Here is a 54,172-nt window from a genome sequence, read left to right on the forward strand (position 1 = left end):
GAACGGTCACGGCAGCTCACTTGCGATGCCGTCCGGGGCGAGACGATAAGGCCAGAGCGAGGGGTGGTAGCTGGGTTGTATCCGCCAGCGGGTCGACTCGTAGCGTCGCGATGAAGTGGTCCACGGAGACGAAGCCCGCCGCGCGGACATGCGAGAGTAATGCGAATGCGGGGGCTGTTGCGTCGGTTCGCTTCATTACTGGCTCCCTTTGCCAGGCTGATGATGTTTGGTACAGGGATTCGGTCTCCGGGAACTCCCTGTCCGGTCTACAGCGAGCAACGGCAACACAGACGCTTGTGCCGTCGATGAGGCATTCCGATTCACCGGAACGACCAGATCGTAGCGAATGCATCGCTATCGCAGCAGTGTTTCACCAACGTCGATTCACGCCAGCCGGCATGACCCTGAGTTCGATGAATGCCCACATGGCCAGCCGCGACCGAACCGGCGAGGAGGCCACCGGCCAGCCACGTGGTCGCCCATATCGAGGGTTCGGCGATGACCAGGAGGAGCCCGCGGGTGCCGAGCGAGTAGCAGCGCGCCGGGCGACGTCGATCCGGGGCGGCTCCCCGGGCGTCTCAGCATGCAGTATCCGCCAGGCGACGGTGCGGCGCACCGGAAACTGATCTTCGGCATTTCTAAACAGACTGTTACACAACATATTTCGTTCAGGCGTTGATGCCTCCGAGATGTTGGCGAGTTCAGGTTCGGGACGGTGTGAGTGGGTAGGGCGTGAGAGTGGATCGCGTTTCGCGTCCACGTCGGAACAACGAGAAAGGGGGGCTGGGTTCATCAAACCCGGCCCCTGCCATTGGTATTCGCTGGCCCGGCATGCGACCGCCACGAACGGCCGCCGCATGGGGCCATCCCAGCGATATCGGCTGCGGCACCGGACATAGACGGCCTGACCGGTTTCGCGGTCGATGGCACGGGTAGCGCCGAATTGTCAGTGGAAACAACAGGAAAGGTATCGAAGCGATGACTGCATCGACCGAGACCGGTGGTGCGACCGGCACTCTCGACAAGGACTACAACCTGATCTGGTTCACCGAAGCGTGTTTGAGTAACGCACTGCGGATGCAGACCTACGCCCAGGACGCCGACCGCGCCGGTGATGCCGAATTGGCCGACTTCTTCCGGCGTGCACAGGGCGAAAGCCGCAAGGGCGCCGAGCAGGGTAAGGAACTGCTCCGGCAGCGACTCGCTCGGTAGGTGGCCACACAGTCGATAGTGCGCCCCGCAGAGCAGCTGGACTGCCTCGTCGGCCTCACCTGGCCCAGTGGTCGGGGCGTGTATCACACCGGCAGTGGTGCGCAGGTTGCCTCCGCACCACTGCCCGCCGCATCGACCATCGGACCCGCCTGTTGTCTTCGCTGGAGCGGCCCCTGATCGGCTGCGACCTCACGATATGCCGCGCGGATGCCGCGGTCATCGATCAAGCCTCGACCACTGTTTTTGTTGGCACGCTGCCCACGGTGCTGCACGTCCACCCTGCGATCATCCGCACTCATACGCGCTGAGATGCCCCCGGGTCATGACTGCCAGGTGTTTGCCACAATATTTCGCGGGTATGTCGGCGTGGCAGGAGTATTCGCGACGAAGGTAGCTCCGATGTGGCAACGGCGCACAGTGGGATTCGAGGAAGAGTTTCTCCTACTCGACGTCGGTGGAGTGCCGGTCGCGGGGGTGGACGCGGTTCTCGACTGGATGCGGACGAACCTCGATCCCGATGAATCGAACAGATTCAAACCGGAGCTGCAGCGCGTTCAGATCGAGTCGGTCAGCCTGGTACACACGACGATGGAAACACTGCGTTCGGATTTGCGTGCGGCCCGCGGAAAGCTCGCCACCGCCGGGCACGACTGCAAACTATCCGTTCTCCCGATCGGCTACGCGCCTATCTGCAACACCCCGTACTTCGGCGGCACCGAGGACAGCAGATACGCGCGTATCCACAACCGATATCGGGAGATGGCGCAGACCTATACCGCCTGCGGTGCGCATGTACATGTCGGCGTGGACGGGGCCGACCAGGCCGTCGCCGTTGTCAACCATCTGCGGCCATGGTTACCGACCCTGATCGCGGTCGGCTCGAATTCGCCGTTCCACAACGGTCACGACTCCGGCTACAGCTCATGGCGGATCGCTGAGCTGTCTCGGTTCCCCGGTTCGGGGTTGCCACCCTATGCGCGTTCGGCCGACGACTATGAGAATCGAGTGGCGACGCTCATCGAATCCGGCGTCCTCATCGACAGCCACATGTCGTTCTGGCTCGCTCGACCCTCGGACGCCTATCCCACCGTAGAAGTTCGCGCCGCCGACACTGCCGCGACAGTCGACGATGCCGTCCTGCAGGCGGTACTGACACGCGGGCTGGTGCAAACCGCCGTCGGCAAATTGGAAGCCGGAATCGAGGGCCCGCATATCGACCAACAGGTCGGGGCGGCCGCGGTATGGTCTGCTGCCCGACATGGTCTCACCGGACCCGCGATCGATACGGTCGAAGAAGTACAGGTGCCCGCTTTGAGAATGCTGGGCAATCTGATCGCGTGGATCGCCGACGAACTCGAGGAAGCCGGTGACACCGCCGTGGCAAGGCGATTACTGACCGCGCTGGAACAGCACGGGACCGGTGCCGCGCGACAGCGAATCGTGGCGAGGCTCGGGCTGAAAGAACTCGTCGAATCCTTCCGGCTGACAAACGGCCTGTCCGCGGATGAATTGTGCTGAAACCGTGTGCGATCACTCCCAGCGTGTAGCACTCCTCCAGGAACACCGTTTCCTCCCGTTTCCGGCGTTACAGCACAGAACTCCTGGGTAGAGCCCATCCATGGAACTACTCGTGATCATCGGCATCATCGTGCTGGTCGCCGCGGTGCTGTTCTATCGCAAAGCCAAGGGCACGGACAAAGACCTGGACACATCTACCGGCAATCCCTCGGCGAACGACGACAACGACTGAATGCTGCCGCACTCGCTCGACGACTCGCAGCCGACTAGGTCACCGCAGCGCCGCGCCCGGGGCCACGGCCGAAAATACGTTCGGCGAAAACCATCGCCGCGAATTCGCCTGACAAGCTCAGCCCTCGATGGACGCTCGGTTATGCGATCGACAGTGCTGGTGCGGATCTGATTCTGGTTGCGGCACAAGAATCCTGGCCGGAAGCACGCGTCCTCGCGGCACGCGCCGAGCAATTGCGATCCAAGGGTCAGTAGTAATGGCGCCGACCGCCGACGGCGCGCCCCATCGACCCCAACAGCAATAGCACGAGCCCGATGACGAGGACCACGATTCCGATGGTCCAGAGGATCGGGATGCTGAATATGAACCCGAGGATGAGAAGAATGACTCCGAGAATGATCATGGCCAGCTACCTGGTTTCGCTGCTGTATTCGAAGGGCTCGAGAAACCCTCCGGTGCTGGTATCGGTCATGTGCGCAATGCCAGCACGCGTCACTGCGCACACCCCAACCACCGCCACGGGACGAACACAGCCACGGCGACCAACCCGATGTGCTGCATATTCCAGTAGACGCCTCATGATCAGCGATGTACACCCCTGTTTATCGAAGTTGCAGCTCGGCGGTATTGCGGCGGTGTGTTCGAGTTCTGACGCGCCGCATAAAGATGGGTCGGTTATGGGAACCGAGCGCGGCGCACCGATGTTTCGGCGGCTGGGTTGGGGTATTCGCGGCACAGGAGGTGATGGACATGCCGAGGGCCGCTCGAAGATGACCAAGGGGCAACCGAAATTTGGGCGGCGAACCGTCACGGATCTGCCCATGCCATGAATGAAGACACCGACCCAGAACCCGAGGAGCCCCACACCCCAGACGAGACGGAGCAGGGCCACCGGGACCTGGTCGCGCAACCCCACTCCACCGACGAAGGCGGACCTATCACCAGCGCGGAAGCGGCGGCGGCGCGGGCCAGAACGGCGCTGAACCCGCTGGGCAAGCCCGGGAGACGATTCGATCCGCGATCGCCGTTCATGGTCGGCATGGCGGGCGCGGCCGGAGTTGCGGTGACCTACGGCGCGATCCAAGCACTGATCGCCGTCAGCCAAGTGCTGGTCTTGATCATCGTCGCGTTGTTCCTGGCAATAGGGTTGGAACCGGTCGTGTCGTGGTTGGTTCGACCGTGGTTTCCACGATGGGCTGCTGTGACCGCCGTGTTCCTGGTCGCGATCGGCTTGCTGGCCGGGTTCCTCGCGGCCGCGATACCTCCGCTGGTCACCCAGGGCAGCGCGCTGGTCCACAACGCTCCGGACTACGTCGACCATCTCGCGCGCCGATATCCACTCATCGACACGCTCAACACTCGCTTCCATCTCCAGGACCGAGTCCAGCAAGGGCTCGGGTCCGATCCCTCGAAGCTGGCCGGTGGTGTCCTCGGCGCGGGCCGCCTCGTGTTCAGCATCGTCAGCGGTACGGTGGTCGTCGCGGTGCTCACCGGCTACTTCATGGCCAATTTCGCAGAGGTTCGAACGTCGATCTACCGGCTGTTCCCGCGCTCGCGCCGACCTCGGGCGATCCTGATCGGCGACGAGATCTTCGTGAAGGTGGGCGGCTATATCCTGGGCAATCTGCTGATTTCGCTGATAACCGCGGTGCTGACCTTCATCTGGCTGCTGATCTTCGACGTGCCCTACCCGCTATTGCTGGCTGTCCTTGTTGCCGTGCTGGACTTGATCCCGGTGGTGGGCTCCACCTTGGCCGGAATCATCGTGGGCCTGGTCGCGCTCACCGTGTCCCTGCCCGTCACGGTCGCCACCATCATCTTCTTCATCATCCTGCGGCTGTTCGAGGATTACGTACTGGTGCCCAGAATCATCGGCAGAACCGTGCGGGTGCCGGCGATCGTCACGGTGGTGTCGGTTCTGCTCGGTGGTGCTTTGCTCGGGGTCGTCGGTGCCCTGCTCGCCATCCCCGTCGCTGCCGCGGTACTGCTGATCATCAGTGAAACGGTGTTGCCGTCTCTGGACGAGCGCTAGCTACCCGCGTTCGGCGAAATGCGGGCGGTTACGGCCCGATTCGCCGAGCGGATGGCCCCCCTGGGCCATCCGCTCGTAACCGACGCTGGCGAGTGTCGAGTCAGTTGCCAAAGGCGTCCTTGACCTTCTCGCCTGCGCCCTTGAGGTTGGACTTGACCTGATCGGTCTTGCCCTCCTGCTTCTTTTCCTTGTCGTCGGTGGCCTCGCCGAACTTCTCCTTGGCCTTACCGGAGAGCTCCTCGGCCTTATTCTTTGCCTTGTCTACAGCGCCCATGATCACGGCCCCTTTGTTCGAAAGGTGGCCGGCCTACTGGCTCCAGCCGGTCATCTCGCGGATAACCCGCATTCGAACAGCCAAACACCGCTGCGCGGGCGACTCGTCGCGGGTCGGATGTCTGCCTCGAAAGCCATCCGGATGCTGCGTAGGACGGCGATAGCTGGGTATGCGCTCGGATAGGGCCATTTGCAATATGGTCTTCCCCCACTCATCGGGGTGTCATCGCTCGACCGACCCGGAGCCGTATCGGTGCAGCGGTAGTCGAGCTAGCAAGGAGTCAGCCATGAAAGGTGGCACAAAAATTGCGATAGGGGTGGGCATCGGTTACGTGTTGGGCCGCACGCGCAAGATGCGCTTCGCGATGGCGCTGGCGGGTGCGGCGCTGGCGAAGCGGTCTTCGGACGTGCCAGGGGAGCTGCTGGAGCGGGGGACTTCGTTGCTCAGGTCGTCGCCGGAGGTGGCGCAGCTCGCCGACACGGTTCGCGGCGAGTTGGTGGGCGCGGTCCGGTCGGCCGCGGTAGCCGCCGCGAGCAACCGCATCGACGCGCTCAACACCCGGCTACAGCAGGGCTCGACGTTCGTCTCGGACACCGCCCAAGACCAGTCGCGTGAAACGGGAGAAACCGGGGAATCGTCCACCGACGAGGACGAGGATCTCGAGGACCAAACCGATTCCGGAACAGACCGCGGCGATCAGGAGGACCGGGAGCAGCCCGCGGCGCGGGCGCGGACGGCCAGGCCGAGAACCGCACGCGCGCGGAAGACCGTCTCCCGAACCTCGGATCGTAGGTCCGGGTCTGCGGCCTCGTCCGTACGACGCCGTTCTCGCGCCGATACCGACGAAGCTCCGGTGCGCCGCACGAAGAGGTGAGATCGATGTCGAAGTCATTGCACAAGACCAATGGAGTCGGCAAGGTGACCTCCCACACCGTCGGCCGGGCCACGGAAACCGCGAGCCGCGCTGGGGCGACGGCACGGAAAACAGCTCAACCACCCACCCCGACGAGTCTGCTGCAGCAATCCGTGCAGCATCTGGCCGGGACCCTCGCCGAACGCGCGGTAGCCGGGCTGTCGAACCGGGTATCGAGAAGCGCTGAGCGGCTCAACGACTACGCCGAGGGCGGAGGCGGGAATCTGCTGGCGGCGGTGACCGGCGTGGAGAAGCTGCCCAGCGTCACCTCGCCGTTGCGAGCGGCAGCGACCGGCGTGGAAAAGATGGCTGGGCGCGCCTCGCCGCTCCAAGCGGCTGTCGGCGCAGAGGTGAGCAACCTCGGGCACACGGTCCGGCAGACGTTCGAGACGGTCAAGGAATCACTGACCAAGGGCAAGCGCAAGGGTGGCGCAAAGAAGCTGAAGCTGACCAATATCGTCGAGCATATCGACGTGGGTGTGCCGATCGATTTGGCCTATGACCAGTGGACTCAGTTCGCGGACTTTCCGAAATTCACGAAGAAGCTCGAGCGGGTCGAGCAAGTCTCCGACGAGAAGCTGAGCTGGACCGGCAAGGTGCTCTGGTCGAGGCGGACCTGGGAGTCCACGATCATCGAGCAGGTGCCATTCGAGCGGATCGTGTGGAGTTCCAAAGGTGCCAAAGGCTACATCGACGGTGCCGTCACCTTCCACGAGATCACACCCGACCTCACCCGCATCCTCGTGGTGCTCGCGTACCACCCGCAAGGAGTGCTCGAGAAGACCGCCAATCTGTGGCGCGCGGTAGGTCGCCGGTGCCGGCTGGAACTCAAGCACTTCCAGCGATATGTCATGACGGAGGCGGTGCTGCACAGCGACGACATCGTGGGCTGGCACGGCGAGATCCACGACGGCGAGGTGATCGAAGACGACGAGACCGCACGGCGCGAGGAACAAGCGGACACCGAAGAGGATCGCGCCGAAGAAGAAACGGACGAGGCCGACGAGCACGACGAGGATCAGCGCGAACTGGACGAGGAGGAAGAACCAGAGCCGCCTCGCAGCCGAACGGCCGCCCGTAAGAGCACAGTGACCCGCCGGTCGCGTGTGAGCGGAGGAGCAAGCAGATGACAATCGAACCCGCAGGAAACGCCGGCGGTGGCGGAACCGGCACATTGGCTCGGCCGAATTCGTCCAGCCTGGCTGACGTGGTAGACACCATTCTCGACAAAGGCCTGGTCATCGACGCGTTCGCCCGTGTGTCGCTGGTCGGCATCGAACTGATAACCGTCGACGCGCGCGTCGTGGTGGCCAGTGTCGACACATATCTGCGTTTCGCCGATGCGGTCAACCGGCTCGAGATCTCGAGCAGCGAGCCGAAGGGCCTGACCGACATCGTCGGCGAAGTCACCGAGGGCACGTCGAAACACAAGACGAAGGGCGCACTCGAGGCGGCCGGGGAGAAGGTCGCGGACTTCCTCGGCGACGTGCAGAAGCAGCGTCAGACGGTGCACAGGCGATCTGAGCGCGAGGAGGAGTGATGGCTTCCAAATCAACGGCCGTATATGTCTATGGCATTGTGCCCGCCGACGTCGAGCCCGAACCACACGCCACCGGTGTCGGCGATCCGCCGGGTGAAGTCGCGGTGGTGCGGCACGGCGATATTGCCGCGCTGGTCAGCACGCTCGAGCGCGACCGGCCACTGGGCACACCCCAGGATCTCACTGCCCATGAGGAACTGCTGGACGGATCGGCCGCCGTCAGTCCGGTATTGCCGCTGCGGTTCGGTGCGGTCATGACCGACACCGATGCGGTGGAGAACGAACTGCTCGAAGCGAACGAGGATGAGTTCCGCGCCGCACTGCAGGAACTCGAGGGCCGGGTCCAGTTCGTGATCAGAGGGCGCTACGTCGAAGACGCGATTTTGCGGGAACTCCTCGACGAGAACGCCGAGGCCGCTCGGCTGAGAGACGAGATCCGCGGCAAGCCGGAGGACGCCACCCGCGATGCGCGAATCGCGCTGGGCGAGCTGATCAATCAGGCCATCGAGGCCAAGCGAGCCGAGGACACCGGAAAGGTCGTTTCCGAACTAGAGAAACTCGAAGTACTGGTCAACCAGCGCGCACCCAGCCACGAAGAGGATGCCGTCCACCTCGCGCTACTGGTCGAATCGGCCCGCCGAGAGGAGCTGGAGGAAGTGTTGCGCCGGCTCGTCGCGGACTGGGACGGCCGGGTGGAGTTGAACCTGCTCGGACCGATGGCCGCCTACGACTTCGTCACGAAGCGAGCCCCCGAGGAGTGAGACATGGGTCTGCTTTCCTCGATATTGACCTTGCCCCTCGCGCCCGTTCGCGGCGTGATCTGGGTGAGTGAACTGATCCAGGACCAGGTCGAACGGCAGCTACATGATCCGGCGGCACTGCGCAGCGAACTCGAGGAGATCGACCGCGCCGCGGCGACCGGTGAGTTGTCCGCAGAAGAGGTCGAGCAAGCGCAGCAGGCGGCCCTGAATCGTATGACCGGCTCCGAGGAAGGCCCAATCGACCGGAAGGAGTGACTCACGTGGCCCGCGACACCATTTCCGACGATTCCGACAACGCTCATTCGGCATCGAATGAACAACCGACCCTGACCGCGGCGCAAGCCGCCGCGTTGGCGATCGAACGTCTCGGGGAATTGACTTCGAACGACATCCAGGGGGTCACGCGCGTGGAGCCGACGGAGGATGGTTGGCTCGTGGAGATCGAGGCGCTCGAGGATCGCCGCATTCCCCCGTCTGCGGACATCATGGCGCTCTACGAGGTGCAGATCGATCTCGACGAGAATCTCCTGGCCTACCGCAGAATCAGACGCTACAACCGCGGCAGCACCGACATCGAACCGAGGAATCAGCGATGACGGTAGTCGGAGGCGAGTCGTACGCGCCGCAGCCCTACGGCGGCGGGCGCCAGTCCACAAACCTTGCCGACATCCTGGAGCGAGTCCTCGACAAGGGTTTGGTGATCGCGGGCGACATCCAAGTGAATCTCCTCGACATCGAACTGCTCACCATCAAGCTGCGGTTGGTGATCGCATCCTTGGAGACGGCCAGGGCAGTGGGCATCGACTGGTGGGAGACCGACCCCTGGCTCAACAGCAAGGCCGCCCGCGCGCTGGAACAGAAGGAACCGGACCTCGAGCTCGAGAACCGGGAACTCCGAGACCGGATCGCCGAACTGGAGGCGGCGAACGAACGCCGTGCACCCATCGGCCGCGGCCGCGAGCGGAGAAAAGAACGATCGTGACCGGTGGTTTCGCAGTGTGGCTGTACGCGGTGGCATCCCGCCGCGACGGCGTGGCGGAAGTGAGCGAGCTGACCGGAGTCGCGGGCGAGCCGGTGCGGACGGTCGTCTCGGGCGACCTGACGGCAGTCGTCGGCTCGGTGCCGCTGGAGGTTTTCGGGGAGCAACCACTACGCAGAAACTTCGAGGATCTCGACTGGCTGGAGGCGACAGCACGGGCACACGACGCGGTCGTATCGGCCATGGTGCGCCGAGGTCCGGCCGTCCCGCTCCGGCTGGCCACCGTCTTCCACGACGACAATCGGGTGCGTGAGCTGCTCGACGAGCGGCAAGCGGACTTCGACGCCGCCCTGGAGTTGGTGAGCGGCCGCACCGAGTGGGGTGTCAGAGCCTATGGCGATCGTGCTGCCCTCACCGCCGCCGTTGCCGAGGCGCGGGCCGCGGACGAGGGCGGCACGATGACGCCGGGGGCTGCGTATCTGGCCCGGCGTCGCGCGCAACTGTCCGCGCAGGAGACCGTAGAACGCGATGCGGCAGAGCGCGCCGAGGAGATTCACGCGCGTTTGGTTTACCACGCTGCGGCGGGACGACGTCAGCCGCTGACCGACCCGGCGGTAAGCGGTCGCCGGGACTGGATGGTGCTCAACGGCACATACCTCGTCGACGACGACCGGACCAACGACTTCACCACGGCCGTGACAACGCTCGGCGCCGAATTCCCCGGCATCCGACTCGAACTCACCGGCCCCTGGCCGCCGTATTCGTTCGCGGGTGTGGAACGGGGGCCGACATGATTCGGGCCGACCGCACTGTCGACACCGAGCGCCGCGTCGCGCTGGTCGACCTACTGGATAGGGTGCTGGCCGGTGGCGTGGTCATCTCCGGCGACATCAAACTGGCCATCGCCGATATCGACCTGGTCCAGATCTCGTTGCGAGCCCTCATCTCCTCGATCAGCACCCTGTCCGCGCCAGTAGGGCCCGCGATGCGCGATGCGCTGGAACCAGCCGGCCATGACTGAATTCGGCGGCATCCCACCGCGAATCGACACCGATCCGGAATCCGTCGAGCGTGGGCTGGTCACTCTGGTCCTCACCTTGGTGGAGCTGCTGCGGCAACTGATGGAGCGACAAGCGCTACGCCGGGTAGACGCAGGCGACCTCACCGACGCCCAGATCGAACGCATCGGCACCACCCTGATGCTGCTCGAACAACGCATGGATGAACTGCGCGACCACTTCGGACTGACCCCGGAAGACCTCAACATCGACCTCGGCCCCCTCGGTACGCTCCTCCCCCGCGACCCGAGCGGTCACTCTGGGACAGGTCCGAGCTGATGGGGGCCTGGCCCAGCACACACTTCGGCGCGCCCGCTGGTCCCGACCGACTACTTGCCGGATCGCTCGGCCATCGCGGCGTCGAGACGCGCGCCGAGCGCGTTGACCTGGTCGCGAAGTTCGATCAAGTGGGCGATCGGATAGCCGACCTCGGTCATGACCGCTTCGATCATGTGCTGAGCCTGTGGTCGCAGCGCGCGTCCGGCTTCGGTGGCGCGGAGTTCGACCGCGCGACGGTCGTGGCTGCTGCGCACGCTCTCGACCAGACCATGGGCCTGTAGCCGCTGGATGAGCGGGGAGACCGTGCCGTAGTCCAGGCGGAGCTGTTCGCCGAGTTCCTTCATGGTCATCGTGGGTCGCTCCCACAACACCAATAGGGCCAGATACTGCGGGTAGGTCACTCCCATCGCATCAAGGAACGGCCGATAGGCCGCGGTCATCGATCGGGAGGTGGAATACAGGGCAAAGCACAGCTGTGATGCGAGCGAGAGCAGGCTGGTGTCGGTTCCCCCAACGGTTGCGGTGGCACCGCCGGAAGTTGCGTCCGCTTCGACACGCACCACTGGTGTGGGTGGCGCTTCTTCGGGCATTAGCACACTGTATCCCAGCGTATTCGCTGGTTTTGTGGTGCTGTTATGGCGTAGTGACGCATGTTGGTTATGGGTGCGGTGCGGGCCGGGTTGCTGGCGCCCGTGCTGCCGGGTGCGTCGGTTGTGCCGTCGAGGACGGTTGCCGGGAATCCTGACGAGCATCCACTGGTCGAGCTCTGCGGGCAACCACTTCGTCACCGGCGCTCACAGCGCTGCGTATCGGACAAGGTTTCGGCCCGGTTCAGTGCCAGCTCCTCGAGTCGGTCCGCAGCGACAATCTCGGATATCAGGGGTCAGGTCAGGAATGCAGTGGGATCGGTTGCCCGGCAACGCACGGTTGCGGCGCCGGTTCCTGATACAGCGACCGCCGTGCCGCTCACGCCGCTCAGCAGCAGAGCCGCGAACGCCAGCGCACCGCACCGCCGCCACAGTGGCTTTCGCATTGTCATACACCGTCTTTCGTTGTCGGGATCCGTCGCCGGCAGGTCAGGTGTGCAGGTAGACCGACAGCCAGGGGCCGATGAAGGGGCCAGCGAGCAGATCCGGCTTGCCGTCGTTGTTCAGATCGGCGGTTTCGACGGATTCGACGAGCCAGGGGGCGGTGTGCCATTCAGTACGGGTGAAATGCCCTGCGCCGTCACCGCGCCAAAAGGTCACATGCATGAGGATGGAGTCCCCGGTGACGATATCCATCTTGCCGTCGCCGTCGAAGTCCGCGAGGGCCAAGCCCGCATTGCCAGGGCTGCCGATCGACCAATTCGATTGTCGCAGGCCATGATCGGAGTTCAACCAAACGTTGATGCCACCCAAGCTGGTCACTCCGACGATATCCGGGCGGCCGTCGCCATTCATATCGGCCACCCGGATCGCCTCCTGAATGAGGTCGGGAGCCAGCAGTGCCTGCGGGCGGCCGAAACTGCCGTCGCCGTTGCCGTACAGCACCGTGAGCACGACTGGGAATCCGCTCGCCACGACGATGTCGGTATTGCCGTCGCCGTCGAAATCCGCCGGCTGCAGGCCGACGGCGACGGTGGACGCGAAATACGGTCGGCCTGTGTAGGTTCGGTCACCATTGTTGAGAAAGACGCCGACGGGAAACGCCGCGACGGCGAAATCCGGCCTGCCGTCATTGTCGAAATCGGCGATCCGGGCCGCGCCCGGCACGAGGCCCTGGGCGAAATACCGTCCCTGCTCGGCGAATCCGCCGTGACCATCGCCGTAGAGCACCACGATATCGCCGATCGCATTGGACACGAGCAGATCCGGATTGCCATCACGGTCCAGATCGCCCGCCGTCAGGGCGTCCGGGGCGATGCCGGTAGGGATGTACCCGGCCGGGTCGAAAGTGCCATCGCCGCGGCCGGGCAGCAGTCTGATCCCGAAGCCCAGTTCGTCGGTCATCGCCACATCGATGTGGCCGTCACCGTCGAAGTCTGCGGTGGCGATGCCTTCGGCGGTCGGCGTGTTCCCGAGAACGGTGACCGCGACCGACCGCTCCGGACCGAATATCGCACCGCTCGTGTCGGCAAACGCTGGTGAGCTCTGCGACCCCGCCACGGCCGTCAGCAATACAGCGGCGAAGAGGGCCGGCCGACGACCGAACATGCGCGTCCCCAGAAATTAGTGATACGACCGCATTCGACTGTATGGTCCGTCTGTGTCCGCCGAATAGTCCTGGTACGCCGACGCATTGACTTCCTCAGCCATCCCGTGACCGGCCATTGAACTCACTCTGACACCCCGGCGGCGGCCTCCACCGGATCGTCCGAAGGCTCAGGCGGATTCGGCGGTGGGCTCGCGGTAGCCCGGCCCCGGCTTCGGATCGACATCACGGGGGTCGAGGGGTTCGTGGCAGTGGCCGCAGATCAGAGTGGGGGTGGCGGGGTGGCCGCAGGGGCGGTGTTCGAGGATGAGCGGGGGGCCTTCGGGCCCGGCCAAGTGGCGGTCGCCCCAGGACATCATGGTGACCAGGACGGCGTAGAGGTCGCGGCCGCGGTCGGTGAGGCGGTAGTCGACGCGGCCGGGGCCGGTGTCGGTGCGTTCGAAGATGCCGAGTTCGACCAGGTCGCGCAACCGGCCGGTGAGCAGGTTGCGGTTCTTGATGCCGATATTGCGGGCGAAGTCGCTGAAGCGGTGGACGCCGAAGAACGCCTCGCGGATCAGCAGGATGGTCCAGCGGTCGCCGAGTACGTCGACGACACGCTGCACGATGTCGTTGGCCGGGCGTTCGATGGTCATGGTTCGCACACTCTACCGGTGTCGCCTCTTGTATGGTATTCAATTCATACTATCAGTATGAATTCGATACCAAGAGAGGTCGTGCCGATGGCCGGGCAACGGCGCTACTGCATCATCGGAGCCGGGCATGTCGGCAATGGCGTGGCCCGGGCGTTCATCGACTTGACCGCGTCCCTATTGGCCTGGGCCGCCGCCGATCTCACCGAGGGGACGCTACCGGGTACCGGCGCGCTGGGGACGGTCGAGGCATTCGGTATCGATCGACTGCTCGAAGGCTGCACCGCGGCCGGATTGGAACGCCTCCCATGACCGAGACACCCTCCGACGCCGACGCTTACCTGCGGCTGCTGGATCCTGCGGTGCGCCCCGACCCCTACCCGCTGTTCGCGCAGCTGCGGGCCGGCGGCCCCTTCCGGATCTCGACCGCGCCGATCATCGTGCTCTCCCGCCATGCCGACTGCGCCGCCATGCTGCGCGACCCGCGCGCGAGTGTGGATCGCGCACTGGCGACCCGGCCGATGGGCTCCATGCCCATCCACGGCCGCGACGCCGACGATGGTGCGGCACAGGGCAAACCGTCGTTCCTGTTCCTCGATCCGCCCGACCACACCCGCCTGCGGCGGCTCGTGTCCACAGCATTCACCCCGCGCATGGTCGCGCGCCTGGAACCGCGCATCACCGAACTGGTCGACGCCGCCCTCGACCGGGTCGCCGACACCGGCGGACTCGATGCCGTCGAAGACTTCGCCTACCCACTGCCGGTCGCCGTCATCTGCGAACTGCTGGGCGTTCCGCTCGAGGACGAACCGCTGTTGCGACGCTGGTCGGCGCTGCTGGCCCGCACCCTCGACCCCGCGCCCCGCGCCACCGCCGAATTCAACGCCGACCCCGGCGAACTCGAACGGGCGGGCAACGAGCTCTACGACTACTTCGAACAACTCACCGCCCAGCGCCGCGCCCGCCCCGGCGACGATCTGCTGTCACGGCTGATCGCCGCCGAAGACTCCGGCGACATGCTCGACCACGACGAGTTGATCACCACCTGCGCGCTGCTGCTCATCGCCGGGCACGAGACCACCGTCAATCTGATCGCCAACGGCGTCCTGGCGCTGCTGCGCAACCCGAACGTGTTGTCTACCCTGCGTGCCGTCCCCGGGCTGGCGTCCGCGGTGGTGGAGGAAACCCTGCGCTACGACCCGCCCGCCCAGCTGGTCCCGCGTATCGCCGCCGCCGACCTGCGGATCGGTGGAATCGACATCGGCGCAGGCGATTTCGTCGTCATGCTGCTCGCCGCCGCGAACCGCGACCCGGACGTGTTCGCCGATCCCGACCGCTTCGACCCGTACCGCGACAACCGCCACCTGGCCTTCGGGCTCGGCGGGCACTTCTGCCTCGGCGCGCCCCTGGCCCGGCTCGAAGGCCGCATCGCCCTCGAACACTTCGCCCGCCGGGTCCGGTCCCCACTGCTGCGCGTCGATCCGCCACCCTACCGCGACCACGTCAACCTCCGCGGCCCAGCAGCCCTGCCGATCGAGTTCAGCGGCATCGCGCCACGCCACTGAACCCCCTACGAACGAGTGGGCTAACCGCGGGCATTGGTGATGACCGGCACCAGGTACTTGCGCGCGAACTCGGCGAGTTCGTCGTCGGACCCGAGCGGCGCTGTGCCGTGCGGGGCGAGGATGAGTGAATGGACTACGCGGCAGACGATTTCGGCGCGGGTCATCAGGTCGTCGGCGTCGGCGAGTAGTCCGCGTCGCACCGCGTGTGCCAGTGTGGTGGCGGTCGCGGTGACGCACATGGTGAAGGTGGTGGCGCCGTCGACGGTGAGTTTCATGATCATTCGCTCGGGTTCGACCGCCAGCATTCGCTCGACCATGGGATGGGTGCGCCAGCGCGTGACAACCGTGACGAACACGTCGGCGACCAGATCGTCGATGCTGTCGTGACGTTCGGGCATCGCGGCGAGTTCGGCCAGCAGGGTCGCGATCTCGCGGCTGATCACAGCCTGCACGAGATCATCGCGTGAACCCACCCGCCGGTAGACCGTCACACGATCCACCCCGGCCTGCCGGGCGACATCCTCGATCGTCGACTTCTTGACGCCGACCTTCGAGAACTGCACGAGGGCGGCGTCGAGGATCCGCGTCTCGAGATCGTCCGCATCGTCGCGGCTCAGAGGTGCTTTCGACGCCGTCTTCACCCGTTCGACGCTAGCAGACAAACCACCTCGTGCAACAATCTCAGTGAAAATGTGGCCGCAACATTGCAATGAAATTTGTGGCGCTGTACGGTCGGGCTATGGCTGACACAGCTGGCGCGACGAAGCGCACCTACGGCGACGACGCGCATGCGATCAATGCGCGCGATGTCCATTTCGAGTTCGATTCCGTGCCGATGCACTACATCCCTGGCGAGGTGCTGGCCACGCACATCGTCAACGTCATGCATCTGGTGCTGCCCGAGGGTGAGCGGGCCATGGCGCAGGCGTTGGCCGAGGCGCTGCCGCTGATCGACGACGAGCGGCTGCGCGAGGAGGTGATCGGGTTCGTCGGGCAGGAGACCATGCACGCCAACAGCCATGAGGCCGCACGCAGGCATCTGCAGTCGATCGGCCTGGACGTGGACTCCTATGTGCGCAAGGTGGCGTGGCTGGTGGACCGGGTGCTCGGTGACCACGGACTGACCGGACGGGCGAAGGAGCAGTGGCTCAAGGAACGCCTCGGCCTGTTCGCCGGGATGGAGCATTACACCGCCGTACTCGGCGAATGGCTGCTCAATGCGGACATTCTCGAGCAGAAGGGCATGCATCCGGCCATGCTGGATCTGGTGCGCTGGCACGGCGCGGAGGAGGTCGAGCACCGCAGCGTGGTCTACGACGCCTTTATGTACGTCGACGGCGGCTACGCACGCCGAGCACGGACCGCGATCCTGGCGAGCCTGACCCTGCTGCCGCTGTTCATCGTGTCGACCGCGTACATGTACCGCAAGGATCCGGAGGCCGACAAAGGCCGATTCTGGTTGCGGCAGTTCGCAAGTGCCACCCGGCGCGGCGTGATCCCGAAGTGGACGGTGTTCCTCACCGAGATCCCGCGCTATCTGCGGCCGGGCTTCCATCCCTCACAGCTGGGTCCGATGGACACCGCACTGCGGTATCTCGCGCACTCGCCCGCGGCACGAGCGGCGGGTCACTGATGGCCGAGCCGACCGATGCCGCGTCGGTGAGTCTGCGAATGCTCGGCGCAATCATGGACGCCTACAAGAGCGTCTTCGTGACCGGCGGCGCAGCGCCACTGCTTTCGCGGCCGAAGCCGGTGCGGCGCACGGGATTCGAGCTCGATGTGCGCATCGAGAGTGTCGAACGCCAGACCGACGATGTGGTGAGTCTGACGCTGCGCGCGGCGCGGGGCGGCCCGCTGCCGACGTGGCGACCGGGCGCCCATGTGGATGTGTTTCTGCCCTCCGGACGGCAGCGGCAGTATTCGCTGTGCGGGGATCCGTCGGATCGCTTCCGCTATCGGATCGCGGTGCGACTCATCCCGGACGGCGGCGGGGGCTCCCGAGAGGTGCACGAGAGGCTGCGCACCGGTGCCGGGCTGCGAATTCGCGGCCCCCGCAACGCATTCACCTTCGTCGACGCCCCGTCGTATCTGTTCCTTGCCGGTGGCATCGGAATCACGCCGATCCTGCCGATGGTCAAGGCGGCGGGCTCCCGAGGTCGACTCGTGTACGTCGGCCGCACGCGCGACAGCATGCCGTTCCTGCCCGAACTGCCCGGCGCGGATATCCGTCCCGACGACGAATTCGGTATCCCGGACATCGCCGAATTCATTGCTCGCGCGGAACCCGGTGCGGCCGTGTACGTCTGCGGACCGCCGCCTATGCTGGCGGCGGCGCAGCGCTGCATGTTCGAACTGAATCCATCCGGGTCGTTGCATACCGAGCGATTCTCAGCGCCGCCGGTCACCGATGGCCGCCCATTCGATATCGCCCTCGCGCGAACCGGCGGCACCGTTCGCGTCGCCGCGGACGAGACCGCACTGACGGCCCTGCGCCGTCGGCTCCCGGATACCGCCTACTCCTGCCAGCAGGGCTTCTGCGGCACCTGCAAGGTCGGCGTCGTCGCCGGATCCGTCGATCACCGCGACCGACTGCTCACCCGATCCGAACAAGCCGATCACATGCTGGCGTGCGTATCGCGCGCCGCCGGCGACGAACTCGTACTCGACCTCTGAACGGCCGGAGACCAACTGATGGCTACATCGATGAAAACCCTTGGAGCAGTGACAACCTTCGAGGTGCGCAATCCGGCCACCGGCACGACGGTGGGCAACTACCCCATCCACCGGCAGGCCGAGGTCGACCGAGCTGTCGCGATCGCGCACGAGGCGGGAATCTGGTGGTCAGCACTCGGATTCACCGAGCGCGGCAGACGACTCGACGCCTGGCGCGCCGAAATCGCCCGGGGCCGTGACGAATTGGCCCAAATCATCCATGAGGAGATGGGTAAGCCGGTCTCCGACGCGAAACTCGAGATCGCCATGGCGCTCGAACATCTGCGTTGGGCCGCGCGCAATGCCGAACGCGTGCTCGGTCGCCGCGGCGTGCGGTCGAGCCTGCTCACAGTCAACCATGCCGCCGAGGTCGAGTACCGACCCTTCGGCGTGGTCGGGGTGATCGGCCCGTGGAACTATCCGGTCTTCACGCCGCTCGGCTCGGTGTCATTCGCGCTGGCCGCCGGGAACGCCGTGGTATTCAAGCCGAGCGAGTACACCCCGGGGGTGGGGGTTTGGCTCGCCGAGGCCTTCGCCCGCACCACTGCCGAGCGGCCGGTGCTGCAAGTGGTCACCGGTCTCGGCGAGACCGGAAACGCGCTGTGCCGCAGCAAGGTCGGCAAGATCGGGTTCACCGGTTCCACTGCCACCGGTAAGAAGGTCATGGCGGCTTGTGCCGAGAATTTGACCCCGGTGCTGATGGAGTGCGGCGGGAAGGACGCGCTCGTCGTCGATGCCGACGCCGATCTCGACGCGGCCGCCGAGGCCGCGGCGTGGGGCGGCTTGTCCAATGCGGGCCAGACCTGCCTCGCTGTGGAACGCGTCTACGTACACGCCGACGTATACGACGCCTTCGTCACGAAACTGGTGGCGCTGGCGAGCACCGTCGATGCCGGTCGGCCCGGATCCAAGATCGGCCCGATCACCATGCCCGAACAGCTCGGGGTCATCCGACGCCAGCTCGAGGAGGCGATCACTCGGGGCGCTCGCCTCTTGCTCGGCGGAATCGACACTGCGCCAGGGCAATTCGTGCAACCGACGATCCTGACCGATGTGCCCGACGACGCCGCGGCGATCACCGAGGAGACTTTCGGCCCGACGCTGACGGTCACTCGCGTACGCGATATGGACGAAGCGATCGAGAAGGTGAACGCAGGCGCGTACGGCTTGGGCGGCACCGTGTTCTCGCGGCACAACGGCCGCGCCATCGCCGATCGCATTCGCGCCGGTGGCGTTTCGATCAACTCGTTCGTCACCCATGCCACCATCGCGACGCTGCCGCTCGGCGGAGTCGGCGACTCCGGATTCGGCCGGGTACACGGACCCGACGGGCTCAGGGAATTCACCTACGCCAAAGCGACCACCAGGCAGCTGTTTCCGTCGCCGCTGCCATTGACCACCTTCCGGCGCACCACCCGGGTAGACGCCGTGGCCGACCGTCTGGTGGCGCTGCTGCACGCAAGGAGCCGATAGGGATGGAAGCGGAACACACCCATATCGCCGTCATCGGCGCGGGATTCGGCGGCATCGGGCTCGCGGTGAAACTGCGGGAGGCCGGATTCGAGGACTTCGTCATCCTGGAACGCGCCGACGATCTGGGCGGAACCTGGCGCGCCAACACCTATCCGGGTTGCGCGTGCGATGTCCCGTCGCAGTTGTACAGCTACTCGTTCGCGCCCAATCCGGACTGGTCACGCACCTATGGGAGGCAGACCGAGATCCTCGAATACCTCCGTTCGGTGGCCGTCGACCATGATGTGGTCGGCTCCATTCGGTTCGGCGCGGAGGTCCTCGACGCCCGCTGGGACGAGGCCGCATCGCTGTGGCGCATCACGACCACGCAGGGTTCGCGCACCGCCAACTTTCTCGTATCGGCAACGGGCATCTTCGCCGAGGCGAAATATCCCGACCTGCCGGGTCTGGACACCTTCGCGGGCACGAGCTTTCACTCACTGCACTGGGACCACGACCACGACCTCACCGGCGAGCGCGTGGCTGTCATCGGCACCGGGGCCTCCGCCGTGCAATTCGTTCCCGAAATCCAGCCCCGGGTCGACAAACTGCTGCTGTTCCAACGCTCCGCGCCGTGGATCGTGCCGCGCATGGACCGCCGTACACTGCGCGCCGAGCGGTTTCTCCTGCGCAGTGTTCCCTTGGCGCAGAAGGCCGTTCGCGGTCTGTGGTACTCGGCCATCGAGGCGTTCGGGCTGATCTCGCTGGTGGACCAGCGCTTCCGTCATCCCTACGAGGGGCTGGCGCGGCTGCAGCTGTTGCGACAGGTGCGAAACCCGCTGTTGCGCAAGACCTTGACGCCCGACTACGTGATCGGCTGCAAGCGCGCCATCTTCTCCGATGCGTATCTGCCCGCGCTCGACCAGCCCAATGTCGAGGTCCTCACCCAGGCCATCGCCGAGGTGCGGCCGCATTCGATCGTGCTGCGCGACGGGACCGAACACGAAGTCGATACCATCATCCACGGCACCGGGTTCACCGCGATTCCCTCCGCCTACGAACGGCTCATCGGCCGTGACGGGATCTCGCTGGCCGAGCTCTACCACAAACAACCGCAGAGCTATCTCGGTGCGGCGGTCGCGGGATTCCCCAACTTCTTCTGCACGCTGGGCCCCTTCGGCGCGGCCGGAAACCAGTCGGCCATCTACATGATCGAATCACAGATCGCATACATCGTCGATGCTCTGGAATCGGTGCGCCGCAAAGGATCCCGCCGCGTCGAGGTGCGGCCGCAAGCCCAGGAGGAGTTTCTCGCCGAAATGGCGCGGCGCAGCTCCACCAGCGTCTGGCTCACCGGCGGCTGCACCAGCTACTACACCACACCCGACGGGCTCAACGCCGGGTTGTATCCGAACTGGAGTTTCGAATACCGCCGTCGCACCCGCGCTTTCGACGCCAACGCTTACGAGGTGACCACATGACGATCGGCGCACCGCCGGGTCGACGCCCTTACCACGTGAACGGCAAAGTCGCGCTGATCACCGGGGCCGCGCAGGGTATCGGCCGTGAACTGGCGAATATTCTCCACGCACGCGGCGCATCGGTCGCGCTGGTCGATATCGACGGCGAAGGCATTGCCGCGGCCGCGGCCGCCCTCGGCTCGCGCGCCCTCCCGCTCGCCGCGGATGTGGCGGATCGAGAAGCGATGCGCCGGGTGATCACCGAAACGGTCGATCACTTCGGCTGCCTGAACCTGGTGGTGGCCAATGCCGGTGTGGTGCCGCGCCCCGCTACCCTGCGCACCATCGACGGCCGGGACTTCGACCGCGTTATCGATATCAACCTGACCGGCGTGTTCAACACCGTGCGCCCGGCAATCGATCACATCGTCACCGCCCGCGGCCATGTCGTGGTGGTGTCCTCGTGCGCAGCCTTCGCCCCTGGGATGGCGGGTGCGCCGTACATGATCAGCAAGGCAGGCGTGGAGCAGCTGGGACGCGCACTGCGCGTGGAGCTTTCCCCGTTCGGCGCGACCGCTGGTGTCGCCTATTTCGGCATTGTCGACACCGCGATGACTCATGACACTCTCGATGGTGACGAGCTCGGTCGCGCCCTCGACGAGCTCCTTCCGTGGCCACTGAGCCGACGGATCACCGCGGCACAGGCCGCGCATGCGGTGGCCGACGGCATCGAACAGCGCGCCCCGCGCACCATCGCACCCGCGAAGGGCTGGAACGCATACGCGCTGCTGCGCGGTGCGGTGAACGTGGTGCTCGACACCCGCCTCACCCGCGACCCGCGCGTGCACGACCTGGTGCGCGCGGTGGAAGCGCGGGTGCGACCATGACGGAGCCGAGCGCCACCGAGGCGCAGTCATGAGCGAGCGCAGCAACCAAACCATCGACACAGCCGCAAAGGCGGTCATGAGCGCCGAACCCGCATCCCTGCGGGCCAGAGCGCTACGGCAGATCTCGAGCCACATCGTGCGTCCGGTCCTGACCGCCATCCCGGTCAACGAGCACACACTACCGGCGGCTCGGATGGTCATCGACCGGATCATGCGCGCGGTCGCGCCGGTGCTGGACGGCACAGCCATCGAGGCCATCGAGGACGGTTCGATTCGCGCCGAGTGGGTGCGGGGACCTCATGCGACCCGCGATGACGCCGCCATCCTGTACGTGCACGGCGGCGGTTTCATCACCGGGTCCGCACGCTCGTATCGCGGTGTCACCTCGCGACTTTCGACCGCGACCCGGCTGCCGGTGCTAGCGGTCGACTATCGGCTGGCTCCCGAAAACCCCTACACCGCAGCAGCATCCGATGTTTCGACTGCCTATCATCTACTGCGCAAACGAGGATTCACGCCAAACCGGATCGTCATCGCGGGCGACTCCGCGGGCGGCTATCTCGCCACCGATTTCGTGATCGACAGCGCGGATCACGGCCGTAGCCGCGCGGCGGCCCTGCTCTTGTTCTCGCCCATGGCCGACCTCGAATTGGACCTCGCGCGTCGCTGCGACGGCCGCGATGCCCTGCTCGGCCTGGCCACCGCGCGCGCCGCCATGGCCCACCTCGCCGACGCGCCGCGACAGCTGCGTCCTCGTTCCGCAACACCATTGCCGCCCACGCTGATTCACGCCAGCAGCGATGAACTCTTCGCCGCCGACGCGATCGCGCTCGCCGACCGCCTCGGCACCGCGGGCACACGCTGCGACCTGCGATTGTGGCCCCACCAAATGCACGTCTTCCACACCCTCGCGGCCCTGGTGCCCGAATCCCGAACCGCATACCGCGAGTCCGGCCGGTTCGTCACCGATGTCCTCGAATCCCCTGCCGCACAGGCAATCTGAAGGAAACCCGACTTATGAGCAGCCCTCGTTTCGATACCCTCTGCGCCGCCTTCCAGCACACCGCGGCCATCGATCCCGACGCTGTCGCGGTGCGTACCGTGGGCGGCACCCAGGAGCTCACCTGGCGCGAATACGCCGCCCAGGTGCGCCGCATCGCCGCTGGCTTCGCGGCGCTCGGCATCGGCCGCGGTGACACCGTTGCTCTGATGATGAGCAACCGGGTGGAGTTCTACCCGATCGATGTAGGGGCACTGCATGCCGGAGCTACGTCCTTCTCCGTCTACAACACCCTGCCGCCCGAGGGGATCGCCCATGTGCTGAGCAATGCGGGGGCGTCGGTGGTGGTATGTGAGGGGCAATACCTCGACCGCATCCGACGCTCCGGCGCGGCCCCCGCGCACATCGTCGTGGTGGACGCCGACCCGGTGCACAGCCCCGAGGGCACACTGACGCTGCGGCAGCTGCAGACGCTCGGCACAACAGACTTCGATTTCGAGAGGTCCTGGAAAGATACCGAGCCCGACGACGTCGCCACCCTCATCTACACCTCCGGCACCACCGGCAGCCCCAAGGGTGTCGAAACCACACACGCCAACCTGCTTTTCGAGGCCCATGCGCTGGCCCAGGTGCTGCCGATCGAATACGGCGACCGCATCACCTCGTTCATGCCATCGGCCCATATCGCCGACCGGCTGACCGCGCTCTACCTGCAGATAGTGTTCGGCACACAGGTGACCGTGGTGGCCGAACCCTCGCTCATCGCGGCCGCGCTGCCGGACTGCCGCCCGACCATCTGGGGTGCGGTGCCGCGGGTGTGGGAAAAGCTGAAGGCCGCAATCGAACTCGGTGTCGCCAACGAGCCCGCTCCCATGCGCGCCGCGGCCCTGCGCTGGGCCCTCGACACCGCCCGCAGGCGCATGGACCTACTGCGCGCCGGACAACCCGTTCCCGACGATCTGGCCGCCGAATACTCCGAGGCCGACACCGCCGTGCTGTCGGCGCTGCGTACGAAACTCGGCTTCGGCGAACTGAAATGGGCCGTCTCCGGCGCCGCGCCGATCCCCGCCGACACCCTCGCCTTCTTCGCGGGTCTCGGCCTGCACATCTCGGAGATCTGGGGCATGTCCGAACTCACCTGCATCGCGACCGTATCCCCGTACGAACCAACCGAACTCGGCACGGTCGGCCGACTGGTGCCGGGCATGCAGATGCGGCTCGCCGATGACGGTGAGCTGTTCGTGCGCGGCCCGCTGGTCATGAAGGGTTACCGCGGCGAACCGGAGAAGACGGCCGAGGCCGTCGACGCCGACGGCTGGCTGGCCACCGGCGACGTGATGACTCGCGACGACAACGGCTGTCTGCGCATCGTGGACCGCAAGAAAGAACTCATCATCAATGCGTCGGGAAAGAATATGTCTCCCGCCAATATCGAGAACGCGGTACGCGCGGCCTGCGGGCTCATCGGCACCGTCGTCGCCATCGGCGAGGCCCGCCCCTACGTCACTGCTCTGGTAACGCTGGATGCGGACACCGCGGCGAGTTTCGCCGCCGACCACGACCTCCCGGTCGCCGCCGCCGTCCTCGTCGAGCATCCGGAAATTATCGAAAGGGTCTGCGCCGCCATCGATTCCGCAAACCAGTCGCTGTCTCGCGTCGAACAGATCAAACGCTTCCGCCTGCTGCCGACCTTCTGGGAACCCGGCGGCGTCGAACTCACCCTCACCATGAAACTGCGCCGCAAACCCATCGACGAGATGTACGCCGCCGACATCGACCTGCTCTACGCCGACCCGCAGCCGACCGGTGTGCACACCCCCGCCACGAAGGAGACCGTCGCCCGATGACCCGCTGGTTCCCCCTCGCCGACAGCGACGACACCCTCATCCAGAACGGCCCGATCCGCTTCCGCCACACCGTGACCGTGCCCGCCGAACCCGAACGGGTCTGGCAACTCCTCACCGCCGACGACGCCCTGGTCTCCTGGGCGGGCGGCATCACCGGCGTCCACTGGATCACCCCGCGCCCCTTCGGCATCGGCACCCGCCGCGAGGTCACCGTCGGCCACGGCGCCGCCGCACTGCGGGAACGTTTCTACCGCTGGGACGAGAACAAACGGCTGACCTTCACCGTAGAAGCCGCCAACCGGCCCGGCTTCCGCCGCTTCGCCGAAGACATCACCCTCGAACCCCATCCCAACGGCACCCACCTGACCTGGACCTTCGCCGCCGAGGCCGAACCCTGGTTCGCCGCACTGCTTTTCCCGGCACGACCGCTCATCCACCGCGTGACGCGGTCGTGGGCCGAAGGGATCACCGAACGTGTGAAACACTAGGGCCCGACCTGCTGTCGGGCGTATTGTTTCGTCGAGTTCGAGTCCAGAAACCTTGACTGTCCGGCCGAATGCTGGCAAGCATCCGCGTCACGTCCGGCAGCGACCACTAAGAGGTTCAATGAACGAGAGTGTCTCTTCTTCGATAGCGGAATCCGCGAAGAGACAGCCTGACAGGAGACAGGTTTTCGTCATTCACGGACGAAACGCCCCAGCAAGGCAAGCGGTCTTCACGTTCCTGCGTTCCATCAATCTGACACCTATCGAGTGGTCTCGAGCGCTCGACCTGACCGGCTCGGCCGCGCCCTACATCGGCGATGTGCTGACCGCGGCCTTCACCCATGCCCAGGCTGTTGTCGTCCTGCAGACCCCGGACGACATCGCCTATTTGGATCGCCGCCTGTGCGATGACCCTGACGATCCCGAGACTCGACCACAATCCCAGCCACGACCGAATGTCTTGTTCGAAGCGGGAATGGCGATGGGTAGCTTCCCCGAAAGGACGGTGCTCGTCGAGTTCGGCCGCGTGAAAGTGTTCAGTGACATTCACGGTCGGCACAGTGTGCGGCTGGACAACAGCATCGGCAAACGACAAATGCTCGCCCAGAAACTCCAGACCGCCGGTTGTGACGTCGACCTGACCGGGACGGACTGGCACACCGCAGGAGATTTGACGCCGCCCGCACCTGGCGACGGACTACCGGCAGGAAAGACGATCCCGCCGCAAAGCGGCCCCCCTGAGCCCCGCCTCGACGGCCGCTACATCGACCGTGGCGGTAGCAAATTCGGTCTGATAGAGATCGTCAACCACGGTCCCGGAGACGTCTACGACCTCGACGTACCGGACCTGCCCAACAGTGGGCGCGGGGCGCTACGCGGCAACGGCACCTTGCCGATCAAAAAGCTTCCCGAGGGAAAATCCGTCGTCGCACTCAATTACTTGAGCAGCGTTGCCCTGGGCGAGAACGCCGCCTCACACCTGACCCTTACGGCAGTGGGCAAGACCGACGATGGCCGCCCCATAGAACAGGAACTCTTCATCAGCCTGGGGATCTAGCGGCGCTGTCGGTAGTCACCTGAACTCTTCGAGCAGATCCACGAATCGTTATTCCAGACTGCGCATTCCGCTTCCTCCTCCGCCCGGCGCAACGAAGTTGTGCACTACGCCCGAGCGCGCATCGCGAATAGTTAGAGTGAGTGAGTGAGCATGTCAGGGGCGGATTTTCGGACGGTCGAATGCTGTCGAGTCGCGGCGACTCGCGGCGCCGCACGCACAGCCGGAGTGCGATAGTGGCCGACCGTGGTGCAGTCGAATCCGGTAGCGAGAGTGCGCCTTTCGAGTGCGGTGGCGAGACCATTGCAGTTCCCGGCTGGGCGGGTCTGGTGGAACAACTCGATGACCGAGGAAATCTGCCGCGGGCGTGCGAGCTGGATCCCTACCGTCTGGGGGCGACCCGCAATCGGTACGGACAGGCCGATGATCCCGATGATGGGCTCGACAAATACGTTGCCCGCACTGCTCGCGATGTCGATGCGCGGGTGGCTGCCGCACTGAATGAGCAGCGGATGGTGGTCATCACCGGACCGTCCAAGGCTGGCAAGACCAGAACTCTGTTCGAAGCCACCCGCCGCGTACTGCCGCAAGCCCGGGTACTCGTCCCGAATCCGGGCACCCTGCACCAGATTCCGGACCACCCGGGATTCGACGCCATCACCGAGGTGATCGTTATCTGGCTGGAGAACCTGCAGGACTTCCTCACCAGCGAACACCCCGTGACTCCCGCCCTACTGGCACACCTGAACACCGGGACCACGCGCACCGTGGTCGCGGCGACGTTGCGCAGTGAGGCCCTGACCCGATTGCGCAGCGTCACCGGCGACGAGCTGACGCGGGACACCCGCGCTGTCCTCGACCAGGCATTCCATATCGAACTGGCCTCGACCAGCGAGGACCTGGACGAGCAGGCCGCTGCGCGGGCGGCTTATCCGTCGCTGAACCTGGGCCGGTACGGGTTGGCCGAAGTCCTGGCTGGTGCACCGGAGCTTTTGCGCCGCTATGACTCTGCTCGTCTGGACGCTCCTGTCCTACGTGCGGTTATCGAGGTCGCGATCGACTGGGCCAGGATCGGGCATCCCGCCCCTATCCCGGAGGCCACCCTCGCTACATTGGCCTTGGCCCGCCTTGACGAGCACCGCGCCGACCTCGACATCGGGCCCGCTGATCTGGACGCCGCGATCCAGAACGCTCGCAGCCCGTTCGAGGAGGTGGGGCACGTCGCGGCGTTGACCACCACCCGGCGGAAGTCGGATCGATCCCGTGCCTATCGCCCCTTCGACTACCTTGTCGCCGCCGACGACGGCCAGAACCATCCTCATCGACCGATTCCCAACGACTTCTGGCGAGTCATCGCCGATGACGCGGAGCCAGATGTCCTTGTGGCTACCGGGATCCAGGCCTACCTGCGACAACAGCGCACTGAAGCGCTGCATCTGTGGCGCCGCGCCGCCGACGCCGGAAGCACGCTAGCGATGAGCAACCTCGGGGCGACGTTGGCCGCCGGGGGTGAGTTCGATGAGGCGGATAGGTGGCTCCGGCGCGCTGTCGAGGTTGGGGACGCGGGGAGCACGGCAGCGATGAGCAACCTCGGGGCGTCGCTGTTCGACCAGGGAGAAGTCGAGGAGGCCGAGACCTGGTACCGACGCGCAGCCGACGCCGGGAGTACCACAGATATGTGTGCCCTCGGGTCGTTGCTGTCCAACCGGGGGGAGGTCGGGGAGGCCGAGACCTGGTACCGACGCGCGGTCGACGCCGGAAACACCGGAGCCATGAACAACCTCGGTAACCTGCTGAACGACCGGGAGGAGCTCGGGGAGGCCGAGACCTGGTACCGACGCGCGGTCGACGCCGGAAACACCGGAGCCATGAACAACCTCGGTAACCTGCTGAAGGACCGGGAGGAGCTCGAGGAGGCCGAGACCTGGTACCGACGCGCGGTCGACGCCGGAAACACCGGAGCCATGTCCAATCTCGCGGTCTTGCTGAAGGATCGGGGGGAGGTCGGCGAGGCGGAGATCTGGTTGCGGCGGGCTGCCGAGGCCGACGCCACGGCGGCCATGCACGCCCTCGGCGACCTGCTGGAGGAGCGGGGGGAGGCTCAGGAGGCCGAGACCTGGTTGCGGCGGGCGGCCGACGCCGGGGATCCGAGCGCGATGGATCACCTCGGTTCGTTGCTGCGCGGGCAGGGGAAGGTCGAGGAGGCCGAGACCTGGTTGCGCCGCGCAGCCGACAGCGGCAACCCGAACATGATGTCCAACCTCGGAGCGTTGCTGAAGGAGCAGGGGGAGGTCGAGGAGGCCCAGACCTGGTACCGACGCGCTATCGATGCCGGAAACGCCGGAGCTATGAACAACCTCGGAGTGTTGCTGAAGGAGCAGGGGGACGTCGAGGAGGCCCAGACCTGGTACCGACGCGCTATCGATGCCGGAAACACCGGAGCCATGTACAACCTCGGAATCCTGCTGAAGGAACGGGAGGAGGTCGAGGAGGCCCAGACCTGGTACCGACGCGCAGCCGACGCCGGAAACACCGGAGCCATGTACAACCTCGGAATCCTGCTGAAGGAGCAGGGGGACGTCGAGGAGGCCCAGATCTGGTACCGACGCGCAGCCGACGCCGGACACACCGGAGCCATGTACAACCTCGGAGTGTTGTTGGAGGAACGGGGGGACGTCGAGGAGGCCGAGACCTGGTACCGGCGTGCCGCGGAGGCAGGGGAATGCCCAGCGATGATTGCGATCGGTGGCCTGCTGTGGCGATTGGGGAAGCCTGGTGAGGCGAAGATCTGGTTACGACGCGCCGCCGACACCGAGAGCGTACGAGCGATGCTCGGTCTCAGTTTCGTGCTGGAGCAGCAGGGGGAGGTTGGGGAGGCGGAAACCTGGTTGCGGCGGGCTGCCGACACCGGAAGCACGTTAGCAATGCATCAACTCGGTGCCTTGCTGCGCGAACAGGGGAAGGTCGGTGAGGCCGACCCATGGGAGGCGCGCGCTGTCGAGGCGGGAAGCACAGCAGGCAGCTTCCGCCTCAGCGACCTTCTGCAGGAGCTGGGGGACATCGAGACGGTTGAGACTGGGCTACGGCGTACCGCGGAGGCCGGGAACGCCCTAGCGATATGCAACCTCAGTATCCTGCTGCACGAGCGGGGCGAGGACGAGGATGCCGAGAGGTGGCTGCGGCGCGGTGCGGACGCCGGGAGCGCCATATGTATGTTCGGTCTCGGTGAGCTATTACAGGAGCGGGGAAACGCCGAGGAGGCCGAGACGTGGCTGCGACGCGCCGCGAACGCCGGAATTACCGACGATCTTTCTCTTAAGCGCGCCATGCTCCTAGGGGCCCAGCCGACGAAACCGCCAAGGCGGCAAACCACGCCCCGAGCCCGGCGAAAGAAGCAGCGGCGCCAGCGCCCGCGGAGGAAACGCTGATCCGCCTGCGAAGCTGGGATTCCGGTACCTCCCGATTCGCTTGTCATAACCACGGTGTCGGCCGCCGTGATCCCTCACCGTGATGCGGCCAGCACCGCATCCGTCGCGGCGGTATCGCCGACGGTGATTCTTATCCCGGTGCTGCAATGTTTGACCTCGATGCCGGAACGCACGAAAGCCGTACGGAGCCGGTTGGTTTCGGCCGGGCAGCGGGAACCGAGGTAGACGAAGTTCGCCGCAGTGGTCGGTACCGCGAAGCCGAGATCGCGCAGGCCCGCGGCGAGTCTGCCGCATTCGCGAGTGATCGCCGCGGTGCGCAGCGCCAATTCGTCCTCGGCGTCGTAACACGCTCGGACACCGGCCTCGGCGAGCGCGGTCATCCCGAATGGCAACTGCCAGCGGCGAATTCGCGCAATCACGGCCACCGAACCGACGGCGTAGCCGACGCGAAGGGCCGCCAGCCCGTACGCCTTCGAGAAGGTCCGCATCACCACCAGATTGGGATACCGCGCCAGTAGGTCGGCCGCGGCCACCCGATCTGCGGCCGCGACGAAATCGACGTAGGCCTCGTCGAGAACCACCGCGACCGATGGTTCGACCCGATCGAGGAATGCCTCGAGTTCCGACTGCGTGATGCAGGTACCCGTCGGATTATGCGGACTACACAGCACGACCACCCGGGTGCGCGCATCGATGGCATCGGCCATGGCCTCGAGATCCTGATGACCGGACGCGGTGAGCGGAACCTCCACCGCCCGGCCGCCGACCGTCGCGGTCAGCAACGGATAGCCGTCGAAGGTCGGGGTCCCCATCACCACGGCGTCGCCGGGAACGACGAACTCCTGCAGGATATGCATGATCACCCCGGTCGCACCCGCGCCGACCACGACCTGTTCGGCCGGAAAGCCGAGCCGTTCGGCGATCAGCCCGGGCAGTCTGCGCGGCAGGAACTCCGGATATCGGTTCGCCGCCACCAGCGCGCCGCTCAGCGCCGCGCGCACGGACGGCAAAGGGCCGTAGGGATTTTCGTTGAGCGATAGTCGGTGTTCCAGCTGTGCTGTCGGCGCCATCGTCCGCTCCTCGGGCTCAGTTCTGATCGCCGACGCGACGCCCGCCCCAGCGCACGGCGGCCGCCGCGGCGAAATCACCGGCGTGCGCGAAGCCGGCGAGCATGACCACCGATCCGGCGGGCACCTTGCCATCGCGCACGGCCCGGTCGAAGGTGACGGGAATGCCCGCGCCGAACAGGTTTCCGCATTCGTCGAAGGTGTCCGGATGCCGCTCGGTCGGCAGCATCAGCGCATCCCGCCAGTTGCGCAGAAACGCCCGGTTGGGCTGATTGGTCACCAGCAGATCGAGTTCGTCCGAACGCACTCCGATCCGACCGCATACCGCGTGCGCCACCTCGGGCACGATACGGTTGCCGCGGGCAAGGACTTTCGCGATCTTCGACTCGGTGAAGCCCACATGCATCTGTCCCGCACCGGCCTCCCAATACTTGCGCGGCGGATCGGCGATCACCGTCATCTGTCCGGCGAATTCGGGCAGGTGCCGCGCCTCCAGATCGAGAATCGGCGACTCGTCGGATTTGACGAGCAGTCCGACGCCGGCACCGTCGCCGGGAATGGCGGCCTGCGGTTTTGCCCGGACCTGCTCCTGGGTGAAGATCTGGCCCGCCGCATTCTGCACGGTCACGATCAGCGCCGAGCGCGCGTCACTGCTGGACAGGATCTGCCTGGCGATCTTCATCGCGTAGATGAATGCCGCACATCCGCCGTTGTGCAGGTCGATCAGCCATTCCGGGCGAATGCCGAGCCGGGCCGCGATCTCGCCGCCATTGCCGACGATGCCGGTCTCGGGCAACTGGGTGTGGGTGATCAGCACGTCCACCTCGGCCAGGAAATCGGTGCCGCGGCGTTCGAGCATCGGCGCGATCGCCTGCTCGGCCATATCGGCCGGGGTCTCGCCGGGTGCGACGTGATGCCGGAACGGCGGCGCCTTGAACATGGCGTTCGAGGTCAGGTCGTCGGGATCGGCATATCGAGTGAAATAGTCCGCGGTGACCCGGTTCTTGGGTAGGTAGCTGGATACGTCGACGAGACTGATGGGCGCGGTACTCATTTCATCCACTCCGGTCGGATCGGCTGCCCGTTGGCGTGGCGGTGCTCGCAAATCGCCTTCAGATTGCGCAGTTCCAGCAGATGACCCGCATAGAAGAGATGCCAGAAATCCCCGACCCACACCGGACGGTCCGGCGGCGCGGTATCCGGATAGCCGTTCTCGTCATAGAAGGGATGGTGGCAATTCGTCCACAGCACCACCGATCCCGGCTTGTTCAAGACCAATTGAGCATCCGCCACCCGCATCATGTAGATCATCCAGAGGTGGTCGGGCTGGTCCCAGGCACAGTGATAGTCGACGGTGCGCGCGGCGGCATTGGCGATGGTGCGGGTATAGATGCGGGTGTGCTCGCCGATGCGATCGTCGGAGACCCACAGTTCCGGTTCGTCGGTGCGCTCGAAACCGCGCATGCTGTAGGTCCATTCGCACAGACTGCGGGTGTCGGAGAGGTAGTCGAAGACCTCATCCGGCGGGGCGTCGATGAATTCGTTGACGGTGCAGAACTGCCCGTACACCTCGTCGTGCGGATAGACCGCCCTGGTCATATCGAGCACCATCGGCATGCCCTCTTTGACGCTGATATTTTCGATCCGGTACACACCCGGCACGTCCAGCTCCGGAACTTCCACGGGCGCAATGGCTTCGGTCATGCGGTGAACTCCTTCAGGAAAGGGGCGAACGGTGGGATTTCGTCTGGGTCGCAGGCGATTTCGATGAAGACCGGCCCGGACGCATCGCCTGTCTGGTCGAGCGCGGTCTCGAACTCCGCGAGGGTGCCGCACGCGTAGGCCGGGATATGCGGGAACATGGCGGCCACCGCGTCACCGATGCGGGCGGCGCCGAATCTGTTGAACGTGTAATCGCCGGTGAAATACAGCTGTTCGCGGGTCACGCACATCGCGTGCGCGTTGTTGTTGAAGACGATGAAGGTGACCGGCACGTGGTGCTCGACCGCGGTGTGCACCTCGTGCCCGTGCATGAAATACGCACCATCGCCAGCGATTACGACGGTGCGGTGGCGCCGGCCGAGCGCGCTGCCGATGCCCGCCCCGAATGCGTAGCCCATACCGCCCATACCGAGCGCGATGAGGAAGCGTCCGTCGGCGGGCACCGGAAGGTAGTGGACCACCGCGGCACCGGTATTACCCGCGTCGGCGACCACATCGGTGCCCGGCGCCAACCGCGTCGCGATCGTCTCGACCGCGTCCCGATAACGCACACCCGGACCCGATGCGGCCGGAACCTGGTGCACGGGAAGGGATGTCGACTCGAAATGTAAGTCGGTATCGTCCGCCGCAAGTACCGGCAAGAGATCCAGCAGAGCTCGCCCCAGTGGCCCGCGCAGCCGCACGTGTACCGGAACGAACGGCGACTCCGAACCCAGATGCAGGATTCGCGGGCAATCGGCGAGGGCCGCTTCCACACCCGCGCGGGCGAGCATCGGCAGCGGGGTGCCGACCACGAGGCACTGCGCCGCGGCCGCGACGACTTCGGACACATGCGGATGCCCCATGACGCCGACGACCCCGGCGAAAAGCGGGTGGGCATTGGCGAAAACATCCTTGGCATCGGGCGTCACGAGCACTGCCGCGCCGAGTGCGACCGCCAGCAGTTCCAGCTCGGCCCTGGCATCGGCACGCGCCACCTCGGGACCGGCGATGATCACCAACGGACCGGGCCTTACCTCGGTGTCGAGCGGATCGTTCAACGGCCTCGCCGAATCAGATCCGTCTGCCGGATCACTCGACAACACCGCGTCAGGTGCGCATGCGCTCTGAATATCCTTGGGCAACAACAGAACCGCGACAGTTCCGCTGAGCGCGGCATCGATCGCGCTGCGCACCTGCGCGTCGACATCGTCGACGCTGGTGATCTTCGCGCAGTACCCCGCCACCGAACCGAAGATCCGTTCCGCGTCGAGCAATCCCGCACCACCGCTGGTGTCCTGAAAGGCTCCGCGCCCCTCCAGTGCGAGCGGCGGCTGCCCGACCAGCGCGAGCACCGGAATGCGCGAATCGAATGACTCCCCCAGTCCCGCAAGCAGATTCAGCGCTCCACCGCCCGAGGTGGCGGCCACGACACCGAGTCGGTTGGTGCTACGCGCGTAGCCGTCTGCCATGGTCGCGGCGCCGAATTCGTGTTTGGCGACGATCCCGGTGATCGGGGCGGCGCTGCGGTGTACCGCGTCGTAGATGTCCTCGATATTCGCGCCGCCGACCCCGAAGACATGATCGGTATGCGCGGCGATCCGCGCGACGATCCGGTCGGCAATGGTCTGCGGGCGTTCGACGACCGGGTTGGTTAGTTCCGCCAAGAAAGATCGTGTGCGATGCATCGCGCACAATGTAACTCAGACAGTTTACCCATAACAACGTGACTCGCATCATAGTCAATGCGGAAAGACATTGCGCGCCAAGGAATTTGGACAAGCGTCCCGCCACCGCGCGCAGATGACTCTCCGCGAAGACACCGAGCGCCCGCACACGCGATGTGTGCGGGCGCTCGGTCGAGCAGACTGCCGCGGAGTTGCTAGAGCACCGCGTTCATGATCGTGCCCGCACTGGTCGCGACCGCACCACCGGCCATCGCGCTGGCGATCATCTTCGGCGACTGCAGCCCGCCACCGTTCCACTTCTCCCAGGCGAACCGACCGCCGCCGTAGGTAATGGCGGTGAGGCCGGAGAGCTGAATCAGCCAGGTGAAATACCGCCCCATTTGCAACAGCTTGTCCGCCATCGGCGGCGCCTCGGGTGTCGGATTGCCGACCTCGGCTAGCACGGTGTCGTGTAGCGCGGCGAGAATCATGCTCACTTTCATGCTCCTTGTCGCATGCCGGTGCTGCAGCAGAAGTTTGGAGAGCTTTCGCGATGGATCGCCGTAACGCGTTGACCTCATAGATTCAACCCCATCAAGATCACGTAGCGGAGGCGACACACCGGTCGGCACATGACCCAACTCACAGCGCCGGACCCGTGCCAGTGCGCTTTCCCGGCCTTACGATCTTGATGAGGGGGTCGCTGAAATGCAGGGGTTCGATAGCGAATCGGCGCGGCGCGGCGCCAACCACCATCCACACCCGGAAATCGGGGAGCGCACATGACTTTCCTGCTACCACTGCTCGTACTACTGCTGGTCATCCCGGTCGCGGTGATCGTGGCCGTCTACACCACCGTCATCGCCACCTATTGGCTCGAGATCCGGCACAGCGCCCGGCACAATCCACCCGACCTGCCCGCGGTGCGCTAGCCGCGGCATCTTCCGGCGGAATCGATCCCGATCGGGGCGTGCCCGAGCCATCCGAGCCGACGCCGAATCCATCTGGTATCGAATCCACCTGGTATCGGGCGGCTATCGGCCGCAAACCATGATCGCCGAGTCCGGGCGCGTCGGCGACCGACGTTTGGGCCGGCACCGCTCGGCAACTCCACCGGTGAGGTGATCAAACATGGTCAACGATCTGGAGAAGCGATGGACGGCGGACGACCGGACCTTCCGGCGGGTGGCGATCTACGTGGCGGCGGTCCTGGCGGTGGCCGCTGTCGTCTTCGTGATCACCGCGATCTGGGCGGCCAACCGCGCGGCCTGTGCGGGCGCGGAGATGATGCTGTGTGACACTCCCGCGAAAACGGCGGTGGTGGCGGGTCCGACCGTGGTGTTGATGCTCGGCGGCATCGGCGCCTTCGTGCAGACCTACCGGGAATGGCGGCGCGGCGGGAGCTGGCCGATCTGGCAAGGTGCGGGCTGGTTCCTGTTCATCATCATGATCGTCTACCTGGGCATCGGCGGCGGCAGCGTCGCGGGATAACCGCCAACGCGCACGACCTTGTGACGTGAACCACACCCCTAATTAGTTGTGCACAACTTAATTGCCCACTACCGTTGTGGCCATGACCGATCACCTCACTCTCGACGAGCAGCTGTGCTTCCGGCTATATGCCGCGTCGCGGGCGATGACGGCGGTCTATCGCCCGAAGCTGGAACGCCTAGGGCTCACCTACCCGCAGTACCTCGTCATGTTGACACTGTGGGAACGCGATGGTCGCAGCGTCGGCGACCTGTGCGAGACACTCCTGCTCGATTCCGGCACCCTGTCGCCGCTGCTCAAGCGGCTGGAGGCGGCGGGCCTGATCGAGCGACGCAGGGCAGCGACCGACGAACGTCGCGTCGATATCCAGCTCACCGAGCACGGCCGCGAGTTGCGGTCCGAAGCCCGGTGTCTGCCAATGGAAATGGGCCAGGCCAGCGGCCTGTCCCCCGACGATTTCATCGCGCTGCGCGAAACCCTTCGGCGGCTTACCGATTCGCTGATGTCCCACCCCCGATCGAAAGAGAGTCAGACATGACCGTCCTGTACACCGCCGAAGCCCTCGCGACCGGCGACGGACGCAACGGCCACGCCCGCACCTCCGACGGCAAGGTCGACGTCGCGCTGAACACCCCCAAGGAGTTGGGCGGCAGCGGCGAGGGCACCAACCCGGAGCAGCTCTTCGCGGCAGGCTACGCGGCCTGCTTCCACAGCGCGCTGCGCCTGGTCGGCAAGCGCGAAGGCGCCAACGTCGACGATTCCGCGGTCGGCGCGAAGGTCGGCATCGGCCCGAACGAGGCGGGCGGCTTCGAACTGACCGTCACCCTCGAGATCTCGCTGCCACACCTGTCCCCCGCCGAGGCGCAGACCATCGCCGACAAGGCGCACCAGGTGTGCCCGTACTCCAATGCGACCCGCGGCAATATCGACGTTCAGGTCACCCTCGCCGACGACTGAGGAAAGGAATCCACCATGCGTGCCGTAGTCATCGAAACTTTCGGCGAGCCAAAGGATGTGCTCACCACCGCGCAGCGGCCGACACCCGAACCGGGTGCCGGTCAGGTGCGAATCGAGCTCATCCTCGCGCCCATTCACAACCACGATCTGGCGACCATCCGCGGCGTGTACGGCTACAAACCGGACCTGCCCGCGATTCCCGGCACCGAGGCCGTCGGCCGAATCGATGCATTGGGACCGGATGTGACCGGACTGGAAGTCGGTCAGCGCGTGAGCGTTTCCGGCATCCACCAAGTGTGGGCCGAGTATTTCCTGGCCAAGGCGACGCAGGTGGTTCCGCTGCCCGACAGCATCCCCGATGAGACGGCGGCGCAGTTGCTGGCCATGCCGCTCAGCTCCCTGATGCTGCTGGAGGACCTGCGGGTATCGCCCGGCGACTGGATCGCGATCAATGCCGCCAACGGTGCGGTCGGCCGCCTGGTCAATGTGATCGCGCGGCAACGCGGTATCAATGTGCTCAATCTGGTTCGCGGGCCCGCGTCGGTAAAGGCGTTGCAGGAGTTGGGCTTCGAGCCCGTCTTCGATACCGAGTCTGAGGGCTGGCTCGAGCAGGCCGTCGCGTCCACGGCTGGTGCGCCGGTCGTGCGCGCCGTGGACCAGGTCGGCGGGCGGGCGGCCGACGCACTGCTGTCGCTGCTCGGGCAGGACGGTGAACTGATCTCGTTCGGTGCGCTCTCCGGTCAGCCGCTGACCATCAATCCGGGTCCGCTGATCTTCAAACAGGCTGTCGTCAAGGGCTTTTGGGGTTCCAGGCGGGCCGAACGGACCAGCGGCGAGGATATGCGGCGCTTGATCGGCGAGTTGGTGGGAATGGCGGCGACGGGTGCACTGCGACTCGACGTCGAGGCCACCTACCCGCTGGAGGCCGCGGCCGATGCCGCCGCCGCGAGCGAAACGCCGGGACGGTCGGCCAAGATCGCGCTGTCACCGCGGCCGGTGTAATCCGGGCCCGGATCCGCTACCCGACCCGCACGACGAGCTTGCCGAAGTTACGGCCCTCGAGCATGCCGATGAACGCCTCCGGTGCATGCTCGAGGCCTTCGACAATGTCCTCGCGGTAGCGGACCCGACCCTCGGCGATCCAGCCGGACATCTCCCGCAAGAAGTCCTTGTACATCTCACGGACGAATTCGCTCTGGATGAAGCCGCGCACGGTCAGGCTCTTGGTCAGAATGCGACCGTAGAAGCCAGGTAAGCGGTCGGGTCCCGCGGGAGCTCCGGTCGCGTTGTAATTCGCGATGAGTCCACAAACCGGCACGCGCGCATAGGTATTCAGCAGCGGGTACACCGCGTCCGCCACCGCGCCGCCGACATTTTCGAAATAGATGTCGATGCCGTCGGGGACAGCCGCCGCCAACTGGTCGGCGAAATCCGGTGCGCGGTGGTCGATTGCGGCGTCGAAGCCCAATTCGTCACGCACATAAGCGCACTTCTCCGGCCCACCCGCGATCCCGACCGCACGCGCGCCCATGATGCGGGCGATCTGGCCGACCGCGGAACCGACGGGCCCGCTGGCCGCGGCCACCACCAGGGTCTCCCCCGCCTTCGGCTGCCCGATCTTCAACAGTCCCGCATACGCAGTGAATCCCGGCATGCCGAGCACACCGAGCGCGGTCGATATCGGCGCTTTGTCCGGATCCAGCCTGCGCAGACCCGACGCGGGCGCGACCTGATGCGTCTGCCAGCCCGAATAGGCCTGCACCCACATCGCCTTTCGTCAGCGAAGGGGCACCGGATTCGAGCACCTCGGCGACGGTACCGCCGACCATCACATCGCCGACCTCGACCGGGGCCGCATACGATTTGGCCGCACTCATCCGCCCGCGCATATACGGATCCAGGGACAAATACAGCGTGCGCAGCAGCACCTCCCCCGCGCCGGGCGCCGGCAGCGGCACGGTCTCGATGCGGAAATTCGCCGGAGTCGGTGCGCCCTCCGGCCGGGATGCCAGCACAATCCTCGTCGACTCGACCATATGGCTTACCCTATCGCTGGCCCCTCTCCGAGGCACGGAATAGCTAGGTTGGCTAACGGATATTGCTCTGCCGCCGTTAGAGGGCTGTCGATAGCCTGACGACGGTCCGCGGCTTCACCCTGTCCTGTTCGACTACGACCTGCTCAGGAGTCCCCATGGCACGGCAATTTCGCACCCATCGTCCGGCCGGATCGCGGGCGCGGGCGGCACTCGCATCGACCACCGCCACACTGGCCTTGCTGCTGAGTGTCGGCCTCGGTACCGCGACCGCGCGGCCCGTCGGTCCGTTCGACGTCAGCGGCGCCATCGAGGTCGAATACGACCAGGTGGGCGGTCCCGGATCGCTCGGCGATCCGACCACCGCCGAACTCGATGCGGCCAATGGCGGCCGGTACCAGGCATTCGAGCGCAATGCCTCGATCTACTGGCATCCCGATACCGGCGCCAATGAGGTCGGCGGCGCGATCCGTGACAAGTGGCGTGACCTCGGCTGGGAGACCGGAGTGCTGCGCTACCCCGTCACCCGTCAACAATCCACGCCGGCCGGATCCGGCGCCTACAACGATTTCCAGGGCGGGGCCATCTATTGGTCCGTCGGCACCGCCGCCCACCAGATCGGCGGGGCGATCCGCGATAAATGGGCGGCCTACGGCTGGGAGAGCGGTGCGCTCGGGTTCCCGATCACCGACGAGGCGGCCGCGCACCAGGACAACGGACGCTACAACCTGTTTCCCGGCGGAGCGATCTACTGGTCCCCGCGTTCCGGAGCACATGTCGTCTGGGGTGCGATCCGCGACCTGTGGGTCTCCAACGGCGCGGAATCCGGGCGCTACGGATTCCCGACCGGCGAGGAATACGACTACGAGGGCGGCAAGGCGCAGGACTTCCAGGGCGGCCGGATCACCTGGCAGCCCTAGGAGTTGGTGACGGCGTTCGCCGAATGACCTGCCGCGCACCGGCGCTTCGAGCGCGTCCAGGTCCGGCCTTGCCGTCGCGGGCGATTGACCAACCGGGTACCGGAAATAATTCCGTGCGGGAATAGCTGCGGGCGGGATACGTTGCTTCGGGTGGTTAGTCGAGCGAACGAGAGGGGCCCGTCGGTGGCTACCGAGGCAGTGGAGTCGTCCGTCGGCCTGCGATCGGATCGGGGCGCCATCCTCGCTTCGCTGATGCTCGCGACGGGATTGGTCGCGCTGGATTCCACCATCATTGCCACCGCGGTGCTGACCATCACCGACAACCTCGGCGGCTTCTCGCAATTCCCGTGGCTGTTCTCGATTTACCTACTGACCCAAGCGGTTACGGTCCCGGTGTACGGCAAGGTCGCCGATACGGTCGGGCGCAAACCGGTGATCCTGTTCGGGATCGCGGTCTTCGCGCTCGGTTCACTGCTGTGCGGTGTGGCGACGAACATGGTGGGGCTCATCATCTTCCGTGCCGTGCAGGGTATCGGCGCGGGCGCCATCATGCCGATGACCATGACCATGGCGGGCGATCTGTACACGCTGACCGAACGCGCCAAGGTGCAGGGCTATCTGGCCAGTGTGTGGGCGATCTCGGCGGTGGTCGGCCCGCTGCTGGGCGGGGTGTTCGCCGAATACGTCAGTTGGCGGTGGATCTTCCTGATCAATATTCCATTGGCCGCGCTCGCCGGTTGGATGCTGGTGCGCAGCTTCCAGGAAACCACGCCGCGGCGCAGACAGCGCGTCGACTATCTCGGTGCGGCGCTGCTGACCGTCGGCGCGGGTGCGCTGATTCTCGGATTGCTCGAGGGCGGGCAGGCGTGGGCCTGGTCGTCATCGACCAGCATCGCCATCTTCGGCGGCGGCGCGCTGGTGCTCGCACTCTTCGCCCTGGTAGAGCGCCGCGCCACGAATCCGATTCTGCCGCTGTGGGTTTTCACGCGCCGGGTCATAATCGCCAGCAGTCTGGTCTCGGTGCTCGTCGGCGCGATCCTGCTCGGATTGACCTCGTATGTGCCGACTTTCACCCAGGGCGTGCTCGGCACCGGGGCGTTGATCGCCGGTCTGACCGTCGGCGCGCTCACTCTCGGGTGGCCGCTGGCCGCGTCGCAGGCCGGAAAGGTGTACCTGCGCGTCGGATTTCGCGCGACCGCGCTGATCGGCAGCACCCTCGCCACCCTCGGCGCCGCGACCACGCTGCTGATCGATGAGGATTCCACGCTGATCCAGATCGCGGCTTCGTGTTTCGTGATCGGCAGCGGTATGGGCCTGGTCGCCACGCCGACGCTGATCGCGGCGCAGTCCACCGCGGAGTGGACCGAGCGCGGCGTGGTCACCTCGGCGAATATGTTCGCCCGGTCGCTGGGCAGTGCGGTCGGTGTCGCGGTATTCGGCGCGATCGTGAATTCGCGCGTCGGCGACACCGACCATCCGGCTCCGGCGCTGCTGTCCTCGGCGGTGCACCTGGTTTTCCTCGCGGTCGCCGCAATGGCCTTGGTAATGGTGATCGCGTCCGCGATGATGCCGCGCCGGGGCGCGAATACCGCCTAGAACTGCGCTCTCTTATGAGGCGGAGTGCCGCTCGGCGATTTCGGCCAGCGCGCGAGCACGCTGCTCGACGGGCAGGTCTTCGGCGGCGGCGCGGACCGCGTCGATCGCGGATTCGGAGAGCAGGTCGAGCGTCCGACGGTAATCCGACCAGAGATTGTGTTCGGTTGTGGCCCGCAACATTTCGGTGAGCTTGGCACGAGAGGCCAGGTTGATCAAGCGTTCCAGGTGCGCGGGGTCGTCGACGAGGAAGGCCGAGCGGACGAGTGCGAGGCCGTCGAGGGCCGCCTCGGTAGCGCGGGCCGCCTTATCGGAGATCGAGACAACCAGATCGCCAAGAGTGATCCAATCCTCGCGTGTGGCAAGCTCTTTGCCGACCGCGACAATGGTCGGCTCGGGCAGGCCACCGATAATGGCCGCCGAATGCCGTGGATCGAGCAGTGCGGCGATATCGGCGAGGAGGTCGACCGGCAGTCGCTTGGCGACGTCGACCGCATGCCCGGGATCGAGCACGCCCGACATCCGGGCCGCGAGCAGCGCACTGCGGTTTCGCGCCACCATCTTCGCGGTGATCGGCGCCGGAATCAGCTTGGAGGCCTGCGCAACCCGCTGCAATCCGGCCTCCTGTCCCGCGACGAACAGATCGGTGACCTGGCGGCGGAATTCGCGCAGGTCCTGATCGGGCACCTCGGCCAGGTAAGCGAGCTGTTCGACCGGAACATCCAGTGTTCGTGCCAGTTTCAGCAACTGGGCCGAATTCTTCGGATCCGTCACAGTCCGGCCGCCTTCTTCACCGCGCCGAGCAGGAAGCGCGGCAGGAAGTCCAGCATTCCGAAGGCGTCGGCCTTGAGTTCATCGGCCTGCCGCCAGCGGGCGTCCACGACCGCCTGGGCGAGTTCGGCTTGGACCTCCGGGGCGAGGTCGGCGATGCCCGGGGGTAGGTCACCGGGTATCAGCTCCGCCAGCGTCTGCTCTGTCATCGTTTCCTCCATGGATGCATCGGGTTGCGCTCATGATCACAGTGGGGCGATCCGCCGCCCAATGCAAGGAACCAGCCATCGCAGCCGTGGCGTTTCGCGGCATTGACGGCATGGTTCGCCGGTCATAACGTCGGATCACACGACCGAGTCGTCGGTCACGGGTGGATCGGTGGTCGCCATGGGTGTCGAACGCACGGTGGATGTCGCGGTGATCGGCGGCGGCCTGGCCGGGTTGACAACTGCAAGACAGTTATACCGTGACGGACTCGAGGTCGTGGTCGTCGAGGCCCGGGATCGGGTCGGCGGTCGCACGCTGAACCATCCGATCGGGGACGGCAAGATCGTCGAGGTCGGTGGCCAGTGGGTCGGTCCGGGACAGGATCGGGTGCTCGCGCTGATCGACGAATTGGGGCTGGAAACGTTTCCCACCTACACCGACGGTCGGCATCTGTTCGAACACCGCGGCAAGCTGCGGCGCTACCGCGGCAGGATTCCGCTGATCGCCTCGCCTGCCCTGCTAGAGGCGTTCATCGGTCTGCAGCGGCTGGATCGGATGTCGCGCGCGGTGCCCGCGGACGCACCTTGGTCGGCGGCGCGGGCGCGGCAGTGGGATACCGAGACCGTCGAATCGTGGATGCGGCGCAATTTGCGCTCCGGTGTCGCCCGGCAGGCCATCACAATGGTCTGCAAGGCGGTGTGGGCCGCCGATCCGGCCGATGTGGCGCTGCTGCATCTGCTGGCCTATCTCAATGCCGGTGGCGGTGTGGATCCGATGATCGAAACCGACGGTGGCGCACAGCAAACCCGGATCGTGGGCGGCTCCCAGCGGATCGCGCTTGCGCTGGCCGAGCAGTTGGGTGAGCGGGTGCTGCTGAATACGCCGGTGCGCAAGATCGAGCAGACCAATGGCTCCGTCATCGTGCACGGCGACGACATTCGGATCCTGGCGCGGCGTGTCGTCGTGGCGATGAGTCCGGCGTTGGCGGGTCGGCTCGTGTACTCCCCCGCCTTGCCCGCCGATCGCGACCAGCTGACCCAGCGCATGCCGAACGGTTCGGTGATCAAGACCATGGCCGTGTACGACACGCCCTTCTGGCGTGCCGATGGCTTGTCCGGTCAGGTCACGGCCGCCACCGGACCGGTGAAGGTCACCTTCGACAATTCGCCGCCGGACGGGAATCCCGGTGTGCTGCTCGCCTTCCTGGAAGGTGGCGATGCCCGGCGACTGGGCCGCTACTCCGTCGAGGAGCGGCGTGACATCGTGATATCAAGCCTGACAAGGTTTTTCGGACCCGCGGCGGCCGAGCCCAACGACTACATCGAGAAGGACTGGTCCGCGGACGAGTGGACCCGCGGCTGCTACGGGGCCTTCATGCCGCCCAACACCTGGACCGAATACGGTCCCGCGCTGCGTGCACCGGTTGGCCGAATCCATTGGGCCGGAGCCGAAACCGCGACGATCTGGATGGGTTATATGGACGGGGCCATCCGCTCGGGCGAACGCGCGGCCACCGAGATCACCACGTTGATCCGCACGGACCGCAAGCCGACAGCACACGTCTGAGCCTCGGGAAGTGCCTGTTATGACTCAGCCGAGCGATGGAATTCGGCCCGCCACCGTTGCGTTTCCACGTCGCGTTCGATGTTCACCGCTCGAAGTCCGTCGGCCGCGAACGTATTGATCTCCGATGGCGTGAGCGGCCACGGCGGGCCGTTCACTTCTTCACCCTCCGCGCGGAACCCGGAGATCACGATCAGCTGTCCACCGGACGCCACGGTCCGCCGGATATTGGCGATCGCGGTGTCGCGCACCGACACCGGCATCGACTGCACCGTGATCGCCTCGACCACCAGATCGAACGCACCCTGCCACGCGGCAGGCGGATCCAGCAGATCGGCCACCACATACGTCACCGGTGACTCCGGAAACCTTTGGCGCACTTCACCAATCGCGGTTAGTGAAATATCGAAGGCGGTGGTCGCGAATCCGAGCCGCGCGATGTACTCCGCATCCTGCCCGTACCCGCAACCGATCACCAACGCCCGTCGCCCGACCCCGTCCAACTCGCGCCGCTCGGCCCATTCGACCAATATCGGATTCGGCTGATCCCGATCCCAGGGCACAATCGCGTCCCCGCTGGCCGCCTCCGCATAAAGCCGCTCGAACCAACCGGTCGGATCGCCCTCCGCGAGTGATTCCGCGGCCAGCCTGCTGGCATCCGCATCTCGATTCAAGGCCATCCTGTCAGTCTGGCCGACGATCGGGACCATGCCCATCCTCAGACGGTTTCAGTGACCACTGCGCCCTTACCGAGCTTGGTCATCGCCAGGTAACCGCCGCACACCAGCACACCCCAGACCGCTCCGACAATGATCGCGGTGCGCCCACCCTCGGTCCAGAACAGCAGCACGACCACCAAACCGAGAAAGGCCAGCGCCAGCCAGGTGGTGACCGGAGCACCGGGCAAGCGGTAGTCGCTGGCGGGCAGCTCACCACGGCCGACCTTGGCGCGATAGATCAAGTGGCAGACCAGGATCATGCCCCAGACGAAGATGATGCCGATGGTGCTCACCGAAGTGATGTAGTTGAACGCCTTATCCGGCGATATCACGTTGACGATCACGCCGATGACCATCGCGGCCGCCGAAGCGGTGATTCCCGCATACGGCACCGCGCGCGAACTGAGCTTGTTCAGCCGTGCGGGCGCCTCCCCGTGCAGCGACAGGGTGCGCAGCATACGGCCGGTCGAGTAAATGCCCGAGTTGCACGACGACAGCGCGGCGGTGAGCAGCACGAAGTTGATGATGCCCGCGGCGCCCGGGATGCCGATCTGCTCGAATACCTCCACGAACGGGCTCTTGCCCGCGTGGAAGTTGCGCCAGCTGGCCACCGACATGATCACCACGAGCGCACCGACATAGAACAGGCCGATGCGGAACGGCAGCGTATTGATCGCCTTGCGCAACGTCTTACGCGGCTCCCGCGCCTCGCCCGCCGTCACACCGACCAATTCCACACCGACATAGGCGAACAGCACGATCTGCAACACCAGCAGCGACTGCCCGAACCCGTTCGGGAACACCCCGCCATCGGCCCACAGATTGGTGACCGTCGGGTTGGCGGCATGACCGAAGCCGATCGTCAGCACCCCGATGCCGATCAGGATCATCGCGATGATCGCGGTGACCTTGATGGCGGAGAACCAGAATTCGCCCTCACCGAACAGCCGCACCGAAATCAGGTTGGCGCAGAACATGACCGCCAACACCACCAGCGCGGTGAGCCACGGCGCGATATCGAACCAGTACTGCACGTACTTCCCGGCGACGGTGATCTCGGCCATGCAGGTGGCGACCCACACCGCCCAATAGGACCAGCCGGTTACGAATCCCGCGAACCTTCCGAGGAATTCGTGCGCGTACTCGGCGAAACTGCCCGAGATCGGCCGGTAGGTCAGCAATTCTCCCAGCGCGCGCATGATCACGAAGATCGCCAGACCCGCCGCGAGATAGGCCAGGATCAGCCCGGGCCCGGCCTGTTCGATCGCACCGCCCGCACCATAGAACAAGCCGGTGCCGATGGCGCCGCCGATCGCGATCATCTGAATGGTCCGCGGGCTCAGCCCCCGGGAATACCCCTCCTCGCCGGATCCGGCCGAGTCGGTGGGCGCCGCATCAGCTGGTAGCTGACGGTCAAAGGCTGTCATCGATGGTGCAGTCCTTCCCGTGCTGCTCGAGATCGATCAGCCCGCCACGCTACCTGCAACCCCACCGGCCCGGCGCGCGCCCCGAAATATGTGAAATTCAGTGCAGGCGGAAGCCTTGATCGGCCAGCGAGTCTCGGAGGCGGTGGCGGCCGTTGAGGCTGGCGGCCGAGGCCAGGCGGGCCAGGACGCGTTCGGTCCAGGAGTGGGACAGTTGTTGTTCGGCGTAGAAGGCGGCGATTCGGGTTTCGTAGGCGGCGACGTGGGTGCGCTGGGTGGGCAGGTCGTAGGTTTCGTGGTGCAGGACCGCCGGTTGGGGCAGGCGCGGTTTGATGCGGGCGTCCTCGGTCGGATCCGGATGTCCGACAACGAGACCGAAGACGGCGAAGACCTGCTCGGGCAGCTCCAATTCCGCGGCGACCGCTTCCGGGTTGTTGCGGATGGCGCCGATGTAGACGGTGCCGAGGCCGAGGGATTCCGCGGCGACCACGGCGTTCTGTGCGGCGAGGGCGGCGTCGATGAAACCGACATAGCTCGATTCGAGGTAGTCGGCACCGGCGAGGGGCGCCTCATGGTCGTCGGCGAGTTGGCGGAGCCGGGCGAAATCGGCGGTCCATACCAGCAGTACCGGTGCCTGTTCGATATGCGCCTGTCCGCCGGCCAGCGCGGCCAGGCGTGACTTGCGCGCCGGATCGCGGACCGCGATGACGCTCCAGACCTGCAGGTTGGAGGAGGTCGGTGCGGATTGGGCCGCCGAGATCAGCAGGCGCAGGGTGTCGTCGGCAACGTCGTCGGCGAGGTAGCGGCGCACCGAGCGATGCTCGTGCAGGACCTGCAGCACCGGATTCCAGTGCGCGGGCTCGGTCGGATTCGGTTCCCGATAGCGCTGCTGGATCGTGTGGACGGCGCTCGGCACGGTCTGCGTCATGCCGATAATCCTGTGATATCCAGGGCTCGCGCGTCTGCGGTAACCCTCAGCATGAACCGAACCAGGTACGGTTGGTAAGGCAAACCTAATTAGCGATTTTGTGGAGGTTACCTTGGCACGACCCCGCACCACCCTGACGGTACAGCGCACCGAGCGACTGACACCGCATCTGATCCGGGTGCATTTCGGCGGACCGGGCTTCGCCGCGTTTCGGCCGAGCGAGTTCACCGACTCGTATGTGAAGTTCATTTTCCCGCGCGACGGGATCGATGTGCTGCGCACGTATACCGTGCGCTCGGTCGATTCGGATGCCGGTCAGCTGGCCGTGGACTTTGTCTACCACGGCGATGAGGGCATTGCCGGGCCGTGGGCGGCCTCGGTGCGACCTGGCGAAACGATCGATTGCTTCGGACCGGGCGGAGCCTACGCACCACGCGTCGATGCCGACTGGCACCTGCTGGCCGGCGACGAGGCGGCACTGCCCGCGATCGCCGCGGCGCTCGAGGGAATGCACGCCGATGCGGTCGGACAGGCCTTCGTCGAGGTCGCCGGACCCGATGACGAACTGAAGCTGGACAAGCCCAGCGGCATCGAGCTGACCTGGCTGCACCGCGGTGCGCGCGAGCCCGGCGATGCGCTGGCCGAGGCCGTGCGCGCGGCGGTGTGGCGCGACGGCCGGGTGCAGGTCTTCATCCACGGCGAGGCCCGCGCCGTCATGCAGGATCTGCGCCGCTACGTGCGCCGCGACCGTGGCGTATCCGCCGAATGGGCGGCCTCGATCTCGGGCTATTGGCGGCGCGGCCGGACCGAGGAGGGCTTCCGGGAGTGGAAGGCCGAATTCAAGGCCCGCGACACCGAAGACGTAGCGAATACCGGCAGCTGAACGGCCGAAATCCCATGGCGGACCGGATGTTCGCCGGTCGCCATGGGATTTCGTGGTGTCGCTACTGCTGATTCGCGCGCAGCGCCTCCTGCACGAACTGCGTCGTGTAGGTCTTCGACAGATCGATGCGGTCCCGGACCGGGCGCACGTTCTTCGAGTACTTGCCCAGGACGTTCAGAACATTCTCGGCGCCTTCGGATTTCATCAGGCCGGTGCCGTTGAACATGCCGATCGAGTCGCGGATGGACTGGACGTAGAGATCCCGGCCGGCACTCGCGTACTGCGACGGCATCTTGTCGGCGATCTCCTCCGCGGTGTGCGTCTTGATCCACTGCAGCGTCTGCACGAAGGCGGTCGCGATCTTTCGCACGATATCCGGATGCGCGTCGACGGTGTCGCACCGCATGTACAGCGACGATGCCGGATACAGACCGCCCAGTGCGGCGCGGGTGCCCTCCTCGGTGCGCATATCCACCAGGATCTTCGCCTCCCCGGAGTTCACCATGGTGGCGACCGTCGGATCGGTGGTCATTCCGGCATCGATGCCGTTGTGGTTCATGCCAGCGATAAAGGTTTGGCCCGCACCGACTTTCACGCGCGTGTAGTCGGCGGTGGTCATGCCCGCCTGGCCGGTCAGCGCCTGGGTGAGGAAGTCGGTCGAGGAACCGAGCGAGGTCACGCCCAGGTTCTTGCCGCGCAGATCCGCCAGCGAGGTGATGGTCGCCGCATCCGCCTTGGATACGAGCTCCACTTCGCCTGGCACATCGGCGAATTGGACCACCGAGGTCAGACACTGCTCCTTGGCCTGCAGGTCGATGGTGTGGTCGTAGAAGCCGACCACGGCCTGCACATCGCCGGTCAGCAGCGCGGTTTCGGCACTGGCGCCGGACTGTTCACCGAGCAGTTTGACGTCGATATCGTTCTTCTCGAAGAAACCCAGGCGCTGGGTGAGCATGGCGGGCAGGTAGATCACCTTCTCCAAACCGCCGACCATGATGGTGATCTGGGGCCGCCCGTTCGCCATCGGAATGGTCCGCGAATCCCGGCAACCGGTCGCCAGCAGCAGCGCCGCGACGACCCCGACAATGACCGCTAGGTGCTTGAGGTACCGCATGATCAGATCCCGTGGCCCGAGGTCGCCTGCGACGGACGCCATTTCAGCAATCGCCCCTCCGCCACGCCGATCGCCCATTCGGCCAGCAGCGCGATGACGGTGATGATGATCATGCCCGCGTAGATGCCCGCCGAGTCGAAGGTGCCCTGCGCATTGCTGATCAGCAGACCCAAACCCTTACTCGCACCGGCATATTCACCGACGACCGCGCCGATCAGCGCGAAGCCGAAGGCGGTGTGCAGACTGGACAGGATCCAGGTGGTCGCGCTCGGCAGCACGATCGAGCTCAGCACCTGACGCTTGCTCGCACCGAGAATGCGGGCGTTGTTGATGACATTGCCGTCGACCTCACGCGCACCGGTGAAGGCATTGAAGAATACGGCGAAGAACACCAATACGACCACCGTCGCGACCTTCGAGCTGAGCCCGAGACCGAACCAGATGATGAACAGCGAAGCCAGCACGATACGCGGAACGGCGTTGAGCGCCTTGATGAACGGCGCGAGTACCTCGGCCCAGTACCGGCTGCGGCCGAGCAGCGTGCCGAGTACGACACCGGCCACCGCGCCGATGACGAAGCCCAGCACCGCCTCCTGCACGGTGGTGTACATCTGCAGCCAGATCGAGCCGAATTGCGTTCCGTCGGTGAACCATTCGACCAGGCGGTCCCAGATCAGCGAGGGCTTGGAGTAGAAGAACGGATCGATCCACAGCGTTGCGGTGAGCTCCCACGCGCCCAGCCAGACCGCGATAAGCGCGATCCGCAGGCCCCAGGTGCGCAACCGGTTGCGCCGGAGGTTGGTCCGCACGCGCGCGAGAATCTGATCCTCGGTTTCGATTTCGACCTCGGGCGCGGACTTCGCCATATCTTCGAGCAGATTATGCGACACGGGCGGCTCCCTTGCCTCGGGCTGCCTCGACCTGATCGCGCAGCGTTTCCCAGATTTCCTTGTAGATGTCGCGGAATTCGTTGGTGAGCCGGACCTCCTCGACATCGCGCGGACGTTCCAGCGAAACCGGGAAGTTGCCGCAGACCGTGGCCGGGCTGGCGGTCATGACGACGACCCGGTCGGCGAGCACGATCGCCTCTTCCAGGTCGTGGGTCACGAAGATGACGGCCGCACCGGTGCCCGCCCACACCCGCAGCAGTTCGTCCTGCATCAGCTGCCTGGTCTGCACGTCCAGCGCGCTGAACGGCTCATCCATCAGCAGGATCTCGGGGTCGTTGACCAGCGTCTGCGCCAGCGCGACGCGCTTGCGCATGCCGCCGGAGAGCTGATGCGGGTAGTAGCTCTCGAAACCGGCGAGACCGACCTTGCGCACCCAGCCGCGCGCCTGCTCGCGCGCTTCGGCCTTGGACTTGCCGCGCAGGCGCGGGCCGAGGGCGACATTATCGATCACGCTCTTCCACGGCAGCACCGCGTCCTGCTGGAACATGTAGCCGATGCCGTCCGGGATGCCGTGGACATCCTTGCCGCGCACCAGCGTCCGCCCGGCCGAGGCCGGCTCCAGCCCGGAGACCAACGACAGCGTCGTCGACTTTCCGCAGCCCGTCGGGCCGACCACGGCGACGAATTCGCCGGGTCGCACCGCGAGGTCGAGATTGCGGACGGCGGTGTGGATGCCGCCGCCGGTGCCGGGGAAGCGCTTCGTCGCGCTCCGCAGCTCGATGAGTGGTTCGGTCATTTTTCTTGCTCCTAGCGGATCAGGTAGAGCGAACCTACGTGCGCCGGGTCACACTTCGAGGCTTGTGCGCACAACCCGTGCAAACGGCCGATTCGAAGGTTGTGCGCATTCTGCTCACCGGTTTCTCCGTGGTTTATGCTGCGGAAATGGCCATCGAGGGCAGAGCACGACGGAGCACGACCGGACACTTCCGGTTGCGCACCCAGGTGCTGCTGCTGCAGATCGTGATCGTCTCGGTGACCCTCGGCGCCGCCTTCGCGGTGTTCGGCTATGTCAGCGATCGACGGCTCAACGATCAGTACGGACAGCGCGCACTTGCCATCGCGCGCAGCATCGCGGCCGAACCAGTGGTGCGCGAGGAGGTCGCCCGGTACGCGCCGGGCACGGTGACGCCCGAACTTCGACCGCAGCTCACGGCGGGACCGCTGGAGCGTATCGCGATCGATACCACTCAGCGCACCGGCGCGTTGTTCGTGGTGATCACCGATGACGCCGGAATCCGGTTGGCGCATCCCGACGAGGCGCGACTGACCGAGCATGTGAGCACCGATCCGTCGGAAGCCCTGGCTGGTCGGGAGGTGATCGTCGAGGAGCGCGGCACGCTCGGTCCATCGGTGCGCGCGAAAGTTCCTGTGGTGGAAAGCGGTTCGAATCGGATTGTCGGTGCGGTGAGTGTCGGCATCTCGACCGCCGCGATTCGCGGGCAGTTGCTCTCCGATCTGCGCACCGCCGCACTGTTGATCGCGGCGGCGCTACTGGTCGGCATCGCCGGATCGGCCTTGCTGGCGCGGCGGTGGCGCGGATTGACGCTCGGACTCGAGCCCGCCGAACTGGCCGAACTCGTGCAAGGCCAGGCGGCGGTGCTGCACGGCATCGGCCGTGGTGTACTCGCCGTCGATTCCGCTTGGCGCACAACGTTTGTCAATGACGAGGCGCGGCGGCTGCTCGGGATCAGCGCCGATATCGGCAAGCCGGTCGACGAGATCGGTTTGACGCCACGGGTGCTGGAGGTCTTCCGTGCGCTCGACGAACAACCGACACCGGCCACCATCGGCTCACATATCGTCGTGGTCGCGGCCCGGCCGGTCACCCGCGAAGGCCGCGATCTCGGCGCGGTGCTCACCGTGCGCGATCGCACCGATGTGGAGGCGCTGACCCGCCAGCTCGACGCCGTGCAGTCGATGAGCACCGTGCTGCGCGCCCAGCGCCACGAATTCTCCAATAAAATGCACCTGCTCAGCGGGTTGCTGCACGGTGGACGCACGGAAGAGGCGTCGCATGTGATCGATGAGCTGATCGGCGCGGGACCGCTCGGCGCGGCGACGCCAGGGATCGATGCGATCCACGATGCGTATCTGCAGGCCTTTCTCGCGGCCAAGGCGGCGCATTCGCGCGAGAGTGGCGTCGAACTCGTGCTGGGACCGAATACCTGGGTGGACGGCAATCTCGCCGAGCCCGTCGATGTCACCACGGTGCTCGGCAATCTGCTCGACAATGCGATCGAGGCGGCGCGCATCGCCGACAATCCCACCAAACAGGTGGAAGTCGAACTGGTGCAGGAGGATTCGACGCTGCACATCACGGTCGCGGACAGCGGCGACGGTGTCGTGTCCGAGATGATCGACACGCTGTTCACCGAGGGCGCCTCGACCCGCGAGGATCACGGCGTGCCCGGCGGGCGCGGTGTCGGGCTCGCGCTGATCCGGCAGATCGCCCGCGCGCACGGCGGCGATGTCCGTCTGGCCAGTGCGGGCGGTGGCGCGCCGCCGCTCACCGGCGCCGAATTCATCGCCCGAATCCCCGGAGTACTGGTAGACAGCGAGATGCCGTGGCCGCAACAGATCTGACCGTGCTTGTGGTCGACGACGACTTCCGAGTGGCCAACCTGCACGCCGGAATCGTCGAATCCATCGCGGGTTTCACCGTCGCGGGGACCGCGAATACCGTGGCCGCCGCGCGAGAGCTCAACGCCGCCAACGCGATCGATCTGGCGCTGGTCGATGTATATCTACCCGACGGTTCCGGCATCGACCTGGTCCGCGAATTGCACTGCGATGCCATGATGCTGAGCGCCGCGACCGAAAGTGCCACCGTCCGAGCCGCATTGGCCGCAGGTGCGCTCGCCTATCTGGTAAAGCCCTTCCCGCACACCATGCTCGCGGCCCGCCTTGCCGGATATGCCCGCTACCGCCGCACCCTCGCCGCACCGCAGATCGATAACGCGGGCATAGAGGCCGCCCTCCAAGCGCTGCGTCCGATCTCCGCGCCCACCACCGCTACCGTCATCGCCTCCCCCACCAAAGACCTTGTCCTGCACACCATCCTCGACGCCACCGCTCCGCTGTCCGCCGCCGAGGTAGCCACCGCCATCGGCATCTCCCGGGCTACCGCCCAGCGCTACTTGGCCGCCCTCGTCGCCGCGGGCACCGTCCAGATGCGCCTGCGCTACGGCACCACGGGCCGCCCCGAACAGGAGTACACCGCCGCACCGCGCCGCTGAGTCCTGAAGCCCCTGTTGATCTCGGCCGAAATCGGACACACTGACCTTTGGCAGCACCGATGACGGCAGGTGAACTACCGCAGCAGCCGCGATGAGGCCGATGCCGTGGTCGCATCGATAGCCGCAGCGGCGGTCGCGCGCTGGCGGTGCGGGCCGACGTTCGCGACGACGCCGCCGCGCTCGAGCAGGTCCGCGGCACCTACGGCGAGGTCGAGGTACTACCCGCATGCCCCGCGATGCCAGCAACCGGGCAACGGCCGCGCCGATGCCTCTGCTCGCGCCGGTGATAAGGGCGACCCTATCGTCCGGGCGACGGTTCGTCGTGCTGCCTCCCACCGTTGTCAGGGAAACCGCAGCCAGTCGCGGAAGCGGGTGGTGCCCAGGCGGGTGCCATCGGGCGCGATGAGCGCGTCACCCTTGACCGCGGCGAACAGGCCGGCGGTCTCGTCGGTGACGACGTGGCGGCGGTCCCCTTTGGCCGCCAAAGCGATGCGGCCCGCCTCGTCGAGAGTGAAGATCTCCGGACCCGCGATGGAGCGGGTACCGCGCAGCGGAGGTCCGGCGGCGACCTCGGCGACGGCGGCGGCGACCTCGGCAGCGCTGATGGGCTGGATTGGGGTGCTGGGCAAGCGCACGGCATCACCATCGGTGGTCCACTCCAATGCCGCGACGACGAACTCCATGAACTGGGTGGCGTGCACGATCGAGTACGGGATCGGCCCGGCCTTGACCAGGTCTTCCTGCAGGGTCTTGGCCTGGTAGTAGACGAGGCCGGGCACTTGGTCGACACCGACGATCGACAGTGTCACGATGTGCCCGACGCCCGCCGCCTGCGCCGAGGCCAACAAGTTGGGCACCGAGGTGCGGAAGAAATCGACGGAGGCCTCGTCGAAAGTCGGTGAGTTGGCCACGTCCACCACGACCTCGGCGTCGCGCAGTGCCTCGTCGAGCCCGTCGCCCGTGAGCAGGTCCACGCCGGTCGAGCGGGAATGCCCGGCCGCATCGTGTCCGGCCGCATTGAGCTCGCGTACCACCTGAGAGCCGATGAGGCCGGTGCCGATGACCGAGATTTTCACGAAATCTCCTCTCCACCGGGCAGCCGCCCGGCAAACCGGGATTCGTTGCATCCAAGATGCTACGCGCTGGCCGCGGCGAGATCGTGACACATCAGCAAACTCTGAGAAACACACATCGGCGAAGCCGCACGGTCGCAACCCGATGGGTGAGCGGTCATACAGAAAGCACATTCGGGCCGGGAATCACGATGATGATCAGCGCCGCGACGGCGAAGGCGGCCAAGTGAGAGGCGGGCACGAATCGTCGAAGCCTACCCCTCCACCGGCACGCGGAGATCATTGATCATGGGTCGGAGAATCCATCAAGGCATCGAAAACCGCCTTATCCCAATCGGTTCCCTCGGCACCGGTCGGGATCA

General features: G+C 65.9%; 60 protein-coding genes and 1 pseudogene (1 of these 61 cut by a window edge). 38 read left to right on the plus strand and 23 right to left on the minus strand.

The features are described from left to right. Positions 1 to 16 precede the first annotated feature (16 nt). Positions 17 to 196 (minus strand): hypothetical protein, encoded by a 180-nt coding sequence (locus ACHQ4I_RS24245; protein WP_420774093.1) that lies wholly within the window; start codon positions 194 to 196, stop codon positions 17 to 19. Between the two features lie 782 nt (positions 197 to 978). Here ACHQ4I_RS24245 and ACHQ4I_RS24250 point away from each other — a divergent pair. From ACHQ4I_RS24250 to ACHQ4I_RS24265, 4 genes are all read left to right on the plus strand, one after another. Then, positions 979 to 1,212 carry a hypothetical protein gene (locus ACHQ4I_RS24250; protein ID WP_420774094.1) on the plus strand — a complete coding sequence of 78 codons (234 nt, stop codon included), beginning with the start codon at positions 979 to 981 and terminating at the stop codon, positions 1,210 to 1,212. A 152-nt stretch (positions 1,213 to 1,364) separates the two neighbouring features. Further along, the gene (locus ACHQ4I_RS24255) at positions 1,365 to 1,520 is read left to right on the plus strand and encodes a hypothetical protein (protein ID WP_420774095.1); all 156 of its coding nucleotides are present in this window, start codon (positions 1,365 to 1,367) and stop codon (positions 1,518 to 1,520) included. Positions 1,521 to 1,611: 91 nt separating this feature from the next. Then, a complete protein-coding gene (locus ACHQ4I_RS24260) occupies positions 1,612 to 2,730 on the plus strand; it encodes a carboxylate-amine ligase (RefSeq protein WP_420774096.1) in 1,119 nt (372 codons plus the stop codon). Between the two features lie 100 nt (positions 2,731 to 2,830). Then, entirely contained in the window at positions 2,831 to 2,962 is a 132-nt protein-coding gene (locus tag ACHQ4I_RS24265) for a hypothetical protein (protein WP_420774097.1), read from the plus strand. Positions 2,963 to 3,209: 247 nt separating this feature from the next. Here the strand turns inward: ACHQ4I_RS24265 and ACHQ4I_RS24270 are convergent, their stop codons facing one another. After that, the gene (locus tag ACHQ4I_RS24270) at positions 3,210 to 3,365 is read right to left on the minus strand and encodes a DUF6131 family protein (RefSeq protein WP_420774098.1); all 156 of its coding nucleotides are present in this window, start codon (positions 3,363 to 3,365) and stop codon (positions 3,210 to 3,212) included. A 423-nt stretch (positions 3,366 to 3,788) separates the two neighbouring features. Here ACHQ4I_RS24270 and ACHQ4I_RS24275 point away from each other — a divergent pair, with 423 nt between their 5' ends. Next, on the plus strand, positions 3,789 to 4,994 hold the full coding sequence (locus ACHQ4I_RS24275) for an AI-2E family transporter (protein WP_420774099.1): 1,206 nt from the start codon (positions 3,789 to 3,791) through the stop codon (positions 4,992 to 4,994). Positions 4,995 to 5,094: 100 nt separating this feature from the next. Here the strand turns inward: ACHQ4I_RS24275 and ACHQ4I_RS24280 are convergent, their stop codons facing one another. Further along, complete coding sequence (locus tag ACHQ4I_RS24280; RefSeq protein WP_420774100.1) at positions 5,095 to 5,268, minus strand: CsbD family protein; 174 nt, start codon at positions 5,266 to 5,268, stop codon at positions 5,095 to 5,097. A 286-nt stretch (positions 5,269 to 5,554) separates the two neighbouring features. Here ACHQ4I_RS24280 and ACHQ4I_RS24285 point away from each other — a divergent pair, with 286 nt between their 5' ends. From ACHQ4I_RS24285 to ACHQ4I_RS24330, 10 genes are read left to right on the plus strand one after another with little or no spacing between them, the layout of a single operon-like run. Further along, positions 5,555 to 6,142, plus strand: a complete 588-nt coding sequence (locus ACHQ4I_RS24285; RefSeq protein WP_420774101.1) for a hypothetical protein — start codon at positions 5,555 to 5,557, stop codon at positions 6,140 to 6,142. A 5-nt stretch (positions 6,143 to 6,147) separates the two neighbouring features. Continuing rightward, entirely contained in the window at positions 6,148 to 7,311 is a 1,164-nt protein-coding gene (locus tag ACHQ4I_RS24290; RefSeq protein WP_420774102.1) for an SRPBCC family protein, read from the plus strand. Further along, a complete protein-coding gene (gene gvpJ, locus ACHQ4I_RS24295) occupies positions 7,308 to 7,721 on the plus strand; it encodes a gas vesicle protein GvpJ (RefSeq protein ID WP_420774103.1) in 414 nt (137 codons plus the stop codon). The genes ACHQ4I_RS24290 and gvpJ (ACHQ4I_RS24295) overlap by 4 nt, the downstream gene beginning before the upstream one ends. Beyond that, a complete protein-coding gene (locus tag ACHQ4I_RS24300) occupies positions 7,721 to 8,482 on the plus strand; it encodes a GvpL/GvpF family gas vesicle protein (protein ID WP_420774104.1) in 762 nt (253 codons plus the stop codon). Before gvpJ (ACHQ4I_RS24295) ends, ACHQ4I_RS24300 begins: the two co-directional genes overlap by 1 nt. Before the next feature lie 3 nt (positions 8,483 to 8,485). Then, complete coding sequence (locus tag ACHQ4I_RS24305; protein ID WP_420774105.1) at positions 8,486 to 8,737, plus strand: gas vesicle protein GvpG; 252 nt, start codon at positions 8,486 to 8,488, stop codon at positions 8,735 to 8,737. Between the two features lie 5 nt (positions 8,738 to 8,742). Further along, positions 8,743 to 9,078, plus strand: a complete 336-nt coding sequence (gvpO, locus tag ACHQ4I_RS24310) for a gas vesicle protein GvpO (protein WP_420774106.1) — start codon at positions 8,743 to 8,745, stop codon at positions 9,076 to 9,078. Beyond that, the gene (gvpJ, locus tag ACHQ4I_RS24315) at positions 9,075 to 9,464 is read left to right on the plus strand and encodes a gas vesicle protein GvpJ (protein ID WP_420774107.1); all 390 of its coding nucleotides are present in this window, start codon (positions 9,075 to 9,077) and stop codon (positions 9,462 to 9,464) included. Before gvpO ends, gvpJ (ACHQ4I_RS24315) begins: the two co-directional genes overlap by 4 nt. After that, the gene (locus ACHQ4I_RS24320; RefSeq protein ID WP_420774108.1) at positions 9,461 to 10,255 is read left to right on the plus strand and encodes a GvpL/GvpF family gas vesicle protein; all 795 of its coding nucleotides are present in this window, start codon (positions 9,461 to 9,463) and stop codon (positions 10,253 to 10,255) included. The genes gvpJ (ACHQ4I_RS24315) and ACHQ4I_RS24320 overlap by 4 nt, the downstream gene beginning before the upstream one ends. Further along, complete coding sequence (locus ACHQ4I_RS24325; protein ID WP_420774109.1) at positions 10,252 to 10,482, plus strand: gas vesicle protein; 231 nt, start codon at positions 10,252 to 10,254, stop codon at positions 10,480 to 10,482. The genes ACHQ4I_RS24320 and ACHQ4I_RS24325 overlap by 4 nt, the downstream gene beginning before the upstream one ends. Further along, complete coding sequence (locus tag ACHQ4I_RS24330) at positions 10,475 to 10,798, plus strand: gas vesicle protein K (protein ID WP_420774110.1); 324 nt, start codon at positions 10,475 to 10,477, stop codon at positions 10,796 to 10,798. Before ACHQ4I_RS24325 ends, ACHQ4I_RS24330 begins: the two co-directional genes overlap by 8 nt. Positions 10,799 to 10,848: 50 nt before the next feature. Here ACHQ4I_RS24330 and ACHQ4I_RS24335 read toward each other — a convergent pair whose 3' ends face one another. From ACHQ4I_RS24335 to ACHQ4I_RS24345, 3 genes are all read right to left on the minus strand, one after another. After that, positions 10,849 to 11,388, minus strand: coding sequence for a MarR family winged helix-turn-helix transcriptional regulator (locus ACHQ4I_RS24335; RefSeq protein ID WP_420774111.1), 540 nt, complete (start codon positions 11,386 to 11,388; stop codon positions 10,849 to 10,851). A gap of 486 nt (positions 11,389 to 11,874) precedes the next feature. After that, positions 11,875 to 12,993 carry an FG-GAP repeat domain-containing protein gene (locus ACHQ4I_RS24340; RefSeq protein ID WP_420774112.1) on the minus strand — a complete coding sequence of 373 codons (1,119 nt, stop codon included), beginning with the start codon at positions 12,991 to 12,993 and terminating at the stop codon, positions 11,875 to 11,877. A gap of 168 nt (positions 12,994 to 13,161) precedes the next feature. Continuing rightward, positions 13,162 to 13,626 (minus strand): winged helix-turn-helix transcriptional regulator, encoded by a 465-nt coding sequence (locus tag ACHQ4I_RS24345; protein WP_420774113.1) that lies wholly within the window; start codon positions 13,624 to 13,626, stop codon positions 13,162 to 13,164. Positions 13,627 to 13,683: 57 nt separating this feature from the next. Between ACHQ4I_RS24345 and ACHQ4I_RS24350 the strand changes: the two genes are divergently transcribed. Next, positions 13,684 to 13,935: a hypothetical protein gene (locus ACHQ4I_RS24350; protein ID WP_420774114.1), complete on the plus strand. Its 252-nt coding sequence runs from the start codon at positions 13,684 to 13,686 to the stop codon at positions 13,933 to 13,935. Then, on the plus strand, positions 13,932 to 15,188 hold the full coding sequence (locus ACHQ4I_RS24355) for a cytochrome P450 (RefSeq protein WP_420774115.1): 1,257 nt from the start codon (positions 13,932 to 13,934) through the stop codon (positions 15,186 to 15,188). Before ACHQ4I_RS24350 ends, ACHQ4I_RS24355 begins: the two co-directional genes overlap by 4 nt. A gap of 20 nt (positions 15,189 to 15,208) precedes the next feature. Here the strand turns inward: ACHQ4I_RS24355 and ACHQ4I_RS24360 are convergent, their stop codons facing one another. Then, positions 15,209 to 15,829 (minus strand): TetR/AcrR family transcriptional regulator, encoded by a 621-nt coding sequence (locus tag ACHQ4I_RS24360; protein WP_420774116.1) that lies wholly within the window; start codon positions 15,827 to 15,829, stop codon positions 15,209 to 15,211. A 98-nt stretch (positions 15,830 to 15,927) separates the two neighbouring features. On the opposite strand from ACHQ4I_RS24360, the gene ACHQ4I_RS24365 reads away from it, so the two are divergent. The 10 genes from ACHQ4I_RS24365 (at position 15,928) to ACHQ4I_RS24410 (ending at position 29,513) form a co-directional block, all read left to right on the plus strand. After that, positions 15,928 to 16,821: a metal-dependent hydrolase gene (locus tag ACHQ4I_RS24365; protein ID WP_420774117.1), complete on the plus strand. Its 894-nt coding sequence runs from the start codon at positions 15,928 to 15,930 to the stop codon at positions 16,819 to 16,821. Further along, positions 16,821 to 17,861, plus strand: coding sequence for a PDR/VanB family oxidoreductase (locus ACHQ4I_RS24370; protein WP_420774118.1), 1,041 nt, complete (start codon positions 16,821 to 16,823; stop codon positions 17,859 to 17,861). The genes ACHQ4I_RS24365 and ACHQ4I_RS24370 overlap by 1 nt, the downstream gene beginning before the upstream one ends. Positions 17,862 to 17,891: 30 nt before the next feature. Continuing rightward, positions 17,892 to 19,373: an aldehyde dehydrogenase family protein gene (locus ACHQ4I_RS24375; RefSeq protein WP_420774197.1), complete on the plus strand. Its 1,482-nt coding sequence runs from the start codon at positions 17,892 to 17,894 to the stop codon at positions 19,371 to 19,373. A 2-nt stretch (positions 19,374 to 19,375) separates the two neighbouring features. Further along, the gene (locus ACHQ4I_RS24380; RefSeq protein ID WP_420774119.1) at positions 19,376 to 20,833 is read left to right on the plus strand and encodes a flavin-containing monooxygenase; all 1,458 of its coding nucleotides are present in this window, start codon (positions 19,376 to 19,378) and stop codon (positions 20,831 to 20,833) included. Continuing rightward, positions 20,830 to 21,699, plus strand: a complete 870-nt coding sequence (locus ACHQ4I_RS24385; protein WP_420774120.1) for a short-chain dehydrogenase/reductase — start codon at positions 20,830 to 20,832, stop codon at positions 21,697 to 21,699. The genes ACHQ4I_RS24380 and ACHQ4I_RS24385 overlap by 4 nt, the downstream gene beginning before the upstream one ends. 28 nt (positions 21,700 to 21,727) lie before the next feature. Then, positions 21,728 to 22,702 (plus strand): alpha/beta hydrolase, encoded by a 975-nt coding sequence (locus ACHQ4I_RS24390; RefSeq protein ID WP_420774121.1) that lies wholly within the window; start codon positions 21,728 to 21,730, stop codon positions 22,700 to 22,702. Positions 22,703 to 22,716: 14 nt separating this feature from the next. Further along, a complete protein-coding gene (gene fadD11 / locus ACHQ4I_RS24395) occupies positions 22,717 to 24,546 on the plus strand; it encodes a fatty acid--CoA ligase FadD11 (protein ID WP_420774122.1) in 1,830 nt (609 codons plus the stop codon). Continuing rightward, the gene (locus ACHQ4I_RS24400) at positions 24,543 to 25,034 is read left to right on the plus strand and encodes an SRPBCC family protein (RefSeq protein WP_420774123.1); all 492 of its coding nucleotides are present in this window, start codon (positions 24,543 to 24,545) and stop codon (positions 25,032 to 25,034) included. Before fadD11 ends, ACHQ4I_RS24400 begins: the two co-directional genes overlap by 4 nt. 118 nt (positions 25,035 to 25,152) lie before the next feature. Beyond that, positions 25,153 to 26,088, plus strand: a complete 936-nt coding sequence (locus tag ACHQ4I_RS24405; protein ID WP_420774124.1) for a TIR domain-containing protein — start codon at positions 25,153 to 25,155, stop codon at positions 26,086 to 26,088. Between the two features lie 233 nt (positions 26,089 to 26,321). Continuing rightward, the gene (locus tag ACHQ4I_RS24410) at positions 26,322 to 29,513 is read left to right on the plus strand and encodes a tetratricopeptide repeat protein (protein ID WP_420774125.1); all 3,192 of its coding nucleotides are present in this window, start codon (positions 26,322 to 26,324) and stop codon (positions 29,511 to 29,513) included. A gap of 74 nt (positions 29,514 to 29,587) precedes the next feature. Here ACHQ4I_RS24410 and ACHQ4I_RS24415 read toward each other — a convergent pair whose 3' ends face one another. From ACHQ4I_RS24415 to ACHQ4I_RS24435, 5 genes are all read right to left on the minus strand, one after another. Beyond that, entirely contained in the window at positions 29,588 to 30,583 is a 996-nt protein-coding gene (locus tag ACHQ4I_RS24415; RefSeq protein ID WP_420774126.1) for a pyridoxal phosphate-dependent aminotransferase, read from the minus strand. 16 nt (positions 30,584 to 30,599) lie between these two features. Then, positions 30,600 to 31,634 (minus strand): 3-oxoacyl-ACP synthase III family protein, encoded by a 1,035-nt coding sequence (locus ACHQ4I_RS24420; protein WP_420774127.1) that lies wholly within the window; start codon positions 31,632 to 31,634, stop codon positions 30,600 to 30,602. Further along, positions 31,631 to 32,284 (minus strand): SRPBCC family protein, encoded by a 654-nt coding sequence (locus ACHQ4I_RS24425; RefSeq protein WP_420774128.1) that lies wholly within the window; start codon positions 32,282 to 32,284, stop codon positions 31,631 to 31,633. Before ACHQ4I_RS24425 ends, ACHQ4I_RS24420 begins: the two co-directional genes overlap by 4 nt. Next, positions 32,281 to 33,969, minus strand: coding sequence for a thiamine pyrophosphate-binding protein (locus ACHQ4I_RS24430; RefSeq protein WP_420774129.1), 1,689 nt, complete (start codon positions 33,967 to 33,969; stop codon positions 32,281 to 32,283). The genes ACHQ4I_RS24425 and ACHQ4I_RS24430 overlap by 4 nt, the downstream gene beginning before the upstream one ends. A gap of 194 nt (positions 33,970 to 34,163) precedes the next feature. Further along, positions 34,164 to 34,439: a hypothetical protein gene (locus ACHQ4I_RS24435; RefSeq protein ID WP_420774198.1), complete on the minus strand. Its 276-nt coding sequence runs from the start codon at positions 34,437 to 34,439 to the stop codon at positions 34,164 to 34,166. A 291-nt stretch (positions 34,440 to 34,730) separates the two neighbouring features. Between ACHQ4I_RS24435 and ACHQ4I_RS24440 the strand changes: the two genes are divergently transcribed. From ACHQ4I_RS24440 to ACHQ4I_RS24460, 5 genes are all read left to right on the plus strand, one after another. Then, positions 34,731 to 34,880, plus strand: a complete 150-nt coding sequence (locus tag ACHQ4I_RS24440) for a hypothetical protein (RefSeq protein WP_420774130.1) — start codon at positions 34,731 to 34,733, stop codon at positions 34,878 to 34,880. Between the two features lie 199 nt (positions 34,881 to 35,079). After that, the gene (locus tag ACHQ4I_RS24445) at positions 35,080 to 35,439 is read left to right on the plus strand and encodes a hypothetical protein (protein WP_420774131.1); all 360 of its coding nucleotides are present in this window, start codon (positions 35,080 to 35,082) and stop codon (positions 35,437 to 35,439) included. Between the two features lie 82 nt (positions 35,440 to 35,521). Further along, positions 35,522 to 35,977 (plus strand): MarR family winged helix-turn-helix transcriptional regulator, encoded by a 456-nt coding sequence (locus ACHQ4I_RS24450; protein ID WP_420774132.1) that lies wholly within the window; start codon positions 35,522 to 35,524, stop codon positions 35,975 to 35,977. Then, a complete protein-coding gene (locus tag ACHQ4I_RS24455) occupies positions 35,974 to 36,396 on the plus strand; it encodes an organic hydroperoxide resistance protein (protein WP_420774133.1) in 423 nt (140 codons plus the stop codon). The genes ACHQ4I_RS24450 and ACHQ4I_RS24455 overlap by 4 nt, the downstream gene beginning before the upstream one ends. Positions 36,397 to 36,411: 15 nt before the next feature. Continuing rightward, a complete protein-coding gene (locus ACHQ4I_RS24460) occupies positions 36,412 to 37,398 on the plus strand; it encodes a zinc-binding dehydrogenase (RefSeq protein WP_420774134.1) in 987 nt (328 codons plus the stop codon). A gap of 16 nt (positions 37,399 to 37,414) precedes the next feature. On the opposite strand, the pseudogene ACHQ4I_RS24465 reads toward ACHQ4I_RS24460, so the two are convergent. Beyond that, positions 37,415 to 38,432: pseudogene (locus ACHQ4I_RS24465) on the minus strand (NADP-dependent oxidoreductase). Between the two features lie 155 nt (positions 38,433 to 38,587). Here ACHQ4I_RS24465 and ACHQ4I_RS24470 point away from each other — a divergent pair. Both ACHQ4I_RS24470 and ACHQ4I_RS24475 read left to right on the plus strand, forming a co-directional pair. Continuing rightward, positions 38,588 to 39,349 carry an LGFP repeat-containing protein gene (locus ACHQ4I_RS24470; RefSeq protein WP_420774135.1) on the plus strand — a complete coding sequence of 254 codons (762 nt, stop codon included), beginning with the start codon at positions 38,588 to 38,590 and terminating at the stop codon, positions 39,347 to 39,349. Between the two features lie 183 nt (positions 39,350 to 39,532). Next, positions 39,533 to 40,945 carry an MDR family MFS transporter gene (locus tag ACHQ4I_RS24475; protein WP_420774136.1) on the plus strand — a complete coding sequence of 471 codons (1,413 nt, stop codon included), beginning with the start codon at positions 39,533 to 39,535 and terminating at the stop codon, positions 40,943 to 40,945. A 12-nt stretch (positions 40,946 to 40,957) separates the two neighbouring features. On the opposite strand, the gene ACHQ4I_RS24480 is transcribed toward ACHQ4I_RS24475, so the two are convergent. Together ACHQ4I_RS24480 and ACHQ4I_RS24485 are read right to left on the minus strand one after the other, a co-directional pair. Further along, on the minus strand, positions 40,958 to 41,716 hold the full coding sequence (locus ACHQ4I_RS24480; RefSeq protein WP_420774137.1) for a hypothetical protein: 759 nt from the start codon (positions 41,714 to 41,716) through the stop codon (positions 40,958 to 40,960). Further along, positions 41,713 to 41,922: a hypothetical protein gene (locus ACHQ4I_RS24485; protein WP_420774138.1), complete on the minus strand. Its 210-nt coding sequence runs from the start codon at positions 41,920 to 41,922 to the stop codon at positions 41,713 to 41,715. Before ACHQ4I_RS24485 ends, ACHQ4I_RS24480 begins: the two co-directional genes overlap by 4 nt. A 178-nt stretch (positions 41,923 to 42,100) precedes the next feature. On the opposite strand from ACHQ4I_RS24485, the gene ACHQ4I_RS24490 reads away from it, so the two are divergent. Continuing rightward, the gene (locus ACHQ4I_RS24490; RefSeq protein WP_420774139.1) at positions 42,101 to 43,486 is read left to right on the plus strand and encodes a flavin monoamine oxidase family protein; all 1,386 of its coding nucleotides are present in this window, start codon (positions 42,101 to 42,103) and stop codon (positions 43,484 to 43,486) included. Between the two features lie 17 nt (positions 43,487 to 43,503). Here the strand turns inward: ACHQ4I_RS24490 and ACHQ4I_RS24495 are convergent, their stop codons facing one another. The 3 genes from ACHQ4I_RS24495 to ACHQ4I_RS24505 form a co-directional block, all read right to left on the minus strand. Next, entirely contained in the window at positions 43,504 to 44,163 is a 660-nt protein-coding gene (locus tag ACHQ4I_RS24495; RefSeq protein WP_420774140.1) for a class I SAM-dependent methyltransferase, read from the minus strand. A gap of 38 nt (positions 44,164 to 44,201) precedes the next feature. Then, positions 44,202 to 45,629, minus strand: coding sequence for an amino acid permease (locus tag ACHQ4I_RS24500; RefSeq protein WP_420774141.1), 1,428 nt, complete (start codon positions 45,627 to 45,629; stop codon positions 44,202 to 44,204). A 97-nt stretch (positions 45,630 to 45,726) separates the two neighbouring features. Beyond that, a complete protein-coding gene (locus tag ACHQ4I_RS24505; protein ID WP_420774142.1) occupies positions 45,727 to 46,554 on the minus strand; it encodes an NADPH-dependent oxidoreductase in 828 nt (275 codons plus the stop codon). Positions 46,555 to 46,666: 112 nt separating this feature from the next. Between ACHQ4I_RS24505 and ACHQ4I_RS24510 the strand changes: the two genes are divergently transcribed. Then, positions 46,667 to 47,437: a siderophore-interacting protein gene (locus ACHQ4I_RS24510; RefSeq protein WP_420774143.1), complete on the plus strand. Its 771-nt coding sequence runs from the start codon at positions 46,667 to 46,669 to the stop codon at positions 47,435 to 47,437. A gap of 61 nt (positions 47,438 to 47,498) precedes the next feature. Here ACHQ4I_RS24510 and ACHQ4I_RS24515 read toward each other — a convergent pair whose 3' ends face one another. From ACHQ4I_RS24515 to ACHQ4I_RS24525, 3 genes are read right to left on the minus strand one after another with little or no spacing between them, the layout of a single operon-like run. Further along, positions 47,499 to 48,551: an ABC transporter substrate-binding protein gene (locus ACHQ4I_RS24515; RefSeq protein ID WP_420774144.1), complete on the minus strand. Its 1,053-nt coding sequence runs from the start codon at positions 48,549 to 48,551 to the stop codon at positions 47,499 to 47,501. Positions 48,552 to 48,553: 2 nt separating this feature from the next. Beyond that, a complete protein-coding gene (locus ACHQ4I_RS24520; protein WP_420774145.1) occupies positions 48,554 to 49,441 on the minus strand; it encodes an ABC transporter permease in 888 nt (295 codons plus the stop codon). Then, positions 49,431 to 50,237, minus strand: coding sequence for an ABC transporter ATP-binding protein (locus ACHQ4I_RS24525; protein WP_420774146.1), 807 nt, complete (start codon positions 50,235 to 50,237; stop codon positions 49,431 to 49,433). Before ACHQ4I_RS24525 ends, ACHQ4I_RS24520 begins: the two co-directional genes overlap by 11 nt. Before the next feature lie 146 nt (positions 50,238 to 50,383). Here ACHQ4I_RS24525 and ACHQ4I_RS24530 point away from each other — a divergent pair, with 146 nt between their 5' ends. Together ACHQ4I_RS24530 and ACHQ4I_RS24535 are read left to right on the plus strand one after the other, a co-directional pair. Continuing rightward, entirely contained in the window at positions 50,384 to 52,084 is a 1,701-nt protein-coding gene (locus tag ACHQ4I_RS24530; RefSeq protein ID WP_420774147.1) for a sensor histidine kinase, read from the plus strand. Then, positions 52,066 to 52,737, plus strand: a complete 672-nt coding sequence (locus ACHQ4I_RS24535; protein WP_420774148.1) for a response regulator — start codon at positions 52,066 to 52,068, stop codon at positions 52,735 to 52,737. Before ACHQ4I_RS24530 ends, ACHQ4I_RS24535 begins: the two co-directional genes overlap by 19 nt. Positions 52,738 to 53,078: 341 nt before the next feature. Here ACHQ4I_RS24535 and ACHQ4I_RS24540 read toward each other — a convergent pair whose 3' ends face one another. Further along, positions 53,079 to 53,813: an SDR family oxidoreductase gene (locus ACHQ4I_RS24540; RefSeq protein WP_420774149.1), complete on the minus strand. Its 735-nt coding sequence runs from the start codon at positions 53,811 to 53,813 to the stop codon at positions 53,079 to 53,081. A 276-nt stretch (positions 53,814 to 54,089) separates the two neighbouring features. After that, positions 54,090 to 54,172, minus strand: the final stretch of a protein-coding gene (locus ACHQ4I_RS24545; RefSeq protein ID WP_420774150.1) for a hypothetical protein. Its footprint extends 229 nt past the window's final position; only the last 83 of its 312 coding nucleotides appear in the window; its start codon lies off the right edge, out of view — the gene reads right to left on this strand; the stop codon is at positions 54,090 to 54,092.

Source organism: Nocardia nepalensis (genome assembly GCF_048910785.1).
Taxonomy (GTDB): domain Bacteria; phylum Actinomycetota; class Actinomycetes; order Mycobacteriales; family Mycobacteriaceae; genus Nocardia; species Nocardia nepalensis.

Bases quoted from the DNA above. Each gene is read 5' to 3' on its own strand.
- ACHQ4I_RS24400 (WP_420774123.1), top strand. From the start codon at position 24,543: ATGACCCGCTGGTTCCCCCTCGCCGACAGCGACGACACCCTCATCCAG.
- ACHQ4I_RS24515 (WP_420774144.1), bottom strand. From the start codon at position 48,551: ATGCGGTACCTCAAGCACCTAGCGGTCATTGTCGGGGTCGTCGCGGCG.
- ACHQ4I_RS24380 (WP_420774119.1), top strand. From the start codon at position 19,376: ATGGAAGCGGAACACACCCATATCGCCGTCATCGGCGCGGGATTCGGC.
- ACHQ4I_RS24385 (WP_420774120.1), top strand. From the start codon at position 20,830: ATGACGATCGGCGCACCGCCGGGTCGACGCCCTTACCACGTGAACGGC.
- ACHQ4I_RS24290 (WP_420774102.1), top strand. From the start codon at position 6,148: ATGTCGAAGTCATTGCACAAGACCAATGGAGTCGGCAAGGTGACCTCC.
- ACHQ4I_RS24300 (WP_420774104.1), top strand. From the start codon at position 7,721: ATGGCTTCCAAATCAACGGCCGTATATGTCTATGGCATTGTGCCCGCC.
- ACHQ4I_RS24505 (WP_420774142.1), bottom strand. From the start codon at position 46,554: ATGACGCAGACCGTGCCGAGCGCCGTCCACACGATCCAGCAGCGCTAT.
- ACHQ4I_RS24420 (WP_420774127.1), bottom strand. From the start codon at position 31,634: ATGAGTACCGCGCCCATCAGTCTCGTCGACGTATCCAGCTACCTACCC.
- ACHQ4I_RS24370 (WP_420774118.1), top strand. From the start codon at position 16,821: ATGGCCGAGCCGACCGATGCCGCGTCGGTGAGTCTGCGAATGCTCGGC.
- ACHQ4I_RS24455 (WP_420774133.1), top strand. From the start codon at position 35,974: ATGACCGTCCTGTACACCGCCGAAGCCCTCGCGACCGGCGACGGACGC.
- ACHQ4I_RS24500 (WP_420774141.1), bottom strand. From the start codon at position 45,629: ATGACAGCCTTTGACCGTCAGCTACCAGCTGATGCGGCGCCCACCGAC.
- ACHQ4I_RS24495 (WP_420774140.1), bottom strand. From the start codon at position 44,163: ATGGCCTTGAATCGAGATGCGGATGCCAGCAGGCTGGCCGCGGAATCA.
- ACHQ4I_RS24485 (WP_420774138.1), bottom strand. From the start codon at position 41,922: ATGACAGAGCAGACGCTGGCGGAGCTGATACCCGGTGACCTACCCCCG.
- ACHQ4I_RS24450 (WP_420774132.1), top strand. From the start codon at position 35,522: ATGACCGATCACCTCACTCTCGACGAGCAGCTGTGCTTCCGGCTATAT.
- ACHQ4I_RS24490 (WP_420774139.1), top strand. From the start codon at position 42,101: ATGGGTGTCGAACGCACGGTGGATGTCGCGGTGATCGGCGGCGGCCTG.
- ACHQ4I_RS24425 (WP_420774128.1), bottom strand. From the start codon at position 32,284: ATGACCGAAGCCATTGCGCCCGTGGAAGTTCCGGAGCTGGACGTGCCG.
- ACHQ4I_RS24280 (WP_420774100.1), bottom strand. From the start codon at position 5,268: ATGGGCGCTGTAGACAAGGCAAAGAATAAGGCCGAGGAGCTCTCCGGT.
- ACHQ4I_RS24245 (WP_420774093.1), bottom strand. From the start codon at position 196: ATGAAGCGAACCGACGCAACAGCCCCCGCATTCGCATTACTCTCGCAT.
- gvpJ (WP_420774107.1), top strand. From the start codon at position 9,075: ATGACGGTAGTCGGAGGCGAGTCGTACGCGCCGCAGCCCTACGGCGGC.
- gvpJ (WP_420774103.1), top strand. From the start codon at position 7,308: ATGACAATCGAACCCGCAGGAAACGCCGGCGGTGGCGGAACCGGCACA.
- ACHQ4I_RS24350 (WP_420774114.1), top strand. From the start codon at position 13,684: ATGAATTCGATACCAAGAGAGGTCGTGCCGATGGCCGGGCAACGGCGC.
- ACHQ4I_RS24265 (WP_420774097.1), top strand. From the start codon at position 2,831: ATGGAACTACTCGTGATCATCGGCATCATCGTGCTGGTCGCCGCGGTG.
- ACHQ4I_RS24260 (WP_420774096.1), top strand. From the start codon at position 1,612: ATGTGGCAACGGCGCACAGTGGGATTCGAGGAAGAGTTTCTCCTACTC.
- ACHQ4I_RS24330 (WP_420774110.1), top strand. From the start codon at position 10,475: ATGACTGAATTCGGCGGCATCCCACCGCGAATCGACACCGATCCGGAA.
- fadD11 (WP_420774122.1), top strand. From the start codon at position 22,717: ATGAGCAGCCCTCGTTTCGATACCCTCTGCGCCGCCTTCCAGCACACC.
- ACHQ4I_RS24305 (WP_420774105.1), top strand. From the start codon at position 8,486: ATGGGTCTGCTTTCCTCGATATTGACCTTGCCCCTCGCGCCCGTTCGC.
- ACHQ4I_RS24390 (WP_420774121.1), top strand. From the start codon at position 21,728: ATGAGCGAGCGCAGCAACCAAACCATCGACACAGCCGCAAAGGCGGTC.
- ACHQ4I_RS24270 (WP_420774098.1), bottom strand. From the start codon at position 3,365: ATGATCATTCTCGGAGTCATTCTTCTCATCCTCGGGTTCATATTCAGC.
- ACHQ4I_RS24345 (WP_420774113.1), bottom strand. From the start codon at position 13,626: ATGACCATCGAACGCCCGGCCAACGACATCGTGCAGCGTGTCGTCGAC.
- ACHQ4I_RS24355 (WP_420774115.1), top strand. From the start codon at position 13,932: ATGACCGAGACACCCTCCGACGCCGACGCTTACCTGCGGCTGCTGGAT.
- ACHQ4I_RS24405 (WP_420774124.1), top strand. From the start codon at position 25,153: ATGAACGAGAGTGTCTCTTCTTCGATAGCGGAATCCGCGAAGAGACAG.
- ACHQ4I_RS24435 (WP_420774198.1), bottom strand. From the start codon at position 34,439: ATGATTCTCGCCGCGCTACACGACACCGTGCTAGCCGAGGTCGGCAAT.
- ACHQ4I_RS24445 (WP_420774131.1), top strand. From the start codon at position 35,080: ATGGTCAACGATCTGGAGAAGCGATGGACGGCGGACGACCGGACCTTC.
- ACHQ4I_RS24275 (WP_420774099.1), top strand. From the start codon at position 3,789: ATGAATGAAGACACCGACCCAGAACCCGAGGAGCCCCACACCCCAGAC.
- ACHQ4I_RS24335 (WP_420774111.1), bottom strand. From the start codon at position 11,388: ATGCCCGAAGAAGCGCCACCCACACCAGTGGTGCGTGTCGAAGCGGAC.
- ACHQ4I_RS24375 (WP_420774197.1), top strand. From the start codon at position 17,892: ATGAAAACCCTTGGAGCAGTGACAACCTTCGAGGTGCGCAATCCGGCC.
- ACHQ4I_RS24415 (WP_420774126.1), bottom strand. From the start codon at position 30,583: ATGGCGCCGACAGCACAGCTGGAACACCGACTATCGCTCAACGAAAAT.
- ACHQ4I_RS24365 (WP_420774117.1), top strand. From the start codon at position 15,928: ATGGCTGACACAGCTGGCGCGACGAAGCGCACCTACGGCGACGACGCG.
- ACHQ4I_RS24325 (WP_420774109.1), top strand. From the start codon at position 10,252: ATGATTCGGGCCGACCGCACTGTCGACACCGAGCGCCGCGTCGCGCTG.
- ACHQ4I_RS24460 (WP_420774134.1), top strand. From the start codon at position 36,412: ATGCGTGCCGTAGTCATCGAAACTTTCGGCGAGCCAAAGGATGTGCTC.
- ACHQ4I_RS24250 (WP_420774094.1), top strand. From the start codon at position 979: ATGACTGCATCGACCGAGACCGGTGGTGCGACCGGCACTCTCGACAAG.
- ACHQ4I_RS24440 (WP_420774130.1), top strand. From the start codon at position 34,731: ATGACTTTCCTGCTACCACTGCTCGTACTACTGCTGGTCATCCCGGTC.
- ACHQ4I_RS24530 (WP_420774147.1), top strand. From the start codon at position 50,384: ATGGCCATCGAGGGCAGAGCACGACGGAGCACGACCGGACACTTCCGG.
- ACHQ4I_RS24285 (WP_420774101.1), top strand. From the start codon at position 5,555: ATGAAAGGTGGCACAAAAATTGCGATAGGGGTGGGCATCGGTTACGTG.
- ACHQ4I_RS24470 (WP_420774135.1), top strand. From the start codon at position 38,588: ATGGCACGGCAATTTCGCACCCATCGTCCGGCCGGATCGCGGGCGCGG.
- ACHQ4I_RS24430 (WP_420774129.1), bottom strand. From the start codon at position 33,969: ATGCATCGCACACGATCTTTCTTGGCGGAACTAACCAACCCGGTCGTC.
- ACHQ4I_RS24525 (WP_420774146.1), bottom strand. From the start codon at position 50,237: ATGACCGAACCACTCATCGAGCTGCGGAGCGCGACGAAGCGCTTCCCC.
- ACHQ4I_RS24340 (WP_420774112.1), bottom strand. From the start codon at position 12,993: ATGTTCGGTCGTCGGCCGGCCCTCTTCGCCGCTGTATTGCTGACGGCC.